This window comes from Streptomyces griseiscabiei (assembly GCF_020010925.1).
GTDB classification, from domain to species: Bacteria; Actinomycetota; Actinomycetes; order Streptomycetales; family Streptomycetaceae; genus Streptomyces; species Streptomyces griseiscabiei.
On record NZ_JAGJBZ010000002.1, the window covers coordinates 57,672 to 115,027 of the forward strand.

At 70.6% G+C, this 57,356-nt stretch carries 52 protein-coding genes (1 of these 52 only partly in view); 28 read left to right on the forward strand and 24 right to left on the reverse strand.

The genetic code is table 11. The features are described 5' to 3' along the window. On the reverse strand, positions 1–666 hold the 5' portion of the coding sequence (locus J8M51_RS17860) for an amino acid deaminase (protein WP_398856365.1). The gene continues 648 nt to the left of window position 1, outside the view; only the first 666 of its 1,314 coding nucleotides appear in the window; the start codon lies at positions 664–666; the stop codon falls past the left edge of the window. A 192-nt stretch (positions 667–858) separates the two neighbouring features. Here J8M51_RS17860 and J8M51_RS17865 point away from each other — a divergent pair, with 192 nt between their 5' ends. The 5 genes from J8M51_RS17865 (at position 859) to J8M51_RS17885 (ending at position 5,609) form a co-directional block, all read left to right on the forward strand. Beyond that, positions 859–2,028 (forward strand): sugar kinase, encoded by a 1,170-nt coding sequence (locus J8M51_RS17865; protein ID WP_398857371.1) that lies wholly within the window; start codon positions 859–861, stop codon positions 2,026–2,028. Beyond that, positions 2,025–2,786 (forward strand): IclR family transcriptional regulator, encoded by a 762-nt coding sequence (locus J8M51_RS17870; RefSeq protein ID WP_086764620.1) that lies wholly within the window; start codon positions 2,025–2,027, stop codon positions 2,784–2,786. Before J8M51_RS17865 ends, J8M51_RS17870 begins: the two co-directional genes overlap by 4 nt. A gap of 16 nt (positions 2,787–2,802) precedes the next feature. After that, positions 2,803–3,213: a RidA family protein gene (locus J8M51_RS17875; RefSeq protein WP_267299309.1), complete on the forward strand. Its 411-nt coding sequence runs from the start codon at positions 2,803–2,805 to the stop codon at positions 3,211–3,213. Positions 3,214–3,405: 192 nt separating this feature from the next. Next, positions 3,406–4,857, forward strand: a complete 1,452-nt coding sequence (locus J8M51_RS17880) for a GntP family permease (RefSeq protein WP_086758240.1) — start codon at positions 3,406–3,408, stop codon at positions 4,855–4,857. 77 nt (positions 4,858–4,934) lie between these two features. Next, on the forward strand, positions 4,935–5,609 hold the full coding sequence (locus J8M51_RS17885; protein ID WP_086758238.1) for a hypothetical protein: 675 nt from the start codon (positions 4,935–4,937) through the stop codon (positions 5,607–5,609). A 57-nt stretch (positions 5,610–5,666) separates the two neighbouring features. Here J8M51_RS17885 and J8M51_RS17890 read toward each other — a convergent pair whose 3' ends face one another. Then, on the reverse strand, positions 5,667–7,001 hold the full coding sequence (locus tag J8M51_RS17890; protein ID WP_086758236.1) for a M14 family metallopeptidase: 1,335 nt from the start codon (positions 6,999–7,001) through the stop codon (positions 5,667–5,669). Positions 7,002–7,435: 434 nt separating this feature from the next. Between J8M51_RS17890 and J8M51_RS17895 the strand changes: the two genes are divergently transcribed. Both J8M51_RS17895 and J8M51_RS17900 read left to right on the forward strand, forming a co-directional pair. Further along, entirely contained in the window at positions 7,436–7,822 is a 387-nt protein-coding gene (locus J8M51_RS17895; RefSeq protein WP_398856369.1) for an ATP-binding protein, read from the forward strand. A gap of 53 nt (positions 7,823–7,875) precedes the next feature. Further along, positions 7,876–9,198, forward strand: coding sequence for an Nramp family divalent metal transporter (locus J8M51_RS17900; protein ID WP_086758232.1), 1,323 nt, complete (start codon positions 7,876–7,878; stop codon positions 9,196–9,198). Between the two features lie 10 nt (positions 9,199–9,208). Here the strand turns inward: J8M51_RS17900 and J8M51_RS17905 are convergent, their stop codons facing one another. Then, positions 9,209–10,513, reverse strand: a complete 1,305-nt coding sequence (locus tag J8M51_RS17905) for a hypothetical protein (protein WP_267299310.1) — start codon at positions 10,511–10,513, stop codon at positions 9,209–9,211. Positions 10,514–10,568: 55 nt separating this feature from the next. Further along, positions 10,569–11,078, reverse strand: a complete 510-nt coding sequence (locus tag J8M51_RS17910; protein ID WP_216591374.1) for a SigE family RNA polymerase sigma factor — start codon at positions 11,076–11,078, stop codon at positions 10,569–10,571. Between the two features lie 151 nt (positions 11,079–11,229). On the opposite strand from J8M51_RS17910, the gene J8M51_RS17915 reads away from it, so the two are divergent. Continuing rightward, entirely contained in the window at positions 11,230–11,751 is a 522-nt protein-coding gene (locus tag J8M51_RS17915; protein ID WP_086761853.1) for a hypothetical protein, read from the forward strand. Positions 11,752–11,790: 39 nt separating this feature from the next. On the opposite strand, the gene J8M51_RS17920 is transcribed toward J8M51_RS17915, so the two are convergent. The 4 genes from J8M51_RS17920 to J8M51_RS17935 form a co-directional block, all read right to left on the reverse strand. Next, on the reverse strand, positions 11,791–12,921 hold the full coding sequence (locus J8M51_RS17920; protein WP_086761851.1) for an epoxide hydrolase family protein: 1,131 nt from the start codon (positions 12,919–12,921) through the stop codon (positions 11,791–11,793). 199 nt (positions 12,922–13,120) lie between these two features. Continuing rightward, entirely contained in the window at positions 13,121–14,152 is a 1,032-nt protein-coding gene (locus tag J8M51_RS17925) for a CU044_5270 family protein (protein ID WP_086761849.1), read from the reverse strand. Then, positions 14,149–14,820 (reverse strand): RNA polymerase sigma factor, encoded by a 672-nt coding sequence (locus J8M51_RS17930; RefSeq protein ID WP_086761847.1) that lies wholly within the window; start codon positions 14,818–14,820, stop codon positions 14,149–14,151. Before J8M51_RS17930 ends, J8M51_RS17925 begins: the two co-directional genes overlap by 4 nt. A 114-nt stretch (positions 14,821–14,934) precedes the next feature. Then, positions 14,935–16,614 carry a chitinase gene (locus tag J8M51_RS17935; protein ID WP_256966149.1) on the reverse strand — a complete coding sequence of 560 codons (1,680 nt, stop codon included), beginning with the start codon at positions 16,612–16,614 and terminating at the stop codon, positions 14,935–14,937. A 292-nt stretch (positions 16,615–16,906) separates the two neighbouring features. On the opposite strand from J8M51_RS17935, the gene J8M51_RS17940 reads away from it, so the two are divergent. The 13 genes from J8M51_RS17940 (at position 16,907) to J8M51_RS18000 (ending at position 28,997) form a co-directional block, all read left to right on the forward strand. Continuing rightward, positions 16,907–17,809, forward strand: a complete 903-nt coding sequence (locus J8M51_RS17940; RefSeq protein WP_086761843.1) for a hypothetical protein — start codon at positions 16,907–16,909, stop codon at positions 17,807–17,809. 131 nt (positions 17,810–17,940) lie between these two features. Further along, positions 17,941–18,657 carry a Flp pilus assembly protein CpaB gene (gene cpaB / locus J8M51_RS17945; RefSeq protein ID WP_086761841.1) on the forward strand — a complete coding sequence of 239 codons (717 nt, stop codon included), beginning with the start codon at positions 17,941–17,943 and terminating at the stop codon, positions 18,655–18,657. Positions 18,658–19,159: 502 nt separating this feature from the next. Beyond that, on the forward strand, positions 19,160–20,773 hold the full coding sequence (locus J8M51_RS17950; RefSeq protein ID WP_086761839.1) for an AAA family ATPase: 1,614 nt from the start codon (positions 19,160–19,162) through the stop codon (positions 20,771–20,773). Then, positions 20,770–21,360 carry a TadE family protein gene (locus J8M51_RS17955; protein WP_267299311.1) on the forward strand — a complete coding sequence of 197 codons (591 nt, stop codon included), beginning with the start codon at positions 20,770–20,772 and terminating at the stop codon, positions 21,358–21,360. Before J8M51_RS17950 ends, J8M51_RS17955 begins: the two co-directional genes overlap by 4 nt. 23 nt (positions 21,361–21,383) lie before the next feature. Continuing rightward, positions 21,384–22,724, forward strand: coding sequence for a CpaF family protein (locus J8M51_RS17960; protein WP_086763656.1), 1,341 nt, complete (start codon positions 21,384–21,386; stop codon positions 22,722–22,724). A 17-nt stretch (positions 22,725–22,741) separates the two neighbouring features. Beyond that, entirely contained in the window at positions 22,742–23,782 is a 1,041-nt protein-coding gene (locus tag J8M51_RS17965; RefSeq protein ID WP_398856375.1) for a type II secretion system F family protein, read from the forward strand. A gap of 51 nt (positions 23,783–23,833) precedes the next feature. Further along, positions 23,834–24,745 (forward strand): DUF5936 domain-containing protein, encoded by a 912-nt coding sequence (locus J8M51_RS17970; protein WP_086763658.1) that lies wholly within the window; start codon positions 23,834–23,836, stop codon positions 24,743–24,745. Further along, entirely contained in the window at positions 24,745–26,064 is a 1,320-nt protein-coding gene (locus J8M51_RS17975; protein ID WP_267299313.1) for a sensor histidine kinase, read from the forward strand. Before J8M51_RS17970 ends, J8M51_RS17975 begins: the two co-directional genes overlap by 1 nt. Next, positions 26,057–26,806, forward strand: coding sequence for a response regulator (locus J8M51_RS17980; RefSeq protein WP_267299315.1), 750 nt, complete (start codon positions 26,057–26,059; stop codon positions 26,804–26,806). Before J8M51_RS17975 ends, J8M51_RS17980 begins: the two co-directional genes overlap by 8 nt. 105 nt (positions 26,807–26,911) lie before the next feature. Beyond that, positions 26,912–27,121, forward strand: a complete 210-nt coding sequence (locus J8M51_RS17985) for a hypothetical protein (RefSeq protein ID WP_216589946.1) — start codon at positions 26,912–26,914, stop codon at positions 27,119–27,121. A gap of 29 nt (positions 27,122–27,150) precedes the next feature. Continuing rightward, positions 27,151–27,726, forward strand: a complete 576-nt coding sequence (locus J8M51_RS17990; RefSeq protein ID WP_216589949.1) for a pilus assembly protein TadG-related protein — start codon at positions 27,151–27,153, stop codon at positions 27,724–27,726. A 15-nt stretch (positions 27,727–27,741) separates the two neighbouring features. Then, positions 27,742–28,335: a hypothetical protein gene (locus J8M51_RS17995; RefSeq protein ID WP_086761328.1), complete on the forward strand. Its 594-nt coding sequence runs from the start codon at positions 27,742–27,744 to the stop codon at positions 28,333–28,335. Next, the gene (locus J8M51_RS18000; RefSeq protein ID WP_086761326.1) at positions 28,332–28,997 is read left to right on the forward strand and encodes an OmpA family protein; all 666 of its coding nucleotides are present in this window, start codon (positions 28,332–28,334) and stop codon (positions 28,995–28,997) included. Before J8M51_RS17995 ends, J8M51_RS18000 begins: the two co-directional genes overlap by 4 nt. 30 nt (positions 28,998–29,027) lie before the next feature. Here the strand turns inward: J8M51_RS18000 and J8M51_RS18005 are convergent, their stop codons facing one another. The 9 genes from J8M51_RS18005 to J8M51_RS18045 all read right to left on the reverse strand — a co-directional run bounded on the left by J8M51_RS18005 (position 29,028) and on the right by J8M51_RS18045 (position 40,038). Further along, positions 29,028–30,398 carry an AI-2E family transporter gene (locus J8M51_RS18005; protein WP_267299688.1) on the reverse strand — a complete coding sequence of 457 codons (1,371 nt, stop codon included), beginning with the start codon at positions 30,396–30,398 and terminating at the stop codon, positions 29,028–29,030. A gap of 208 nt (positions 30,399–30,606) precedes the next feature. Next, a complete protein-coding gene (locus J8M51_RS18010; protein WP_179203440.1) occupies positions 30,607–31,329 on the reverse strand; it encodes an aggregation-promoting factor C-terminal-like domain-containing protein in 723 nt (240 codons plus the stop codon). Between the two features lie 409 nt (positions 31,330–31,738). Continuing rightward, entirely contained in the window at positions 31,739–33,064 is a 1,326-nt protein-coding gene (locus J8M51_RS18015) for a PhoH family protein (RefSeq protein WP_086762527.1), read from the reverse strand. A 326-nt stretch (positions 33,065–33,390) separates the two neighbouring features. Then, entirely contained in the window at positions 33,391–34,164 is a 774-nt protein-coding gene (locus J8M51_RS18020; RefSeq protein ID WP_086762525.1) for an isoprenyl transferase, read from the reverse strand. A 709-nt stretch (positions 34,165–34,873) separates the two neighbouring features. Beyond that, complete coding sequence (locus J8M51_RS18025; protein WP_086758810.1) at positions 34,874–35,671, reverse strand: class I SAM-dependent methyltransferase; 798 nt, start codon at positions 35,669–35,671, stop codon at positions 34,874–34,876. Positions 35,672–35,822: 151 nt separating this feature from the next. Continuing rightward, the gene (locus J8M51_RS18030; RefSeq protein WP_086758808.1) at positions 35,823–36,356 is read right to left on the reverse strand and encodes a carboxymuconolactone decarboxylase family protein; all 534 of its coding nucleotides are present in this window, start codon (positions 36,354–36,356) and stop codon (positions 35,823–35,825) included. A 111-nt stretch (positions 36,357–36,467) separates the two neighbouring features. Beyond that, on the reverse strand, positions 36,468–38,825 hold the full coding sequence (locus J8M51_RS18035) for an ABC transporter permease (protein ID WP_086758806.1): 2,358 nt from the start codon (positions 38,823–38,825) through the stop codon (positions 36,468–36,470). Next, entirely contained in the window at positions 38,822–39,517 is a 696-nt protein-coding gene (locus J8M51_RS18040; RefSeq protein ID WP_086758804.1) for an ABC transporter ATP-binding protein, read from the reverse strand. The genes J8M51_RS18035 and J8M51_RS18040 overlap by 4 nt, the downstream gene beginning before the upstream one ends. Further along, complete coding sequence (locus J8M51_RS18045) at positions 39,514–40,038, reverse strand: PadR family transcriptional regulator (protein ID WP_033531809.1); 525 nt, start codon at positions 40,036–40,038, stop codon at positions 39,514–39,516. Before J8M51_RS18045 ends, J8M51_RS18040 begins: the two co-directional genes overlap by 4 nt. Positions 40,039–40,383: 345 nt before the next feature. Between J8M51_RS18045 and J8M51_RS18050 the strand changes: the two genes are divergently transcribed. Next, entirely contained in the window at positions 40,384–42,756 is a 2,373-nt protein-coding gene (locus J8M51_RS18050; protein WP_179203244.1) for a transglycosylase domain-containing protein, read from the forward strand. A 180-nt stretch (positions 42,757–42,936) separates the two neighbouring features. Here J8M51_RS18050 and J8M51_RS18055 read toward each other — a convergent pair whose 3' ends face one another. The 3 genes from J8M51_RS18055 to J8M51_RS18065 form a co-directional block, all read right to left on the reverse strand. Then, a complete protein-coding gene (locus J8M51_RS18055) occupies positions 42,937–45,060 on the reverse strand; it encodes a SpoIIE family protein phosphatase (protein ID WP_179203243.1) in 2,124 nt (707 codons plus the stop codon). Positions 45,061–45,403: 343 nt separating this feature from the next. After that, positions 45,404–46,096 carry a cytidylyl-2-hydroxypropylphosphonate hydrolase gene (gene fomD, locus J8M51_RS18060; protein WP_086758798.1) on the reverse strand — a complete coding sequence of 231 codons (693 nt, stop codon included), beginning with the start codon at positions 46,094–46,096 and terminating at the stop codon, positions 45,404–45,406. A gap of 126 nt (positions 46,097–46,222) precedes the next feature. Further along, positions 46,223–47,608, reverse strand: a complete 1,386-nt coding sequence (locus J8M51_RS18065) for a class II fumarate hydratase (protein ID WP_086758796.1) — start codon at positions 47,606–47,608, stop codon at positions 46,223–46,225. 153 nt (positions 47,609–47,761) lie between these two features. Between J8M51_RS18065 and J8M51_RS18070 the strand changes: the two genes are divergently transcribed. After that, positions 47,762–48,496 (forward strand): hypothetical protein, encoded by a 735-nt coding sequence (locus J8M51_RS18070; RefSeq protein ID WP_086758794.1) that lies wholly within the window; start codon positions 47,762–47,764, stop codon positions 48,494–48,496. Positions 48,497–48,521: 25 nt separating this feature from the next. On the opposite strand, the gene J8M51_RS18075 is transcribed toward J8M51_RS18070, so the two are convergent. Further along, on the reverse strand, positions 48,522–50,189 hold the full coding sequence (locus J8M51_RS18075; RefSeq protein WP_086758792.1) for a fumarate hydratase: 1,668 nt from the start codon (positions 50,187–50,189) through the stop codon (positions 48,522–48,524). A gap of 157 nt (positions 50,190–50,346) precedes the next feature. Here J8M51_RS18075 and J8M51_RS18080 point away from each other — a divergent pair, with 157 nt between their 5' ends. Together J8M51_RS18080 and J8M51_RS18085 are read left to right on the forward strand one after the other, a co-directional pair. Further along, complete coding sequence (locus tag J8M51_RS18080) at positions 50,347–51,069, forward strand: DUF1707 SHOCT-like domain-containing protein (protein ID WP_086758790.1); 723 nt, start codon at positions 50,347–50,349, stop codon at positions 51,067–51,069. Between the two features lie 174 nt (positions 51,070–51,243). Beyond that, positions 51,244–51,621 carry a WhiB family transcriptional regulator gene (locus J8M51_RS18085; RefSeq protein WP_086758788.1) on the forward strand — a complete coding sequence of 126 codons (378 nt, stop codon included), beginning with the start codon at positions 51,244–51,246 and terminating at the stop codon, positions 51,619–51,621. A gap of 76 nt (positions 51,622–51,697) precedes the next feature. Here the strand turns inward: J8M51_RS18085 and glpX are convergent, their stop codons facing one another. Next, a complete protein-coding gene (glpX, locus tag J8M51_RS18090; protein WP_086758787.1) occupies positions 51,698–52,732 on the reverse strand; it encodes a class II fructose-bisphosphatase in 1,035 nt (344 codons plus the stop codon). Positions 52,733–52,866: 134 nt separating this feature from the next. Between glpX and J8M51_RS18095 the strand changes: the two genes are divergently transcribed. After that, entirely contained in the window at positions 52,867–53,376 is a 510-nt protein-coding gene (locus J8M51_RS18095; protein ID WP_086758785.1) for a DUF4245 domain-containing protein, read from the forward strand. Positions 53,377–53,532: 156 nt separating this feature from the next. On the opposite strand, the gene J8M51_RS18100 is transcribed toward J8M51_RS18095, so the two are convergent. Further along, the gene (locus J8M51_RS18100; protein WP_086758784.1) at positions 53,533–53,817 is read right to left on the reverse strand and encodes an exodeoxyribonuclease VII small subunit; all 285 of its coding nucleotides are present in this window, start codon (positions 53,815–53,817) and stop codon (positions 53,533–53,535) included. A 10-nt stretch (positions 53,818–53,827) separates the two neighbouring features. Beyond that, on the reverse strand, positions 53,828–55,108 hold the full coding sequence (xseA, locus tag J8M51_RS18105; protein ID WP_086758782.1) for an exodeoxyribonuclease VII large subunit: 1,281 nt from the start codon (positions 55,106–55,108) through the stop codon (positions 53,828–53,830). Between the two features lie 304 nt (positions 55,109–55,412). On the opposite strand from xseA, the gene J8M51_RS18110 reads away from it, so the two are divergent. Continuing rightward, positions 55,413–56,423 carry a 4-hydroxy-3-methylbut-2-enyl diphosphate reductase gene (locus J8M51_RS18110; RefSeq protein WP_086764410.1) on the forward strand — a complete coding sequence of 337 codons (1,011 nt, stop codon included), beginning with the start codon at positions 55,413–55,415 and terminating at the stop codon, positions 56,421–56,423. Positions 56,424–56,601: 178 nt separating this feature from the next. After that, positions 56,602–57,348: a polyphosphate--glucose phosphotransferase gene (ppgK, locus tag J8M51_RS18115; protein ID WP_086764407.1), complete on the forward strand. Its 747-nt coding sequence runs from the start codon at positions 56,602–56,604 to the stop codon at positions 57,346–57,348. Positions 57,349–57,356: the final 8 nt, after the last annotated feature.

Below are 57,356 nucleotides of genomic sequence, written 5' to 3' on the forward strand. Positions count from 1 at the left end.
CCCCACCAGCCGCAGCGTGCCGGTCCCGGCCACCGCGTCGGCGACCGCCGCGCACTCCGCCTCCGTACGCACCCCGGTCCGCGCGCCCTCGCCCGCGCCCAGCTCCACCACGACGTCCACGGGCCGGACGGAGCCCCGCAGCGCCGCGTCCATCACCTCGACCCCGCGCACGGAGTCGACGTAACAGACGAACCGGAACGCGGGATCGGCGGCCAGCTCCTCGGCGACCCAGCGCAGAGCGGCAGCGTCCACGACCTCGTTGGCGAGGAAGATCCGCTCGATCCCGAACTCCCGCGCCACCCGCGCCTGATGGGGCACGGCAAGGGTGATGCCCCACGCCCCGCGCTCGATCTGCCGCCAGAACAGCTCCGGCGCCATGGACGTCTTGCCGTGCGGGGCGAAGGCCAGCCCATGACGCTCGGCGTACGTCTCCATCAGCGCGAGGTTGTGCTCCAGCCGCTCGGCGGACAGGGCGAGCACGGGGGTCGTGAAACCACCGGTGAACAGATTCCGCCGCTGCGCGGCCAACTCACCCACCGTCAGCCCGTCGGCGTCCGGCGGAAGCCCCTTGAACCGGTGATCGACGCGCTCCGCGCCCAGCCGGGCCAGCGCTCCGCCACTCTCGACACCCACAGAAGCCTCCCTGAAGCCCCCGACGACATCCATCCGACCCTCATCCAGCCATTGCAACATCTGCAACGTTCATTGCGTATGCCGCTTACAGCTGTCTAACATCCCAGCCAGCGCCGGGTCAACGGTGCCCACCCCGCACCAGCCGACGCGACGAGGAGCCCCACCATCGTGACCGCCGACGGACGCCGCATCCCCGACATCGACGTGGTCGCGCTCGGCGAGTCCATGGTCACCTTCCTCCCCACCCGCCCCGGCCGCCTCGCGGACGTCCCCTCCTTCGACCGGTCCATCGGCGGCGCGGAGTCCAACGTCGCCATCGCCCTCGCCGCGGCCGGCCACACGGTCCGCTGGGTGAGCCGCGTGGGAGCCGACGGCTTCGGCGACCACCTGGTCGAGACGATCTCCCAGCACCACGTCGACACGACCGCCGTGGAACGCGACCCGGAACGCCCCACCGGCGTCTACTTCCGCACGGCGGGCGACCGCGCCACGGACACCCACGAGGTCGCCTACTACCGCGCCGGTTCGGCCGCCTCGGCGATGTCACCCGACACCGTCGACCTCACCGCCGTACGAGCCACCCGCGTCCTGCACCTCTCCGGCATCACAGCGGCGCTCTCCCCCGACTGCCTGAGCCTCCTGCGCACCCTGACGGCCCCCCACCCCCACCGCCCCCTGATCTCCTTCGACGTCAACCACCGCCCGGCCCTGTGGAACGACACCGAGGCCCCGCACACCCTCCTCGAACTGGCCCGCGCCGCCGACCTCGTCCTCGTCGGCGAGGACGAGGCGACGGAAGCCTGGGGCGTGACCGGCGGCCCCACCGCCATCCGCGCCCTCCTCCCCGAGCCCGCCACCCTGATCGTCAAACAGGGCGCCCACGGAGCCACCCTGTTCGAGCGGACGGATCAGCCGCGTACGGCGGCAAGGGGGCGTGCCGGGGGGTGTCCGCCCGCAGCGGCCGGCGTCCACCACCGGCCGCCTCCCCACCCGACGGCGCCGGCCGGACCGAGGACGGAGACCCCCCGGCACACCCCCGACCCCACCCCCACCGCGGGCGACCCGACGGCGGCGCGCACCCACGCGCCCACGGACACCACGACGTTCGTCCCCGCCCCCACCGTCCAGGTCGTGGCAGCGGTCGGCGCGGGCGACGCCTTCGCCGCCGGCTTCCTCTCCGCCACCCTCCGCGCCCTCCCCGCCAAGACCCGCCTCCGCCACGGCCACCTGATGGCGGCGGCCACCCTCACCGTCCCCGGCGACCTCGGCACCCCACCCCGCCGCGACCACGCCGACCGCCTCGCGGCCCTGGACGACGACGCGTGGGGGAGACTTCGACTCGGCCCCGGCTGGACGCAAGCCGAGCAGGCCCCCGAGGAGGTACGCACCCCATGAGCCAGACCGTCGACCGCGCGCTCAGCATCCTGCCGCTGCTCGCCGAGGGCCCCGCCGACCTCGGCCGGGTCGCCGACCGCCTGGGCGTCCACAAGTCCACGGCCCTGCGCCTCCTGCGCACCCTCCACGAACACGGCCTGGTCTACCGCCAGTCCGACCAGCGCTACCGCCTCGGCGCCCGCCTCTTCGCCCTCGCCCAGGAGGCCGTGGAGAACCTCGACATCCGCGAGATCGCCCACTCCCACCTCGTCCGCCTCAACGAACACTGCGGCCACACCGTCCACCTCGCCGTCTACGAGGAGAACGAGGTCCTCTACATCGACAAGGTCGACAGCCGGTACCCGGTCCGCATGTACTCCCGGATCGGCAAGCCCGTCGCCATCACGGTCGCCGCCGTCGCCAAACTCCTGCTCGCCGACCTCCCGGAACCCGAGCGCCGCGCCCTCGCGGAGAAGCTCGACTACCCCCTGTACACGCCCCGTTCGACTCCCAACGCCCCCGCCTTCCTCAAGGAGCTGGCCCGGGTCCGCGAACAGGGCTGGGCCACCGACCTCGGTGGCCACGAGGAGTCCATCAACTGTGTCGCCGCCCCCATCCGGGGCGCCGACGGCCGGGTCGTCGCCGCGATGTCGGTCTCCGCGCCCAACGTGGTCGTCACCGCCGACGAACTCCTCACCCTGCTCCCGCTGGTCCGCCGCACCGCGGACGCGATCAGCGGCGAGTACTCCGGCAGAACCCCCACCTCGGACCCCGTATGACGGACAAGGACCCCGTATGACCGACAAGATCGCCCTCACCCCCGCGACCCACACCACCCCGCCCGCCAAGTTCTCCCACGGCGTCCGCAAGGGCAACATCCTCCAGGTCGCGGGCCAGGTCGGCTTCCTCCCGGCCGTCGAGGGTCAGCCCCCCACCCCCGCCGGCCCCACCCTGCGCGAGCAGACCCTCCAGACCCTCGCCAACGTCCGGGCGATCCTCGAAGAGGGCGGCGCCACCTGGGACGACGTGATGATGATCCGCGTCTACCTCACCGACGTGGACCACTTCGCCGAGATGAACGCGCTCTACAACGAGTACTTCGAGAAGCACCTCACCGCGGCCCCGGCCGCCCGCACCACGGTCTACGTGGGCCTCCCCGCGGGCCTCCTGATCGAGATCGACGCACTGGCAGTGCTGGACGCCTGACGAAGCGACCCGCGCCCCTGTTTTTCAGGGGCGCGGGGCTGTACTCGACGTGCGGCTCCGCCGCGTGGGCGCGAGCAACCACGAACCACCCGCACCCGGCCGCGCTCAGCACCCCCCACACCCCCCAAAACCCCGCACGGCGCTACCCCCTGCCCAAAAACCCCAGCCATGCCCCCACCCAGAGGACCCCCCATGCCCGAAGCACCCCCACACACCGGCGGCCTGCTCCTCCTCATAGACGGCACCGCCGGCCTCCTCACCGTCGCCGCCCTCGGCATAGCCCTCCTCCTCTTCCTGATCATCAAGACCAGACTCCAGCCCTTCGTCGCCCTCCTCGCCGTCTCCATAGCCGTCGGCCTCGCCGCCGGACTCTCGGTCACCGAACTCTTCGGCACCGTCCAGCGAAGCGACGCCGTCTCGACCATCGAGTCCGGCATGGGCGGCATCCTCGGCCACGTCGCGATCATCATCGGCCTGGGCACGATGCTCGGCGCGATCCTCGAAGTCAGCGGCGGCGCCGAGGTGTTGGCCTCCCGCCTCCTGAACCTCTTCGGCGAGAAGCGCGCCCCCCTCGCGATGGGCCTGACCGGCCTGATCTTCGGTATCCCGGTCTTCTTCGACGTCGGCATCTTCGTCCTCGCCCCGATCGTCTACGCCGCCGCCAAGCGCTCGGGCAAGTCGATCCTCCTCTACTGCCTCCCGCTCCTCGCGGGCCTGTCGATGACGCACGCCTTCCTGCCCCCGCACCCGGGCCCGGTGGCCGCGGCGGGCCTCCTCCACGTGGACCTCGGCTGGGTCATCCTGATGGGCGTCGTCTGCGGCATCCCGGCCGTCCTGGCCGCGTGGGCGTTCTCCGCCTGGATCGGCCGCCGTATCTTCGTCCCCGTACCGCAGGACATGGTGGAGGCGGCGGAGGAGTCCCGTCAGGCGGTGATCGACGAACAGCGCGCGGCCGGTGTGGTGCCCACGGAGAACCCCGTCCCCCTCACCACGGTCTTCCTGATCATCGGCACCCCGCTCCTGCTGATCCTGGCCGCGACGTTCTCCTCCATCGCGCTGGACCCCTCCACCCTCCGCTCGGTGATCGAGTTCTTCGGCAACCCCTTCGTCGCGCTGACGATCGCCCTGCTCCTCGCCTACTACCTGCTCGGCATCCGCCGGGGCTGGTCCCGCAGGTCGCTGGAGACGGTGTCGACGTCGTCCCTCAAACCGGTCGGCAACATCCTGCTGGTGGTCGGCGCGGGCGGGGTCTTCGGCGCCGTACTGAAGGCGAGCGGGGTGGCGCAGGCGCTCTCGGACACGTTCAACGACGTGGGTCTGCCGGTGCTGGTCCTCTCCTACCTGCTCTCGGTGGTGCTCCGGGTCGCCCAGGGCTCGGCGACGGTCGCGATCGTCACCACGGCCGGCATCGTCGCTCCGCTCCTCACCGGGGGCGACCACTCCCAGGCCTTCGTCGCCCTCGTCATCATGGCGATCTCGGCGGGCTCGATCTTCGCCTCGCACGTCAACGACGGCGGCTTCTGGATCGTCTCCAAGTACTTCGGCATCAGCGAACGCGACACCTTGAAGACCTGGACGGTCCTGGAGACGGTCCTGTCCCTCGCGGGCTTCGCGGTCGCGGCGGTATTGAGCCTGTTCGTCTGACCGCCGTGAAACCCAGATACGGACATATGCCCGGCCCGACTGTTCCCGGCACAGGATCGTCGACCATACTGCCCGCTGTGGAGCAGCGCATCGGTTCGAAAACCCAGCCCCTGGCCGCCGCGGCGGTCGACCCGTCGCACATCCCAGGACTCACGGCACCGGTGTCCGTGAAGAAGGAGGAGCCGGAGGACACGGAATCCACCGAACCGACAGCGGAAACCGACGCGGAAGCGGAAGCGGAAGCCGAAGCGACGGCCGACGCGAAGCCCGAAGCCGAATCGGACGCCGAAGCCAAGGCTGACGGCGAAGCCGAAGACAAGACCGACGCGGAAACCGACGGCGAAGCCGAAACTGACACGGAAACCGAAGCCGACGCGGAAGCCGACCCGGAATCGGACGCGGAGGCCAAGGACGGACCCGAGGCGGAACCCTCCACCGACGGCCCCGTCTTCGAGGCCTCCGACCGCCGAGCGAAGATCACCGCCGACGGCGACGGCGTACGGCTGCGCCTGGACGACCAGGAGTGCGAGTTCACCTGGGACGAGATCGGCGCGATCGAGACGGAGTCCCCCCGTTTCGGCAAGCGCTTCACGATCACGGTCCACACCCCCGACCGCCGCTGGTACTTCCTGGAGATCGAGGCCAAGGCCAAGTCGGACCACGCGGCCTGGGAGAAGCAGATCGACGAGGTCCTGGACGCGTACTTCGAGGACGGTTCCGACAAGGAAGAGCCTGAGGACACCACCCCCTGAGGGGCGCGGGGAACTGCGCGACCAGCCACGACGGTCCCGCAGTTCCCCCCTCACGACTCAGCCGCAGTACTGCGCTTCCTTGCCGATGGACCGGTACATGCAGTCCGAGTTCTCCAGCAACTGCAACACCGCGTCCCGGTTCCGCGCGGTCTCCCGCGCGATCACCTCGTCGGGCGGATAGAACCCGCCCCCCGACGCCGACCCCGGATACATCTCGAACGTGTACCCGAAGATCTTCTGGTTGCCCCACAGCCAGTCGTCGATCGACCCGTCCGTGATGTAGAGGTCGCTGGACTGTTCGGGCGTGTACCCGTTGCTCGCGGCCATCTTCCCGCCGACCGTGGCGAACGCGTTCCGGTCGTCGGCCGTCATCCCGGTCGCCGTGTCGGCGGTCGTGTACCCGAACGGCCACAGCACGAGTTCGCTGTAGGTGTGGAAGTCGATCCCGGTCTTGATCTGCTGGACCCCGCCGACGACCCGGCTGCGCACGAAGTTGGCGACGACCTTCACCTCGGGCGCCGACTCGGCGGACGGACCCCGGTAGGTCTCCGAGGACGTCGACCCGGAGGAGCCGCCGCAGCAGCCCCAGCGGTAGTTCCAGTTGCGGTTGAGGTCGGTGCCGACGGCCGACGAACCGCTGTTGGGCTGCCGGTTCTTGCGCCACGAGCGGTAGGACCCCGTCGCGACGTCGTACTCGCCGCCGTCCGGGTTGACGTCCGGGACGATCCAGATCTCGCGGTTGTTCACCATGTTGGTGACGCGGGAGTCGGTCCCGTAGTCGGAGGTCAGCTCGCCCAGCAGGTAGAGCGCCATCTCGACGGTGAGGTGCTCACGGGCGTGCTGGTGGTGGGTGAAGAGCACCTCGGGCTCGGCCTCGTCCGTGCCGACGTTGTCGCTGATCTTGATGGCGACGATGTTCCGGCCCTGGTACGTCGTGCCGATGACCCGCTGGCTGGCGATCGAACTGTTCGCCGCGACCACGGAGTTGATCTCGCTCGTCATCTCCGCGTAGTTGTGGTAGCGGGAGTCGGCGGACGGGAAGTCGAAGAGCCGTACGTCGTCCTCGCCGTTCGACCGGTCGGGGGCCGCGCCGAGCGGGCTGATCTCGTAGCCCTGCTGCTTCAGCTTCTTGATCTGGTCCGCGCGTCCGGAGACGAACACCGAGTGGTCGTCGGCGTCGTCGACGGTCACTCCGGCCTGCTGCAGCGCCGTACGGGACTTGCTGTCCGAGTGCATATGGACCTCGTACTGGCGGATGTCGTCCGCCGAGGCCCTGGGCCGCTCGCCGCTGGTGGCCGTGGCGTCCGTGGTGGTCGCGGTGACCGGGGCGGAGAGTGCCAGCGCCAGCAGGGTGGCGAGGGCGGCGGTGCGGCCGCGTATGCGGAGTCGCATGAAGTCTCCTTGTTTCTCCAGGGATTCCGGGGTCTCCGGAAACGGGGAGTGGAGCGGGGGGTGGATCCTTGCGACGTGCCTCGGGCCGGCCGGTGACCGTGGGGGTGCCCGGCAGACCCTGTGCGGGTGTGGCGCTCATGGTCCGGGTCTGGCATGACCAGGTCAAGAGTGACCGGGGGGTTCACGGTGTGTGCGAGCCGTCCGTAAAGGCGTACACAACCTCGTACACGCACATCGCTCGCGTACATGCCCAATTGCGGACGTACCCGGACCGGAAACAGGTATATGCACGGGCGGAAACGGGTATTCCTCCCCGTGTGCCGGGTACGCGCGGCGGCAACCCTGGAAGCATGCTGCAACTCTCCGGGGGTCTCCTTCCGGATTCCGGCCCCCATTTCGCCTCGTACCCCCAACCGCCCATGGGTGCGGGCCATTTGAGCGTCGAGTACGACCCCCGTCCCACCGCCGCCGCACAGGCGCGCGCGCAGGTGCGCAGGCAGTTGGAGGGATGGGGTCTGCTCGAACAGACCGACACGGCGGAGCTGCTGGTGAGCGAACTGGTCACCAACGCGCTGGTGCACGCGGAGAGCCGGCTGAAGCTGACGCTGTCGGCCTCGCACGGCGTGCTCCGCTGCGAGGTGTCGGACGCGGACGGCCGCCCGCCCCGGGTGCGCCGGGCGACGGAGATATCGGAGAGCGGCCGGGGGATGTTCCTGGTGGACGCGCTCGCCGGGCGCTGGGGCTGCCACGAGGACGGACCGGGCAAGACCGTCTGGTTCGAACTGGGCACCTGCGGCATCGACGGCTGCGGTGGGCCCTAGACACCTGGCACGCCCTCTTGTCCGCCGTGGTCCTTTGGGGTTTCTTGACCTCCATGGCGGACACCACGGGAAACCCCACAGACACACCCGCAACCTCCGGCACCAACCCCCCACCCCGTAAATCCAGTTGGAAGTACATCGGTCCCGGCATCGTCGTCGCCGCGACCGGTGTCGGCGCCGGCGACCTCGTCGCGACCCTGATCGCGGGCAGCAACTTCGGCTACACCCTGCTCTGGGCGGCCGTCCTCGGCTGTCTCGTCAAGATCTCCCTCGCCGAGGCCGCCGGCCGCTGGCATCTGTCCACCGGCCGCACCCTCTTCGACGGCTGGGCGAGCCTCGGCCGCTGGACGACATGGTTCTTCGTCGTCTACGTCGTGATCTGGGGCTTCGTCTACGGCGCCGCGGCGATGTCCTCCAGCGCCCTGCCCCTCCAGGCGCTCTTCCCGGACGTCATGGACCTCAAGTGGTGGGCCGTCCTGTGCGGCCTGAGCGGGCTGGTCTTCGTCTGGTTCAACAAGTACGAGGTCTTCGAGAAGGTCATGACGGTCCTCGTGGGCGTCATGTTCGTGGTGACCGTCTATCTGGCGATCAGGGTCACCCCGAACCTCGCGGACGCCTTCGCGGGCCTCCTGCCCGTCCTGCCCGACGAGAAGGACTCGATCCTCAACACCCTCGGCCTGATCGGCGGCGTAGGCGGCACGATCACACTGGCCGCGTACGGCTACTGGGTCAACGCCAAGGGCTGGACGAACTCCGGCTGGATGAAGGTCATGCGCCTGGACAACCGGGTCGCCTACCTCACCACCGGCATCTTCGTGATCGCGATGCTCTTCGTCGGCGCCGAACTGCTGCACTCCGCGAACGTGGCCATCGCCAGCGGCGACAAGGGCCTGATCCAGCTCGGCGACATCCTGGAGGACGAGTACGGCACGGCCACCGCCAAGTTCTTCCTGATCGGCTTCTTCGCCACCTCGTACACCTCCCTCATCGGCGTCTGGCACGGCGTCAGCCTGATGTTCGCGGACTTCGTGGCGCGCTACCGCAGCAAGGCGGCGGGCAAGGGCGCGGAGGTCGCCTCCGGCGAGCGGGAGCGGTCCTGGCCGTTCCGCGCCTATCTGCTCTGGCTGACCTTCCCGCCCATCGTCCTGCTCTTCCAGGGGCAGCCGTTCCGCCTGATCATCCTCTACGGCGTCCTCGGCGCCGCCTTCCTCCCCTTCCTCGCCGCCACCCTCCTGTGGCTCCTCAACTCCTCCCGCACCCCCCGCGAATGGCGCAACGGCATCCTCAGCAACGCCATGCTCGCCCTCGCGGGCCTGCTCTTCCTCGTCCTGGCCGTCAAACAGATCTGGGACCAGCCGTGGGCGGACTTCTTCTGACGCCGGGCCGTCAGCCGAGCGACTTCCACCGCTCGCTGGTGGCGATCTCCCGCAGCTGAGCCAGGGTGAGCGCGGGGGTCTCGCGGGTCGCGGCGGTGTGCTGGGCGCCGGAGTTGAAGGCGCTGATCACGACCCGCAGCCCGTCGGCGCGGAGTGTGTCCGCGGTCCACATGACGACCCCCTCGCCGCCCTTCTCCCCGGGGCCCTGCCGGATGGCGACCTTCGTACCGTCGGGCAGGGTCTCGGCGTCGGCGCCGAACAAGGTGCCCGCGTGGTCCGCCACGCCCGGCTGCACATTGATCTGCACCAGGCTCCGCCCCTCGCCGTCGTCGAGCACGACGTACGCGAAGTCCGACGCCTGGCTGTCCTCGGTGACGACGTCGACGCCGTCGGGCAGGAGACCGACGAGGGTCTTGCGCATGGCCTCGCCCTCGATGACCGGGGCGTCGGCCGACCCGCCCCCGGGGGGAACCGTCGACGACTCCTCCTTCTCGCCCTGGTCCTCCCGTGAGCCGCCGTTCTCCGGCTTCTCCGTGATGGCGTCGACGACCGCCCGCCAGCCCGGGTCCCCGGCGATCGCCTTCAGGGAGGCGAGCGGCAGCGGCGGTTCGGCACGGGTGACGGGCGCGTCCTTCTGCGCCTCGGCGTTCCACTCCATGACGCTGACCTCGTACCCCGCCGGGTCGACCAGCTGCGCGTACCAGTGCTTGGTGTCCACCCGGCGGTCCGGGTACTCGTAGCCCTGGAAGAGCATCAGCCGCGCACCGCCCGGCAGCGTGCTCTCCTCGCAGGAGTCGTAGCCGACGAACGTCTTGTCCGGGCAGTCGGTCAGCTGCCGGGCGTGCTCGCCGTCGGCGTCGATCCGCCCGAGCCCGAGCCGCACGGCCCCGCCGCCCTCGCCGTCGTCGTACACGACCTCGGCGTACGGCCCCCCGTCCGCGCCCGTGCCACGGGCGGACTCTCCGCTGATCTTCCCGTCCGGCAGCAACGCCCTGAACCTGCGCACGAGTTCCGCGCCGGACACCGCGCCGTCGTCGTCCCTGACGCCCGGCCCGGCGGCCCCCTTCGCCGCCACCGACTGCTTCCCGCCCCCGTCGCCGGACCCGGGCAGCAGGAGCGTCCCGCCCACCCCGACGAGTGCGATCCCCGCGACCCCGCCCAGCATCGCGGCCCGCCGACGGAACAGCAGCCGTCGGCCGCGTGCGGCTCCGCCGCCGGCCAGCGCGTGATGATCGGTCTCGAAGGTGCCGCCGGCCCGGCGCATGGCGTCGCCGAGCCTGCCCTCGAAGGGGTCTTCGTGCTGTTCCTGGAGCATGACGAACCGCCGTTTCTGCGAGGGAGTGTGCTGGTGTCGGTGGGTGCGGGGGCGCTCAGGGGGTGGCGTACTCGCCGATGGCGTCGCCGAGCAGGACGCGCAGCCGGGCGAGGGCGCGCACACATCGGGTGCGCACCGCCGCCGAACTGGCGTTCATCGCCGCGGCGGTCTCCTCGACGGACCGGTCCTCCCAGTAGCGCAGGACGATCACGGCCCGGTCCTTCGGCGGCAGTTGGCCGAGCGCCTCGACGAGGGTGAGCCGCAGGGAGGAGTCGGAGCCGGGCGCGGCGGGCACGTCCGGGATCACGTCGGTGGCCCGTTCCCGGCTGCTGAGCCGCCGCCGATGGGCGAGGAAGGTCCTGGTCAGCACGGTCTGCGCGTATCCGGCCGGGTTGTCCGCCCGCCGCACCCGCCCCCACTTCACATACAGCCGGCCGAGCGTCTCCTGCACGAGGTCCTCGGCGAGATGGGTGTCCCCGCCGGTGAGCAGACACGCCGACCGGTACAGATGCCCCGCGCGCGCCGCCGCGAACTCCTGGTATCCGTCCGCGCGGACTGATCTCATCTCCGGCTCCCCCTGAACGAGCTCATACGGGGCCGTGGCCGTCTCTTCGCCCCTCACTCCTTTGATGCGGTGGCACCCGGGGAATGTTTCACGAGCGGGGGAGGGATACGGTTCCTACGAGTCACACCGACGGGGCGAGGGACGAACAGCCATGGACCAGCAGCCTGAACAGGGCCGCCAGCAGCCACCGCCACCCTGGACGCCGCCGGGCGCCCCCCAGGGCTTCGGCCCGCCGCCTCCGCCGTACGCGCCGCCGGCCCCGCCTCCCGGACAGCCGCAACAGCCGTACACGCAACCGCCGCAGGGGCCGCCGCCGTACGGTCGGCCGGCACCGGCCGCTGCCCCCTACCCGTACCCCCAGGCCCAGCCGCAGGCGGGCGGCGCGCCCTCCCAGGGCCCGGAGTTCCTGGCCGTCGACCGCCGCAACTCGGTCGTCGTCGACGTCAACGGCGTGGCCTTCGAGGACCACGGTGTCTCCATCGACTTCTCCTGGCCGGAGATCCGCAGCGTGCACTACAAGGCGAGCGGCAACGGCAAGGCGCTCATGGTCGCCGTCATCCACGTGGACGGCACCTTCTTCGAGTGCACGGTCGAGGCGAAGCCCCGCGAGCGCCTCCACCAGTGGTTCGCGAACCTGGCCCAGGTGCTCGGCCACTACCGCCCGATGGGCTGAGGAGGCGCCCGTACGCGGGGACGTACCCGGCCCGCCGGGTCAGCCGAGGGTGCCGAAGAACTCCCGTACGTCCCCGGCCAGCAGGTCCGGGACCTCCAGGGCCGCGAAGTGGCCGCCGCGCTCGAACTCCGTCCAGCGGACGATGGTGTTGGCCTGCTCGGCCCAGCGGCGGATCGACACGTCCTCGCCGAAGTTGGCCACCGCGGTCGGCACCCCGGAGGTCGCCACCGGGAACCAGTCGACGACATGGCTGTTCTCGTAGTACATCCGGGCCGCGGAACCGGCCGTCCCCGTCAGCCAGTACAGCATCACGTTGGTGAGCAGCGTGTCCCGGTCGACGGCGTCCTCCGGCAGCGCGGCCGAGGAGTGCGTCCACGCCTGGAACTTCTCCATGATCCAGGCGAGCTGGCCGACGGGGGAGTCCGTGAGGCCGTAGGACAGGGTCTGCGGGCGGGTGGACTGCAGGGCGTTGTAGCCGAAGCCGTCCGTGGTGAACTCGGCGATGCTCGCGAGGCTCCGCAGCTCCCGCTCGTCGAGACCCTCCCGCTCCGCGTCGTCGACCGGGCCGAGCGGGATGAAGCCGACCGAGGCGGCGTTCACATGCACACCGACCACCGACTCCGGGGCGACCCGGGCCAGCGCGGGCGAGATCAGCGCGCCGAGGTCGCCGCCCTGGGCGCCGTAGCGCTCGTAGCCGAGCCGGCGCATCAGTTCCGCCCAGGCGCGGGCGACGCGGGAGACGTTCCAGCCCTGCTCACGGGTCGGCCCGGAGAAGCCGAAGCCGGGGATGGACGGGATCACCAGATGGAAGTCGCTCAGGCGCTCGATCACGCCGAGGAACTCCACGATCGAGCCCGGCCAGCCGTGCGTGAGGATCAGCGGCAGCGCGTGGGGGTCGGACGAGCGGATGTGCAGGAAGTGCACCCGCGCGCCGTCGATCTCCGTGACGTACTGCGGGAGTTCGTTGAGGGCGGCCTCGTGCTTCCGCCAGTCGTAGGCGCCCCGCCAGTAGGTGGCGAGGTCGCGGAGATACGGCAGGGAGGCGCCGTAGGCCCATCCCGCGTCCGGAAGCTCGTCCGGCCAGCGGGTGAGGTCCAGCCGGGTGTGCAGATCGTCCAGCTGGGCCTGAGGGATGTCGATCCGGTGGCTGCGCACGCTGTTGTCTGTCATGAGTCCAAGGTAGGAAGGCTTGCGGACAACCCGTGTCCGCAAGGACCGGCGTTTTGCACCGATCTTCACGTACCCCCCTCTTGCCGGACAAGCCTTTCGAACAGGATCGAAAGGCCTTGACCGACGGCCCGGACACCCGGCCGGCGCGCCCGCCCGGGAGCAGGCCCGCCCGGTTCCCCGGGCGGGCCGCACGCGCCGCCTACGCCTTCGGCCGCTCCCGGTACTCGTCCACGACCCCCCGCTTCAGCACGGCGGTCTCGCTCAGGATCATGCCCTTGGCGCCCATCTCCGTGTCCGCCGACAGATAGCCGCGCTCGCCCAGATAGGTGAGGCTGTCCCGGTCGAAGATCCACTCCGTGGCCCAGGCCGACCGGGCGTCGACACGGCGGATGCCGACGCCGTGCCGTCCGGCCGGGTCGACCGCGTCCTCGATCCGGGTCACCCCGGGGATCCTCGCGGCGGCCCCGTACAGCGCGGCGGCGGTCCGAGGCGGCATCACCGACGCGTTGAGCAGCTCACCGATCTTGTCGAAGACGGCCTGCGACCGCTCCTGCCCCTCGAACGGCCTGGTGAGCCGCCGGAGTTCGGCGAGCAGTTCGTCGGGGTCCGTGGGCAGCGCGGCCAGCCACTTGTACGTCGGCCGGTCGATACCGGCCGGGACACCCGGCGACCCCGGCGGCAGCAGCTCCCGCAGCGGGGAGTACCCGCCGCCCTCGTAGTGCAGGGCCAACTGCTTCACCGGCCCCGGCTCCTGCGACACCCACTCCTCCCGCTCGCGCAGCTTCCCCGGCACGTACGGGCCGTTCACGTCCTCGGCCTCCGCCCCGGCCGTCAGGATCTTCACGTACACCAACTGGTCGTCACGGACCGGCTCGACGTCCGTCCGCGCGGCGACGTCGGCGATCCGGTCGAGCAGCCCGACGGCACTCTCCCCGGCGGACGGCCGCACGCCGTAAGGGGAGCCGGAGCCGGAGGTCGTGACCAGGCCGACGGTCAGCGCCCCCGCCAGCGTCAGCGCGGCGGCGGGCAGCCACAGCGCCGGGCGCGGCAGCCGGAGGCGGCGCGGACGGGGAGCCTCCGGCGCGGGGGAGCGGAGCCCGGGAGCGGCGGTCGCCGTGCCGTGCTCGTCATCGATGAGTCGCATCAAACGGTCCTTGTGGTGGGCGAGGCGACCGGGCGGGACATCCCGTTCGGGCGGGGGCGGCAGCAGCCGGGCCAGCTCCTCGTTCATCGGGAACCCTCCTGGATCTCCTTGAGCGGAAAGGCCGCGAACACGGCCTCGCTCTCCACCTCTCCGCGACAACGCCCCGGTTCCCTGTCTTTTGTACGCGTATCCGCCCGCCCCTCGCGCAGCCGCTCCTCCGTCAGCCGCCCGAGCCGTGCCCTCGCCCGCGACAGCCGCGACCGCACGGTCCCCACCGGCACACCCAGCGCCTGCGCCGCCTGCCCGTAGTCGAGGCCGGCCCACACGCACAGCGCCAGCACCTCCCGCTCCCCGCGCCGCAGCCGCCCGTACACCTGGCGCACGGCGGCGAGCCGGCGCGCGTCGTCGAGGCGCCCGGCGGTCTCCTCGGCGAAGTCGGCCACCGCGTCCGGGGCGGGCCGGCGGGCCAGGAAGGCCAGGCGGCGCCCGCGCGCACGGCCCGCGTTGCGCGCCTTGTTGGTCGCCATGCCCAGCAGCCACGGCTTCAACGAGCCGCCGTCCGGCTCCAGCCGCTCCCGGGTGCGCCAGGCGTCCAGGAAGGTGTCGGCCATCACCTCCTCGGCCGTCGACCAGTCACCGGTCAGCCGGTAGGCGTGGTTGTAGACGGCCCGCGCGCAGGCGTCGTAGAGCTCGGCGAAGGCCTCCCGGTCCCCGGCGCGTATCCGCGCCCGCGCCACCCGCTCGGGGTCACTCATCTCTCATGCACCTCTCCCACCTCACACCCTGCTCTCTCCATGAGGTGGGAGAGGTTCCGGTGACCTGCGCCACAGCCCTACAGGAGCCGTGCGGCACAGCCCTTCGGAAGCCGCCTACGGCAGCCCGTGCACATGCGGCCCCACCGCGTTCGACCACGCGTTGCCCGCCGTGGCGTCCCAGTTGGTCGACCAGGTCATCGCGCCCCGGAGGCCGGGGTACGTCCGCGGCGGTTTGAAGGAACCGCAGTTGGTGCCCCGCGCCAGACAGTCGAGGGCGTTGGTCACCACGCTCGGCGCCACGTACCCGCTGCCCGCGCCCCGGGTCGAGGCCGGCAGCCCCAGGCCCACCTGGGACGGGTCGAGCCCGTTCTCCAGCTGGACGCAGGCGAGGGCGGTGAGGAAGTCCACCGACCCCTGGCTGTAGACCTTGCCGTCGCAGCCCAGCATGGAACCGCTGTTGTAGTACTGCATGTTGACGACGGTCAGGATGTCCTTGATGTTCAGCGCGGTCCGGAAGTACGCGTTGGACGGCGACTGCATGTCGATGGTCTGCGGCGCCATCGTGATGACCAGCGACGGGCCGGCCTTCGCCGACAGCGCCCGCAACGCCTGTGTCATGTAGGTGGCGTTCAGCCCGTTCTCCAGATCGATGTCGACGCCGTCGAAGCCGTACGTCCGCATCAGCGCGTACACCGAGTCGGCGAAGTTCGCCGCGGAGGCCGCGTCGTTGACCGCGACCGTGCCGCGCTCACCGCCGACCGACACGATGACCTTCTTGCCGGCCGCCTGCTTGGCCCGGACGTCCGCCTTGAACTGGTCGACCGTGTAGCCGCCGAGCCCCGCGGAGTCGAGGGTGAAGGCCACCGCGCCCGGTGTGGCGGTGGCGTCCGCGAAGGCGACGGCGATGATGTCGTACCGCGACGGGACATCGGCGAGCTTCTGCACCGCCGCCCCGTTGTCGAAGTTCTGCCAGTACCCGGTCACCGCGTGCCGGGGCACCCCGGTGCCGCCGCCCGGCGTCGCGGTCGTCGTCCCCGTCACGGTCGCCGAACGGCCCGACTCCCCGGCCGAGTTGGCCGCCGTGACCTGGAAGGCGTACGAGGTGGAGGCGGCGAGCCCGGTCACGGTCGCCGAGGTGCCGGTGACCGACTGGACCTTCGTACCGCCCCGGTAGACGTGGTACCCCGTGGCGCCCGGCACCGCGTTCCAGGCCAGCGACACCGACGAGGACGTGGAGCCCGCCACCGCCAGCCCGGCCGGCGCGGACGGGATCGTCGGCGGCTGGTCGCCGCCCCCGCCGCCGTCGGGACCGAACACGGACACGTCGTCGGCGACGTACGCGGCCTGCCCGTACCAGCCGTGCGTGTACACCGTCACCGAGGTCGTCGAGGCGCCCGTGCGGAAGGTGGTCGACAGCTGCTTCCAGTCCGCCGAGTCCGGCGTCCAGGTGGACACGTCCGCCGTCCCGGTGCCGGTCGCGCCCAGATAGGCGTACCCGCCCCGCACCCAGGCGCTGAGCGTGTACGTCGAGCCGGGCCTGACGGCCACGGTCTGGGTGCAGCGGGCGTTGTCCTGCCCGGCCGGGGTGGCCCGCAGCGCGGACGCGCCGCCGTGCACGGGGGAGGAGACGGTGCCGCCGCTGCCCGCCGAGCAGTTCCAGTCGCTGAGCCCCGACTCGAATCCGGCGTTCCTGGCGTTGTTGATGTCCGCGGCGGACGCCTGTCCGGCGCCGGCGAGGGTGAGACCGAGGGCGAGAGTGGCGGCGGCTACGGCCCTCGACCGGAACCGCCGCATTTGTATGCGTCTTCTCTGTCTGAACATGCCCGGTACGCTGGTCCAGACCAATAGAGTTGTCAATACTCCCGGACGAGGCCCGTTCACCCGTACGGGTAGGTCCAACACCCTTCCTGGCCTGCCGAGTTGAGGCATATGCGTCTCACTCTGTGTGGATACGGCCCGTACCTTCGGTGAGTTGATCAAGGAGATCCAGTGTTGATCGGGCCATGGCGTGGATATGGTGCTGATGCAAGACGATGCAGGAGGGGCGTCGAGGCAGACGTCTTCCTCACAGGGGCCATCTGAGGCGGTGGTCGACCACCCCGCCGAAGTGAACGGGGTGGTGTGCAGCGTGCCGACCGCGATAGCCGTCACCAGTTCCGATCTGGTGCTCCCACCGCACGACCGGCAGACCCCGCCCGCTGTCGTACAGCCGCAGGAGACCCTCGAAGCCTCCCTGTTCGGCATGCACGCGCTCATCGAGCAGCACGGCTATGTCATCGCCCTCCACTCGTCCTCGGACGGGGCGGCCGTCGCCCTGCGGCTGCACACCGTCCGCTCCGTGCTGGAGAGCGACCGCATCGCCCTGCTCGGCGTCGACCTGCCGCCGCTCGGCCTCGCCCTGCTCGCCCAGCAACTGCGCCAGCTGTCGGTGTGCGACTTCAGCCCGGGAGTGCTCGCCTCCTCCGTACGCCTCCTCGCGCACTACATCTACGCCGGCGCCCTCCTCGGCTCCGTCGCCAAGCTCGACCGGGTGCCGGTCACGCTCACCTCGCACGCCAAGTCCTGGATGCCGGGCGCCCAGTTCGCCGTCCTGGCCAACCCCCGGCCCCAGCTGGTCCGCCTGAACGTCGCGGGCCAGGAGCCGCTCGCCGGGCCCGAGTTCGGCACCCGGCTGCTCGTCGCACAGGGACCGCAGCCGCCGTCCGACTGGGTCACCGCGACCCTCGCGCCGGCCTGGCAGGTGCAGGGCTCACTGCCGGTGCCGCTGCCCGAGGGATCGACCCGCTGGTGGGGGACCGGCAAGATCGTCGAGTTCGCCGCCGGCCTCTCCGACGTCTCCGTGCTCTACCAGCTCGTGTCGTCCGTCCGCCGCGAGACCTGCCACTGGTGCGGCCTCGAACTCATCGGCGACCGCTGCGGGTTCTGCGCGGCCCCGTTACGGGAACCGGAACCCCCACCCGTGCGCGCGCTGCCACGGGGGGCCGCATGACAGCCGCGCCACAACCGAACAGGCGGTACCGGGCCGCACGACCGCAGGGCCCGCGAGACAGCCACCCCCGCATCTCCACGGAAGAACAAGACCGCTCGACCGCCCGGCACTTCCCCACGAGGTGAGACGTAGTGAACTCACGCCAGCGCCGTGGCGTCATCCTGCTGGTCCTCTCGGCCCTGTGCGCCCTGGCCGCCTTCGCCGGGGTGCTCTCGGTGATCCGCGATGTGAACGCGAAGGTCGGACCCGAGGTGACCGCGTACCGGCTGAAGGGTGACATCGCGCCCTACGAGGAGCTGACGGCAAGCGAGTTCGAGAGGATCTCGATGCCGGAGCGGTGGCTGTCCGCCACGGCGGTCACCGATCTCGCGGAGATCCGCGGCAAGATCGCCGTCACCCAGCTGCGCAAGGGCTCCCTGCTCCAGTCCGACATGATCGTCGACCGGCCCGAACTCGAAGCGGGACAGCAGGAGATTGCGATCCTGATCGACGCCTCCACCGGAGTGGCGGGCAAGATCAACCCGGGGTCGCTGGTCAACATCTACGCCACCTTCGAGGAGAAGGACAGCGACTCCGGCAAGGACACGTCCAAGCTGATGGTCGCCGACGCCCGTGTCATCGACGTCGGCAAGCTGACCCCCCTCGAATCCGGCCAGTCCAGCAGCGACCGCCGGCGCACGGCCACCGAGGCCGTCCCCATCACCTTCGCGCTCGACACCGCCGATGCCCAGCGCGTCGCGTTCGCCGAGTCGTTCGCCGAACACGTCCGCCTCGCCCTGGTCGGGGGCGGGGAGGCCACCGTCGTCGTACCGGACGACCGTTCGTACACCCTCGACGAGGACAAGTAGGAGGCCCCGCGATGAGGTCGATCCGGAACGTCCGAACGAGGGCGCCCCACATGCCGCGCACCCCCAAGACCGACGCGGCGCGCTCACCCGCACCCGGCGGAACGTGCGTCGCGGCACCCGGCGGATGGCCCGTGGCCGCATCCGGCGGAAGGCCCGTGGCCGCATCCGCCCGAAGGACCGTGGCCGTACCCGGCGGATGGCCCGTGGCTGTACCCGGCGGATGGACTGTCGCCGCATCCGGCGGATGGCCCGTGGCTGTACCCGGCGGATGGACTGTCACCGCACCCGCCCGAAGGACCGTGGCCGCACCCGCCCGAAGGCCCGTGGCCGCATCCGGCGGAAGGACAGTCGCCACACCCGCCCGAAAGCCCGTCACCGAACCCGCCCGAAGGCCCGTGGCCGCATCCGGCGGAAGGACAGTCGCCACACCCGCCCGAAAGCCCGTCACCGAACCCGCCCCAAGGCCCGTCACCGCACCCGGCGGAACGGGAAGGACCCACCGATGACCATCCGCGTCCTCCCCGCCGCCGGGGACGCCGACTCGGCCCGTGCCCTCACCACCCTCCTGGGCCAGCTGGCCGACGCGGAACCGGCACCCCCGGTCTCCGACTCCACCGCCCTCCTCGACACCCTGGCGCGCCTGGCCGCCGACTCCCTGGACGAACTGCCCGAGGTCGTCCTCGTACACGAACGCATCGGCCCGGTCCCGGCGCTGGACCTGGTCCGCGACCTCGTCCTGCGCTTCCCGGCGGTCGGCGTCGTCCTCATCACCTCCGACACCAGCACCGGCGTCCTCACCGCCGCCATGGACTCCGGCGCCCGAGGCATCGTCAACCTCCCCCTCGCCTACGAGGCCCTCGCCGAACGCGTGCAGGCCGCCGCTGCCTGGTCCGCCGGCATGCGCCGCCACCTCGGCAGCGGCACACCCGAGCTGTACACGGGCCCCGGCGGCACCGTCGTCTCGGTCAGCGGCGCCAAGGGCGGTGTCGGCTCCACGGTCACCGCCGTCCAACTCGCCCTCGCGGCCCGCGCGTCCGGCCGTACGGTCGCCCTCCTCGACCTCGACCTCCAGTGCGGGGACGTGGCCTCGTACCTGGACGTCCAGTTCCGTCGCTCGGTCGCCGACCTGGCCGCCATCACGGACATCAACCCCCGCGTCCTCCAGGAGGCGGTCTACACCCACGACACCGGCATCGCCCTCCTCCTGGCCCCCGCCGAGGGCGAACGCGGCGAGGAGGTGACCGACCGCGTGGCCCGCCAGGTCGTCGCCACCCTCCGCTCCCGCCACGACGTGGTGATCGTCGACTGCGGGTCCCAGATGACCGCGGCCACCGCCGCGGCCGTCGAAATGGCCGACCACGCCCTGCTCCTCGTCACCCCCGACGTGGTCGCCGTCCGCGCCGCCAAACGCATGGTCCGCCTCTGGGACCGCCTCCAGATCCGCAAGGCCGAGGAGACCCTGACGGTCGTCAACCGCCTCTCGCGCGGTACGGAGATCCAGCCCTCCCTGGTCGAGAAGATCACCGGCACGAAGGTGGCCCGCGCCGCCGTCCCCGCCGCCTTCAAGGAACTCCAGTCCGTCGTCGACGCGGGCCGGCTCCAGGATCTCGACAACCGCTCCGTCGTCAAACAGTCCCTGTGGGCCCTCGCCGCCGAACTGGAACTGGTGGCCGCACCCGACCACCACCACGGCGGCCGACGCCGCAGGTCGTCCCCCGACCGAGGCGCCCTCGTCCTGCGCCGCAAGGGCGGCGACCGGGGCTCGGCGACCCTCGAATTCGCCGGCATGTTCCCCCTGATCCTGATCACCATGGCGATCCTCTGGCAGGCCGCCCTCTACGGCTACACCTACTCCCTGGCCGGCAACGCCGCCGACGAGGCCGCCCGCGCCGCCACCGCCGCGTACGCCGTAGACGGCGACATAGCAGCCGCCTGCCAGACCGCAGGCACCGCCCACCTCCCCGGCGCCTGGAACGACACCTCCATCGACTGCACCCCCACCGGCCCCGTCATGCGAGCCGAGGTCCAGGCCAACGTCCCCCTCTTCTTCCCGGGCTTCGACGCGGGCTGGACCGTGAACGGCGAAGCAGGCGCGGCACTGGAGGGCACCCCATGACCCCCACACGCACCGAACCGGACCCCCACGGCGTACGGCGGGCCGACGGCGTACGACGAGAAGCGGACGTACGGCGGACCGGCGGCCGAGTACGGCGAGAAGGGGGCGTGTCGGGGGGTGTCCGCCCGCAGCGGTTGGCGCGTCAACCCGTTGAACTCTCCAGCCAACCGATTCCGCGCCGTTCCGAGGACGGACACCCCCCGGCGCGCCCCCGACCCACCCACCACCCGAAGCCGCCCCACCGCTGGAACGACCGAGGCTCCTCCATCCTGGAGTTCGCCGGCTTCCTCCCGATCCTCCTCCTCGTAGGCATGGCCGCGATCCAACTCGGCCTCATCGGCTACGGCATCAGCCAGGCAGGCTCGGCAGCCCGAGCCGCGGCCCGCGCCGAGTCCCTGGAGCCCGGCACCGGCACCACCGCAGGCGTGGCCTCGGCCAGCTCCTGGCTGAACCCCACCGTCGCCCCGGCCCCCGGCACCGACACCACCACCGCCACGGTCACCGTCACCATCCCCTCAGTGGTCCCCCTCCTCGACCCGGTCACCCTGGACCGCACCGCCACCATGCCCAACGACACGGACAACTGACCCCGAGAGGAGTTGACCAGAAGATGAGCCTGCGATCCCGTATCGCCGCCCCCGACGAGGGGGGCTCCGGACGCGAGGACGGACACCTCGTGGCCGTCTACCGAGCCAAGCTCCTCGAAGAGATCGACCTCGCCGAGATGTCGGCCCTCACCGCCGCCGACCGCCGCGCCCGCCTGGAACGCGTCCTCGGCCACATCATCAGCCGAGAGGGCCCGGTCCTCTCCTCCGCCGAACGCGGCCAACTGATCCGCAGGGTCGTCGACGAGGCCCTCGGCCTCGGCGTCCTGGAACCCCTCCTCGCCGACACCTCCGTCACCGAGATCATGGTCAACGGCCCGGACTCGATCTTCGTGGAACGAGGCGGCCGCGTGGAACAGCTCCCCCTGCGCTTCGCCTCCACCGACCAACTCATGCAGACCATCGAACGCATCGTCTCCACGGTCAACCGCCGCGTGGACGAGTCGAACCCCATGGTCGACGCCCGCCTCCCCACCGGCGAACGCGTCAACGTGATCATCCCCCCGCTGGCCCTCACCGGCCCCACCCTTACGATCCGCCGCTTCCCCCGCGCCTACACCCTCCCCGAACTCATCGACCTCGGCTCCCTCGACGAACAGATGCTGATGCTGCTCGCCGCCTTCGTCCGCGCCCGCTTCAACGTGATCGTCAGCGGCGGCACCGGCACCGGGAAGACGACGCTCCTCAACGCCCTCTCCGGCCTCATCCCGCCCCGCGAACGCATCATCACGATCGAGGACTCCGCGGAACTCCAGCTTCAGCAGGAACACGTCATCCGCCTGGAGTCGAGGCCCGCCAACATCGAGGGCAAGGGCCAGATCACCATCCGCGACCTGGTCCGCAACTCCCTGAGGATGCGCCCCGACCGCATCATCGTCGGCGAGGTGCGCGGCGGCGAGACCCTCGACATGCTCCAGGCGATGTCGACGGGCCACGACGGCTCCCTCGCCACGGTCCACGCCAACTCCGCCGAGGACGCCCTCATGAGGCTCCAGACCCTCGGCTCGATGTCCGAGGTCCTGATCCCCTTCGAGGCCCTCAAGGACCAGATCAACTCGGCGGTGGACGTGGTCGTCCAGCTCACCCGCTTCGCCGACGGCTCCCGCAAGGTCACCGAGATCGCCCTGCTCGTCTCGCACGGCCGCGAACAGTTCCGGATCGCCACGGTCTCCCGCTACGCCCCGGACCCCCTCGGCGCCGACCGCGTCGTCCACGGCCGCTTCGAGCATCTGCCGATACCCCGCCCCGTCGCGGAGAAGCTGTACGTGGCCAACGAGCCCCTGCCTCCCGCGTACGGCGTGGCCGAGGCCATCGACCCGCTCCACACCCGCCAGGCCATCGGATAGCCCCGAGGAGGTAGAACATGACGCCGACCGCGACAGCCCTGTCAGCTCTGTCATCCCTGTCGACCGCGTCGCCCCGGGCGGCCCGGACAGCCACGGACCCGGGCCTGACCCTGGACAACACCACCCTCCTCGCCCTCGGCGCCACGATCCTCTGCGGCACCCTCGCCGTCGCGGGCGCGCACGCGTACGTCTCCGGCCGCGCCCAGCGCCAGGCCCTGGTCGACCGTCTCGCGGGCCACCAGGGCGGCCCGCCCCGCACGGCGGCGGGCCGTGTACGCCGCTTCACGGCGGTCGACCGCCGCCTGCGCCGCACCCGCCTCGGCCGCACGATCCACCTCCGCCTGACGACGACGGGACTGGACCTGACGGCGGGCGAGTTCGCCACCTACGTCGCCCTGGTCGTCGCGGCCCTGTGGCTGATCGCCGCGACCACCCTGGCCCCGTTCTTCGGCCCGATCGCGGCGGCGGTGGGCGTCTGGGCGGCGGCCATCTTCCTCAACTGGCAGCGCCAGAAACGCATCGAGGCGTTCATCAACCAGCTCCCCGACGTGGCCCGCCTCCTCGCCAACGCCACCGCCGCAGGCCTCGCCCTCCGTACGGCGCTGGCGATGGCGGCGGAGGAACTGGAGGCCCCGGCCGGCGAGGAACTGGCCCGGGTCGCCGACCAGCTGGCGCTCGGCCGCTCGGTGGACGACGCCCTCGGCGAACTCGCCGAACGCCTCCCCTCCCGCGAACTGGTCGTCCTCGTCACCACGCTCGTCCTGTCCAACAAGGCGGGCGGCACGGTGGTCAGTTCGCTCCGCAACCTCACCCAGACCCTGGAGGACCGCAAAGAGACCCGCCGCGAGGTCCGCACGATGCTCTCCGAGGTCAACGCGACGGCCTTCACCGTCCCCCTCCTCGGCCTCGGCTCCCTCCTCCTCATCAACTCCTCGAACGACGGCGCCCTGGCCCGGGTGACCGGCTCCCCGCTCGGCCAGGCCCTGGTCCTGATCTCGATCGGCCTCTACACGGTCGGTTTCTTCGTCATCCGCCGCCTCGGCAAGATCGAAGTATGAGAAGGCCCCGGTGACCGACATGACGACGACGAGAGGGGCCCGGTGACCGGCATGACGACATCGACGCCCTCCTTCCTCCCCCTCCTCCTGGCCCTCCTGACGGCGATCTCCGTGGCGGGCGTCGTCCTCGGCATCCGCATGATCCGCGCCGACGCGAAACTCCCCAGCGATCTGGCGCTCGCCCTGGAGGTGGGGGCCACCCGGGTCTCCAAGACCGGCTCGGCCGTGGACCGCCTCGGCATGCGCTTCGCGCCGCTCGTCCTGCGCCTGATGGGCCCCCGCAGGGTCGAGGCCAAACGCCGCCGTATCGACATGGCGGGCAACCCCGGCGGTCTCACCCTCACCCGCTACGCCGCCCGCCGGGCGGTCTACGGCTTCTTCGGCGCCTTCATGGGCCTGGTCTTCCTCACCAGCGACCGCCCGCTCTTCGCCGCGTTCACCTTCGCCTTCGGACTCCTCGCCGCCGACGCGGCGATCTGGCAGGCCGTCCGCGACCGCAAGGACGTCATCGACCGCACCCTGCCGGACTTCCTGGACGTCCTCGCGGTCGTGGTCTCGGCGGGCCTGGGCTTCCGGCAGGCGCTGGACCGGGTCGCGGAGAAGTACGAGGGCCCCTGGGCGGACGAACTGCGCATCACCCTGCGCCAGATGGACATGGGCGTCAGCCGCCGCCAGGCCTTCGACGAACTCCGCAGACGCAACTCCTCCGAGCAGGTCGCCCAGTTCGTCTCGGCCCTCCAACAGGGCGAGGAACTCGGCTCACCGATCGCGGAGACCCTGATCCAGCTCGCCGCCGACATGCGCCGCACCGACGCCCAGAACGCCCGCCGCCGCGCCGCCCGCACCATCCCCAAGGCCACCCTGGTCACCCTGCTCTTCATGCTCCCGGCCACGATGATCCTGATCGCGACGGGCATGTTCCTGGGCTCGGGCACCAACTTCGGCGACATCCTGGGCCGCTGATGAGAACCCGGCGCACACCCCCCACCCCGGCCCCCACCACCGGTTACCTCGCCGACGACGCCCCGCCCCCCGCCACCCTCCGCCTCCAGCTCAACGCCCTCCAGTCCCTCGCCCGCCAGACCTTCGCCGTCCGTCTGATCACCCTCACCATCGGCACCCCCTTCGCGATGGCCAACACCACGGACGGCCCCCAGAGCCACGCCGTACTCACCGCGGCCGTCCTCGGCATCACCGTCTCGTACGCCATGCTCCGGGACTGGGACCGCTTCGCCCCCCGCCTCCTCGGCCACCCCACCCTGATGGCCCTGGACCTCCTCTTCGGCGCGGTCCTCCTGCTCACCGCCTCCCCGGCCTCCCCCCTCGCCTACGCCACGGTCTGCACCCCCCTCCTCTCCGGCCTCCTCTACGGCTGGCGCGGCGCCGGCGTCCTTACCGGCCTGCAACTCGCCGTCCTGCTCACCGTGCACCGCACCTGGGAACACCGTCCCGGCGCGGGCGCCAGCACCCTCCTCATCGCCGGTTTCTGTGTCGCCGCCGGCGTCATCGGCGTCACGCTGCGCAATCTGATGTTCCGCTTCGGCACGGCCACCCAGGCCCTCTCCGAAGCCACGTCCCGCCTCGCCGTCGCAGAGGCCGTGGAGTCCGAACGCGCCCGCCTCGCCCGCGAACTCCACGACTCGGTGGCCAAGACCCTCCACGGCCTGGCCCTCGCCGCCGACGCGCTCGCGACGACGTCGGACCGCCCCGACCCCGATCCGGCCCTGGTGAGGCGACAGGCCACCCTCGTCGCCTCCGCGGCCCGCCGGGCCGCCGCCGAGTCCCGGGACCTCCTCACGGACCTGCGCCGCCACACGGACCTGACGACACCGACGCCCGCCACGGACCTCGGGGCCGAACTGACCATCCGCACAACGGACTTCACCACCCGCACCGCCCTCCCCACCCGCTTCACCCACACCGGCGAGGACCCCCCGCCCCTCCCGCCCGAGACGATCCGTCACCTCCTGGCCATCACCTCGGAGGCCCTGGAGAACATCCACCGCCACGCCCACGCGACCCAGGCGGAGGTGTCCCTGCGCGTCACCCCGGACACCCTCCACCTCACGATCAAGGACGACGGCGTGGGCCTCCCGCCCGCCCTCACCCTCGACACCCTCGAAGCAGCGCAAGAATCCGGCCACTTCGGCCTGCTGGGCATGACGGAACGCGCGACCCGTACGGGCGGGGCCCTGCACCTGGGCACACCCCCCAAGGGCACGGAAGTGACGCTGACCATCCCCCTGCCCGTCTCCCTCCGACAGGAGGCCGCACATGTCTGACCGGCCCCTCCGTGTACTCGTCGCGGACGACAACCCGGTGGTCCGCGCCGGTCTCACGGCCCTTCTCGGCACCCACCCCGACATCACCGTGGTCGCCCAGGCCACGAACGGCGAGGAGGCGGTGGACGAGGCCCGCCGCCACCACCCGGACATCGCCCTCCTCGACGTCCGCATGCCCGGCACGGACGGCCTCACCGCCCTCCCCGAACTGGCCGCGATCTGCCCCGTGATGATGCTGACCTACAGCACGGAACCCGAGGTCGTGACGGAGGCGCTGCGCCGGGGCGCGACCGGCTATCTCGTCCACGGCGAGTTCACGGCCCCCGAACTGATCCAGGCGGTACGGGACTTGCGGGAGGGGCGTCGCCCCCTCTCCCCGGCTGTCTCGACTTCGCTCGGCGTTTCCTACAAACCTTCACACGAACGTCACGATCACTCTTCGCAGCTGCAATCATCTATGACACAGTCGTCGAGGGCCCGTCCCACCTTCGCGTCCCGCCTGCACCGCCGCATCCTCGACCGCGCCAACCGCCCGTCGTTCGGCCTGAGTTCAAGGGAGGTGGAGGTGATGGACCTCATCGCGTCCGGCATGAACAACCGCCAGATCGCCGCCACCTGCTTCATCAGCGAGAAGACCGTCAAGAACCACATCAACCACATCTTCGCGAAACTGCACACCTCCACCCGCAGCGAAGCCATCGCCCACTGGCTGGGCACGACCCCCGAGGGGTGGCCCCGATGACCCACCCCTCCACCGGAAGTTGGGCCCCCGGACCCACCCCCCGTACGTGCCGACTCACGTACGGTGATCCGGTTGGTGTCGGCATCGCGCGGGAAGGCAACCGCCATGAAGGTGAAACACCGTTTCGAGACCTGGAGGACCACGGTCGTCTCCCGCATGCGGGGAAAGGACCGGGACGCGGGTGCGGGGTTCGTGGAGTACGCGGGCATCATGATCATCGTCGCGGGCATCTTCGTGATGATCGACGGGTTGGGGCTGGACGGGCTGATCTCGGGCGCGATCCTGGCAGCCGTGACCAACGTCATCGGCGGCTGACAAGACCGCTCGACGACCGAGGGTCCACCCTGCCCATTTACGTCTGGCTGACGGCAATCCTGCTCTTCACGTCGTTGGCTTTCTTCGCGTTTGCCCAGGCGGCATCCGCCCGCAACGGTGCCCAGTCCGCAGCGGATGCCGCAGCGTTGGCGGCGACACAACAGGCCCGGGACGACCTGTTGTTGGACCTTGGGGACGCCATCGACGCAGGCGACGACTGGTTGGACTGGTTGGACCTCCCTGAGGGCGGGCTCCCCGGCGAAGGAGCCACGGCCGCAGCGCAGGCACTGGCTGCCGCGAACGAGTCGACCGTCCTCGGAGGTGCCGCGCCGACCGAGGTCAACGGTTTTCCAGGCTTCCATGTAGAAGTCGAGACGGGCTACACCGTCGGTGAATCGATCATCCCCGGTACGGAGAGTATGACTGCTACGGCCGAAGCCACCGCAGTCATCCAGCCGCGCTGCGATTTTGCCCTGGACGCGGACCCCACGAAGCCCGTCTCGTTGGACTGCGACGGCGAACTAGTGGACATCGACCCCGGAAACTTCGATCCGGACGACCTTCCCGACGCTTCTGTGATGTTCTCTGTGCGTCTGGCTGAGTGAGAGGAAGCAGTGTTCATGGAGTTCCGGTACACCATGAAGGGCCGCGCGGCTCTGTCCACGGTGACGATCGCCACCGGGCTGGTTCTCACGGTGGCCGGCTGTGGTGGCGGAGGGGACGATGACAAGTCGTCGAACACTCAGTCTTCGTCGACGCCGTCCAAGGACAACGGAGACGACGACAAGCAGGAGTCACAGGCCCCCACAACGAATTCAGTCCTGGCAGAGGTGAAAGCCGATGGCCTGACACTCAAAGTCACCTCAGCGGCCCGCGACGGAGGCGGCTTCGTTACGGTCGAAGGCACCGTGACCAACGGCACGGGCAAACCGTGGGTCGGAGCGGAATGGCGGGGCGACGAAAGCGAACTGGTCAAGAACGGCGGTTCGATCGCCGGTGCGAGTCTGGTCGACCAGACGGGTAGGAAGAAGTACCTCGTCCTCCGTGACACCGAAGGACGTTGTCTGTGCACGAGGTTCACCGGCGGTGTCAGGACCGGGGCGACCACGGACTGGTTCGCCCAATTCCCCGCTCCCCCCGAATCCACCACCTCCGTAGACTTCCAGGTCGGCTCCATGCCCCCCGCCACCATCGAACTCTCCGAGGACGAGTGACCATGGCTGCCCTGACCCCGCGAGCCGTCACGAAGGGCACGGCCACGCTCGGCGTGGCCATGGCCGTGCTGGCCACTCTGACGCTCACCACCCCGCCCGCCCTCGCCGCGGACGACCCGAGCGAACCCCCGGGCACGGTCACCACCTCCCCGCCCCCGGAGGTGGACGCGAACAGCCCGGGCCTGAAGCTCGCCCAGGGAGCCACGCTCGCCCCGGCCAAGGTGCTGGACATCAAGTCGGTCGTGGAGGACCTGGGCGGCGAGGAACGCCGGGAGGACACCAACGAGAACGTGACGTTCGCCCTCCAGGCGGAGGTCCTCTTCCCGAAGAACAGCTCGAAGCTCAACCCGCAGGCCCGCTCCCGCATCCGGACGATCGCGGAGGAGATCAAGAAGCAGAGCGCGGGCACGGTCCGCGTCTTCGGCTTCACGGACAACCTCGGCTCGTACGCCCACGGCCTGACCCTCTCCAAGAAGCGCGCGGAGGCCGTCCACGACCTCCTCGCCGGCGACCTGGGCGGCAACGTCACCTTCGAGGTGCGCGGCTACAGCGAGGACTACCCCATCGCCGACAACTCCTCCGAGGAGGGCCGCAAGAAGAACCGCCGCGTGGAGGTCTCCTTCCCCCGCACCACGACGGACACGAACAGCGAACAGAGCTGACCCGACCCGCCACTGGACCCGCCAAGCCCCCTAGGCCCCGCCGCCGTGCTGCCCCACCCGCTCCCGTTCCCGCTCGTCCGCGTACGCCCGCAGCGACCCCACCACCGTGTTCGTGACCGCGACCAACGGCACGGCCACCACCGCGCCCCCGATCCCCGCGACCATGCCACCGGCGGCGACCGACAGGACGACGGCCAGGGGATGCACCCGCACGGCCCGGCCGAGGATGAACGGCTGGAGGATGTGTCCCTCGATCTGCTGCACGGCGAGCACCACGACCAGCGTCATGACGGCCGTGAACACACCCTGCGTCACCAGCGCCACCACCACCGCCAGCGCGCCCGAGACGACCGCGCCCACCAGCGGGATGAAGGCGAAGAGGAAGATGAACACGGCCAGCGGGACGGCCATCGGCACATCGAGGAAGTAGATGCCGAGGCCGATGAAGATCGCGTCGATCAACGCCACTATCACCGTGCCGCGCACATACGCCGTCAACGTCTGCCAGGCACGTGGTCCGGCCGCCGAGACCCCGGGCCGTGCCGCCGCCGGCACCAGCTTCAGCGTCCACTGCCAGATCCGCTTGCCGTCGTACAGCAGGAACAGCGTGGAGAACATCGTCAGCAGGATGCCGGTGAGCGCCTCGACGAGGACGGTCACCCCCTCCAGCCCCGCCGAGGTGATGGTGTCCGTGTTGTCGCTGATCGCCTCGCGGAGGTTCTTCGCGATGTCGTTGATCTGGTTCTCGGTGACATGGAACGGGCTGTCGAGCAGCCAGCGCTGCAACTCGTCGATGCCGTCCTGGATCTGGTCGGAGAGGTCGTCGATGTTCTCCATGACCTGCCAGGTGACGAACCAGCCGATCAGCCCCATGACGACGAAGCCCAGGACGGCGGTCATCGCGGTGGCGAGGCCGCGCGGTACGCCGTACCGGGTCAGCCGCGCCACGGTCGGCTGGAGCAGCGCGGTGACGAGCAGCGCGGTGGTGAACGACAGGACCAGCAGCTGTATCGAGCTGATGACCCGCATCAACACCCAGACGGTGCCCGCGAGAACCAGCAGCCGCCACCCGGCCTCGGCCGCCACCCGCATCCCCCAGGGGACCACCGACGCGGGTTCGGGCCGGGCGGAGTGGACCGCGACGGTCGCCCGCCCCCGAACCTCACCACTCGCCTCGGAGCCGGAGCCGGAGCCGGAGCCGGAAGCGTCAGGGGCAGGGCCAGGATCAGGGACAGGAGTGGACCCGGACCCGGACCCGGACCCGCGGCCGGGTTCCGGCTCGGCCGCGGCACGCGGGCCCTCGGTCTCCGACTCGATCTCCGCCCGCCGCCGCTCCAACCGCTCGCCCCACCCGCTCAGTCCGGCGCCGAGCCGGCCGAGCCATCCGGGAACCCGCGACATCATCCGTCCTCTTCCCCCGTCGCCCCTGCTGGTCACCACTCCTCCCGGAGGCCGCGAATCCGCTGGTTCCTTTCGGTTCCTGCCTGATCCTGTCGTTTCCTCTGGGCGGCTCCGACCGTACATGCCCGAAGCCCCCCACCAAAGGACGGTGGAGGGCTTCGGAAGGTTGAGCGGCCGAGCGCGGCGGGGCACCCGGCGGGGAACCGGCCTAGTACCAGTTGTTGGCCTGCCAGAAGGTCCAGGCCTCGCACGGGCTGCCGTAGCGCGATTCCATGTAGTTGAGGCCCCACTTGATCTGCGTGGCCGGGTTGGTCTGCCAGTCGGAACCGGCGGACGACATCTTGGAGCCGGGCAGCGCCTGGAAGAGACCGTAGGCGCCCGAGGAGGGGTTCACGGCCTTGTAGTTCCAGGTGGACTCGTGGTTCACGATGTTGCTGAAGCACGTCCACTGGTCGCTGGCCACGACCGCCTTCGCCATCGCCTGGATCTCGGCGACGGTGTACGAACTCTGGGTGGGGATGTCACCGAGTGAGCCGGCGGCTTCGGACTTGGCCTCGGCTTCCGCCGCCGCCGCTTCCTTCGCCTTGCGCTCCTGCTCAGCCTTCTCCGCGGCCTTCTGCTTGTCGATCGCGTCCTGGGCCGCCTTCTTACGGGCGGTCTCCTCGGCGTCCTTGCGGGCGCTCGCGTCGGCGGCGATGGCCTGGGCGTCGGCCTGAGCAGTCAGGGACGCGGTCTGCACCTGGGCCTGCTGGCCCACGGGTATGTCGGCGAGCAACGTGGTGTCGTTCGCGACCGCCTCGGCGTCGTCAGTGGTCTGCGCGGTGCTGCCCGAGGCAACTCCGACGACACTGCCGACTGCGGTGACCGCAGTGGCCGAGGCCACTGCGAATCCCCGGACCGAAATCCGGCTCACACGGGTTCCTTCCAGCATCGCCCGCCTCGGTGACCCTGGCGGACGCAATCGTGCCCCTGACGCTGGCCTCCCAACTGCGGGGTCACGGAGGCGCGGGCCCGGTGGGCAACTCCCCTGCGGGGAGCGCCGCGTGGTGCTCGGGCGGCATACGACGACGCTATGGAGTTGACCTGGTGTCGCTGTGGTTCCGTACCGCTGGGGGTACAGGTGTGTCGTATGCGGGGCCTGACAGAAATGAGACTCTGCCGTAACCCGACACCGCGAGGCAATTCAGTGGTGAGTGTGAAAGCTCACACCTCGTTTGACGCGAGAGATTGAAGGAAAGCCGCACACGCCGAGGCGCCGCCCGGCTAGGCTGCTGAGCCTTTTGCCGGGCGACGCCCAGGGGTTGGGACCACTCAGTGGTCCCGGAGTGGTGTCAGGTGGGCTAAATCTGCCCGTCCTCCAGCATTTCGGTCACAAGGGCCGCGATCTGGGACCGTTCGGACCTCGTCAACGTGACGTGGGCGAAGAGCGGATGACCCTTCAGCTTCTCCACGACGGCGACGACACCGTCGTAGCGGCCGACGCGCAGGTTGTCGCGCTGGGCCACGTCATGGGTGAGGACCACCCGGGAGTTGGCGCCGATGCGGGAGAGCACGGTCAGCAGGACGTTCCGCTCCAGCGACTGCGCCTCGTCCACGATCACGAACGCGTCATGGAGCGAGCGTCCGCGGATGTGGGTGAGCGGCAGGACCTCAAGCATCCCGCGGGCGGTGACCTCCTCGATGACCTCACGGCTGGTGACCGCGGAGAGCGTGTCGAAGACGGCCTGCGCCCAGGGGCTCATCTTCTCGGACTCGGAGCCCGGCAGATAGCCCAGCTCCTGCCCGCCGACCGCGTACAGCGGACGGAAGACCATCACCTTCTGGTGCTGGCGCCGCTCCAGCACGGCCTCCAGACCCGCGCAGAGCGCGAGCGCCGACTTGCCGGTGCCGGCCCGGCCGCCCATCGACAGGATGCCGACGTCCGGGTCGAGCAGCAGATCCAGCGCGATGCGCTGCTCCGCGCTGCGGCCCTTGATGCCGAAGGCCTCCCGGTCGCCCCGCACGAGGCGGATGTTGCCGTCGGGCGTCACCCGGCCGAGGGCCTTGCCGCGCTCCGACTGGATCGTCAGACCGGTGTGCACGGGCAGGGTGCTCGCCTCGGGGACGTAGATCGACCCCTCCTCGAACAGAATGTCGACCTGCTCGCCGGGCAGGGTCAGCTCGGACATCCCGGTCCACCCGGAGGCGTCCGTGATGGCCAGCTCCGCGCGGTACTCCTCGGCGAGGAGGCCCACGGAGGACGCCTTGATCCTGAGCGGGAGATCCTTCGACACCACGGTGACGTCGAATCCCTCGGCCTGCAGATTGCGGGCGACCGCCAGGATGCGGGAGTCGTTGTCCCCCAGGCGGTAGCCGCTCGGCAGCACGCTGGGATCCGAGTGATTGAGCTCGACCCTCACTGTGCCGCCGAGTTCCCCGATCGGGATGGGGGCGTCGAGGCGGCCGTGCCGGACCCGGAACTCGTCGAGCAGACGCAGGGCCTGCCGGGCGAAGTAGCCGAGCTCGGGATGGTGCCTCTTCGCCTCCAGCTCCGTCACCACGACGATCGGCAGCACGACTTCGTGCTCGTCGAAGCGGTTCAGGGCGTTCGGGTCGGCCAGCAGGACGCTGGTGTCGAGGACGTAGGTGCGCCGGTCTGGCATACGGCGCTTTGTGCTGGTCACCACGGAAGGACGTACCCCCTCGGATGAGGTCGGGGAGCGACGGGATGGAACTGGGCCGGTCGACGGCGCCGTTGCACGGGCCGGTGACCGGCCCTCCGCTGCTTCGTCCGTGCTGTGACCGCACGATCGGGCTGGTGCAAAGGGCCTCCCGGGCGGACGGCCCCGAGCCGCCCGCTGAGATCCGACACCCGTGGTTCGGGTGTCGACCTGACTGGCTTATGCCCTCGAACATGCGCCGCCATGCCAAGCGGTACGACGGCGTCCCGGTGAACTCCTCGTTACTTCTGTCCCGATGGGGGTGGTGCACACCTCACCCGAAATACGGAGTTTCAGCCTCCGTAACGACGGTGTCGCACCGCGTAGTCACGCATCGCGCGCAGGAAGTCGACCTTCCGGAAGGCCGGCCAGAAGACGTCGCAGAAGTAGTACTCGGAGTGGGCGGTCTGCCAGAGCATGAATCCGGACAGCCGCTGCTCGCCACTCGTGCGGATCACCAGATCCGGGTCGGGCTGGTCGACGGTGTAGAGATGCCGGCCGATCATGTCGATGTCGACGGACTCGGCGAGCTCCTCCATCGCGGTGCCCTTCTCCTGCGCCTCCAGGAGCATGGAGCGGACCGCGTCGGCGATCTCCTGGCGTCCGCCGTACCCGATGGCGACGTTGACCAGTATCCCGTCGACGTCCGCGGTGGACTCCTCGGCCTCCTTGAGGGCGCTCTGCATCCCGGGGGACAGCAGGTCCATCGCCCCCACGTGGTGCACCCGCCAGCGGCCGTCGGCGGCCAGGGAGCGGACGGTGTCCTCGATGATGCCCAGCAGCGGGACGAGCTCTTCCTTGGGCCGGTTGAAGTTGTCCGTGGAGAGCAGCCAGAGCGTGACGACCTTCACGTCCGTCTCGGTGCACCAGCCGAGGAACTCCTCGATCTTCTGGGCGCCGGCCTGGTGACCCTCCATGGTGGTGGAGCCCGCCGCCTTCGCCCAGCGCCGACTGCCGTCCACGATGACGCCGATGTGCTTGGGCACCTGGGCGTGGTCGAGATGGCCCTCGACCCTGCGTGCGTAGACCCTGACCAGCAGGCCGCGCAGTGTGTCGCGCAGGTTCACGTGTTCCAGCCCCTCCGATGCGGTGGCAGTCCCCTTGGTTGGCAGAGCCTACCGGGGCTGGAGGCCAACTCCGCCAAGGGGTGTGCGGGGTTGGGGCGGCCCCGGGGCCGGGGGAGAGGCCCCCTGGAGGACCGGGCTTCCGGCGGGCGCGGGGCGGACTTCCGACGGACGGGGGGTGACCCCCGACGCACGGAGGGCCGACTTCCGGGCCGACTTCCGGGCAGAAAAAACGGGCCGGTCCGTGGGGGGAGACGGACCGGCCCGAGGGGGGGTTTCCACCATAACCCTTCGTGAGTGATGCTGCGTGCATCGGCGCCCTACAACTACTCTCCGGAGCCGGACGACAGCGTGGCGGTGAGTGCGGAACCGTTCATTCAGGGTGTGATCGAGGGGTGATCATGGCTGAATCCCGGCGAATTCCAAGGAGGAATGAAGGAATCCGGCGTGGAATGTGGGGTTTGCGCATTCTTGTGCGACTTCCGAGGAGATACGGCCCGACGCCCCCGTGTGGGTGATGCGCGGCCGGAACGCGTGCTTGACGCCCCCGAGGTGGCACGCGGCTTCGCGCAGCCCCCTCCACTGCGCGACGCCGCCCCGCGCAGCTTTGCTCACGCGAATTACCTTGGTCTGAACCTACGCGAGTAGACCCGGAGAAGCCAAGCCGGAGGCGATAACGATGTGGACACCGACAAAGACGCCCACCCCGGTCTCAGCGCCCGCCCGGCCTCCGGACCTCGAAGAGCTGCCGTGTGCTGTGCGCGACGAACGGGCCCTCGCTCTCGATCCGCTCGTGCAGCGACCGGAGCTGCGGCAGATACCCCTCGACGGCGAACCCGGGCACCATCCAGACGACCTTCCTGAGGAAGTGCACGACGGCGGCGATGTCGTAGAACTCCATGCGCAGGCGCTCGGCCCGCAGATCCACGACCTCCAGCCCGGCGGCCTCGGCGTCGGCACGCTCACGGTCCGGGTGGCGTGCGCTGCGGGACTCCTCCGGCAGCGGTCCGGTGAAGTGCTCGACCAGCTCGAAGACACTGTTCGGGCCCACATGCTGCGCGAAGTACGTGCCACCGGGCGTGAGCACCCGGGCGATCTCCGACCAGTGGGCCCGCACCGGATGCCTGCTGGTGACCAGGTCGAACACGGCGTCCCCGAACGGCAGCGGCGCGTCCTCGGGACTGGCCACCACCAGCGCGCCCCGCGGCCGCAGCAGCGCGGTGGCCCTGGCGATGTTCGGCGGCCAGCCCTCGGTGGCGACGGTCACCGCCGGGAGGCCGGGCGCGGAGGCGAGCACTTCCCCGCCCCCGGTCTGGATGTCCAGCGCCACCGAGGCCCGCCCCAGCCGCTCCGCCATGCCGCGCGCGTACCCCCACGAAGGGCGCGCCTCCGTGGCCCGTCCTTCGAACCACGAGAAGTCCCAGCCGTCGGTCGACACGGCATCCCCTTCGGCGACGAGCGCTTCGAAGGTGGGGGAGGGCAGAGGGGAACGCGAGGGACGGGAGGCCATGAGGGGATCCTCCCCGGGACGGGAGGAGACCGGCGACCGGTTTTCCGGCGCCCCTGGACGGCGGCGGGCGCGGCCCCCGCCGTCCAGGGGCGCCGGGAACTGCGCGAGAAGCCCCACCGGACCCGCACCCGAAAACGCGCCCCCACACGCCCTACTCGGAGAGAACCGCCTCCGCCTCCAACGTGACCCCCACCGCCCCCACCACCGAAGCGACCCGGAACACCTCCTGCACACTCTCCCGGCTCACCCCGGCCGCCCGCAGCGCCCGCTCGTGCGAATCCAGACACTCCCCGCACCCATTGATCGCGGACACGGCGAACGCCCACATCTCGTGGTCGACCCTGTCCACCCCGGGATCACCGATGACGTTCATCCGCAGTCCCGTCCGCAGCCCGCCGTACTCGTGGTCGGACAGCAGATGCCGTGTACGGAAGAAGACGTTGCTCAGCGCCATCGTCGCCGCCGCGGACTTCGCCGCCGTGTACGCCTCCGCCGACAGCCGCGCCCCGGCCTCCGGCCCCAGCGTCCGCAACACGATCGCCGAGCGGGAGGCGATCGCCGTCACCAGCACCGTCCCCCACAGCTGCTGTTCCGACAGCGAGGAGTCGCCGAGGACGGCGTCCAGGTTGCGGCGGAGGTCCTTCGCGTAGTCCGGAATCACGGACCTCAAGGCATCGAGCGACATGGCGTCCTCATATCCGGGGGCGGGCGGCTGACGGGGACCGACGGGCACCAGTGTGGCTGGTGCCGCGGGAACCCCGTGGCACCGGCCCACGCCCCGCGCCGCCGCACCGGCCTACTCCGTACGCAGCCCCTCCGGCCGCATCAACCGCATCAGGGGCGGCATGCTCAGCGCCGTCACCAGGAGGACGACGCCCGCGCCGATGCCGGTCATCGACAGCACGCTCGGCCAGTCCACGCCCACCGGCCTGTTCGTCATCTTCAGCAGGACCGCGCCGAGGGTCAGACCGACCGCCGACGCGAGGGCCAGGCCCAGCGTGATCGGGACGGCGGTCTGCCACAGCACGGACAGGCCGAGCGTGCGCCGCCGTGTGCCGAAGGCGACCAGAGCCGACAGCAGCTTCCGGCGTTCGCGCAACTGTTCGAGCTGGGAGACGAGGAGGCTCGCGCCGATGAGGACCAGCACGGCGGACGCGCCGACCAGCAGACCGGTGCGGATGTCCGCGAACTCGTCGGCCCGCGTGGTCGACTCCCACTCCCAGGTCCGGATGAGCGGATCGATCGCCACGGCCGCGTTGCGCACCTCGTCGAGGGCGTTCGGCACGGTGGGGTCGGTCCGTACGTAGACGGTGCTGTGGAGCAGCGGCTCCGTCTTCGCGGGCAGGGCACCCGGGGTGACCATCAGCCCGTCCGTCCCGGGCCGCAGCGAATCGGCGCGCCCGGACACCTTCTTCACCTCGGCCGGCAGCTTCCAGGCGATCTCCGGCCCCGACCCGTTCCCGTCGTAGGACGGGTCGAAGTACAACGTGTTCCCGGCGGTGCCGAGCCGCGCCAGGCCGGGGTCCGCCGCGGCGCCCACGACGAAGACGTCGCCGTCCTGGCAGGAGGGGATGTCGGCCAGTTCGCGCAGCGCCGCGCAGTCGCCGACGGTCAGCCCGTACAGCCCCTCGGGGTCCTTGGCACGGGCCGAGACGTCGACGGTGGACAGCGCGGCCGTGGCCGCGGCGCCCTCGGCCCGCCCCAGCTCCTTGCCCGCGACGCTCACCGGGAGATCGCGCGGCAGGACCAGCTCCATCTGGGCCCGGGCCGTGTCCTTCCCGGTCGAACTCGTGAACCTGCCCTCGACCCCGGCGAACAGCATCTGCAGGGCGATCGCGCCGGCCACCGCCACCGCGATGCCGTTGACCATGCGCGCCGCCGAGCCGCTGCTCAGCTGGAGTCTGCGGACGGCCAGTTGCCAGGACAGGGCGCCGGAGCCCAGCCGGGCGACGAACGCCTCGACCACCCAGGGCAGCAGCGCGGTGATGCCGAAGAGCAGCAGCACGACACCGCCGGTCACCATGTACTCGTTGAAGTTCCCGTTCTCCGACCCCTGGCCGACCATCGGGTAGAGCAGGGCGAGACCGCCGAGCGGCAGCAGCAGCCGCCACCAGAGCCTGCGGTGCGCGGGCTTGGCCGTACGGACCACACCGAGCGGTTCGATCACGACGCCGCGCAGCGCGAACAGGGTGACGAGGACGGCGGCGGCCGGCACCGCGAGCGCCACCAGCAGGGCGAGGCCGACGGAGGGGTTCAGGTAGCTGGGGAAGACACTGACATCGAGCACCTCGACCGAACCGGCGATCTCCCTGCCCAGCAGGAAGAACCCGGTGCCGAAGACCAGCCCCAGCACGGCGCCCGCGAGGGCCTCGCCCGCCGCGATCCGGCGCGTCATCCGCCCGTCGGAACCGACCAGCCGCAGCGCCGCCAGCCTGCGGTCCCGCCGCTCGCCGCCGAACCGTACGGCCGTCGCGATGAAGACGGCCACCGGCATCAGCAGCACCACGAACACGACCAGCGTGAGCAGTACCAGGACCGGGTCCATCTCCTCCTCGGGCTGGTCGGCGGTGGACCACCCGAACTGGTCGATCCGGTACACCACCGAGTCGTCGAGCCGTGCGGCCAGTCCCTCGGCGCCCGCGTAGTAGGTGAGTTCACCGGGGCCGATCAGTCCCTCCTCGCCGATGCTGCCCACCGTTTCGTACGGCAGCCGGTCGCGCAGCATCTTCCCGGCGTCCGACTTCAGCAGGTCGGCGAGGGCGGGGGAGACGACCATGTCGCCCGGCGCGGGGAACTTCCCGACGCCCGGCGGCAGCGGCGCGTCCGCGCCCTCGGGTTCGAGGAGCCGTCCCCGTATCTCCTGATACCGGTACTCGGTGTCGGTGTCGGCGACGATCAGGCTCTTGTCGGTCGGCTTGGACGTGGAGTTGTCCTGGAGATAGCCGATTCCCTGGTCCTCCCGGGCCTTCTCCCGGGCGTCGCGGGTCGTGAGCGCGCTCGGTACGGCCGCGGTGAGCAGCAGCAGCGCCACCCCGAGGCCGACCCCGACCGCGGTGAGCACGGCGCGCACCCAGCCCTCACGGCCCCCGGTGAAGGTGAACCGCACCCCCATCGCCAGGTCCCGGTACCACTGGCGGACCGTGGCCGAGCTCATACGATGCGCTCCATGTCCCGCGACTTCCCGTCCCGTACGACGATCTCGCGGTCCGAGTACGCGGCGACCCGCGCCTCGTGCGTGACGAGGACGACGGCGGCGTTGGTGGAGCGGGCGGCCTCGGTGAGCAGTTCCATCACGCGCTCGCCGTTGAGCGAGTCGAGCGCTCCGGTGGGCTCGTCCGCGAAGAGCACCCGGGGGCTGGTGACCAGGGCACGGGCCACGGCGACCCGCTGGCCCTGACCGCCGGAGACCTCACCGGGACGCTTGCGCGCGAGGTCGTCGACCTCCAGCCGCTGCATCCAGCCGAGCGCGGTCTTCTCGGCCTCCTTGCGGGAGCCGCCGTTCAGCCGCAGCGGCAGCGCCACGTTCTCCACACAGGTCAGCTCCGGCACCAGCTGGCCGAACTGGAAGACGAACCCGAACTCGCTGCGCCGCAGCGCGCTGCGCTGGGCGTCGTTCATGGTGGCCATCTCCCGGCCGTTGTACGTGATCGAGCCCGAGTCGGGCGGCACGATCCCGGCGAGGCAGTGCAGCAGTGTCGACTTGCCGGAGCCGGAGGGGCCCATCACCGCGACGACCTCGCCGGGGTGGATGGAGAACTCCGCGCCGTCCAGCGCGGTGGTCGGACCGTACGCCTTGCGCAGATCGGTCGCGACGAGCAGGGAACCGGCGGGGGGCGGCGTGGTCACCGGGTCACCGCCTCGGCCAGCTTGCCCAGTCGGGCGGCGGTCAGCTCCAGCCATCGCAGATCGGCCTCCAGATGGAACAGGGCGTGGTCGCAGATCAGCTGATCGGCCAGGTCGCCCTTGCGTTTGCGGTCGGTGAGGATGCGCATCATGCGCAGGTGTTCCGAGCGCTGGGTGTCGAGGATGTCGGCCGCGTTCCGGTCCGTGAGCAGGGCGAGGACGACCTTCGTGTAGAGGGTCGACTGCAGATACGGCTCGGGCTTCTCGGGCGTCGCGAGCCACCGCTGGACGTCCGTGATGCCCGCCTCGGTGATCGCGTACCGCTTGCGCTCGGGGCCGCCGCCGGGCTCGATGCCGTCGACCTCGACGAGGCCGTTCTTCAGCAGCCGCGACATCGTCGAGTAGACCTGGCCGTAGTGCAGCGGCCGGTCGTGACCGAACTTCTCGTCGAAGGCCCGCTTCAGGTCGTAACCGTGTCGGGGCCCGGACTCCAGGAGTCCCAGGAGGGTGTGACCGATGGACATGAGCACGACTGTACACACGAGGTATACACACCACGTATACCTGCCGTGTATAGGTCCCGGTCGGACGGTGAGGGGGCGCAGGTCAGAGCTGATTGTCACGGTTCTGTCACCGAAGCCGACGGTGACCGGGCCCCAACTCATGGGACGGGTGGGGCAACCATCCGCCCTGCTGGAACGTCCGTTCCGGTGGGATGAGGTCTATGGGCACGCGCCTCGCGTGCGCATTGTCACGCCATCACGGAGCGGACCGACTCCCTCTTGTCATAGTCCTCGGTGTTAGCTTGCTGAGCTGACAAGACCCGAGTGACGTATGAGACCGAGCAGAATGCGGAGCGGACCGGAGCCATGGGACGAGCGGAAGAAAGACGAGCGCGGCAGCGCGGCGGTCGCCGCGCGGCGCCCCAGCGCTCGTCCGGAGGCGATGCGGGGGCGACGGCGGTCATAGCCCCGCCCGAGGGCGGCGGCCGGGCCGCGGCCAGGGCCGCGGCCAAGGGCGGCGGCAAGAAGAAGCAGCAGCAGAGCTTCCTGCGCCGTCTCTTCACCTGGAAGAAGATCCTCGGCGCGTTCTTCGGCGCCTGCCTGCTCGGCATGGGTGCCTTCATCGTGCTCTATCTGATGATCGACATACCCAAGGGGAACCCCCAGGCGCTCCAGGAGAGCAACGTCTACCGGTACTCCAACGGCAAGATCTTCGCCCGCACCGGCGACACCAACCGGGAGATCGTCGACCTCGACAAGGTCCCCAAAGACGTCCAGATGACCTTCGTCGCCGCCGAGAACAAGACCTTCTTCAGCGACCCCGGCGTCGACTTCAAGGGCATGACGCGCGGCGTGATCAACACCCTCTCCGGCAAGGGCAAGCAGGGCGGCTCGACCATCACCCAGCAGTACGTCAAGAACTACTACCTGACGTCCGACCAGACGGTGACCCGCAAGCTCAACGAGCTGGTCATCTCCCTGAAGCTGGAGCGCGAGGAGTCCAAGGACTACATCCTCGCCGGCTACATCAACACCAGTTACTACGGCCGCGGCGCCTGGGGCATCCAGGCCGCCGCCCAGGCGTACTACGGCGTCGACGCCAAGGACCTCAAGGTCGAGCAGGGCGCCTATCTCGCCGCGCTGCTCCAGGCCCCCAGCCAGTACGACCTGTCGACCGCCACCGAGACCGGCAAGAAGCTGGTCACGAACCGCTGGAACTATGTGCTGGACAACATGGTCGAGATGGGCGAGCTGAAGGCCTCGGAGCGGGCCGGCATGAAGCTCCCCAAGCCGAAGGAGCCCCAGGCCGCCCCCGATCTGGAGGGCCAGAACGGCTATCTGGTCGTGGCCGCCAAGGATCAGCTGGCCAGGCAACTCGTGGCCAACGACGCGGTCGACGACATCGAGGACGCCAAGACGAAGATCGACGCGGGCGGCTGGAACATCACGCTCAACATCAACCCGAAGAAGCAGGCCGCACTGGAGAAGGCCGTCAAGGAACGCCTCACCAGCAAGCTGGAGCCGAAGAAGCGCAAGGTCGACAAGTACATCCAGGCCGGTGCCGTCTCCGTCGACCCGAAGACGGGCAAGGTCGTCGCCATGTACGGCGGCGTCGACTACGTGAAGCACTTCACGAACAACGCCACCCGCCGGGACTACCAACCCGCCTCGACCTTCAAGCCGGTCATCCTCGCCGCGGCCGTCGACGGGAACGCCGAGACCCAGGACGGCGACCCGATCACCGCCGACACCGTCTACGACGGTGACAGCCGGCACAAGGTCACGGACGACGGCACCGCGGTCGGCTTCGCCCCGCCCAACGAGGACAACGTCGACTACGGCGACGTCACCGTGCAGGGCGCCATGAACAAGTCCATCAACTCCGTCTTCGCGCAGATGGGCGTCGACGTGGGCATGGAGAAGGTCATGGAGGTCGCCGGGAAGCTCGGTATGGACACCGAGGGCATGGAGGCGGTGCCCGCCCAGACCCTGGGCTCCATGGGCGCCAGCCCGCTGGAGATGGCCGGCATCTACGCCACCCTCGACAACCACGGCAGGAAGGTCACCCCGACCATCGTCGCCTCGGCCTCACGCCGGGACGGCGCGGTCAAGTTCGCCGACCCGATCGGCGAGCAGGTCATCAGCAAGGAGGCCGCCGACACGGTCACCTCGGTCCTCACCGGCGTGGTCGACGACGGTACGGCGAAGACGTCGGTCCGCGACAACCCCTCCCGCGACGGGCAGCAGGTCGCCGGCAAGACGGGTACCTCCGACAAGAACCGCTCCGCCTGGTTCACCGGCTACACCCCGAACCTCGTGACCTCCGTCGGTCTCTTCGGCGAGGACATGAGCAAGAACGGCAAGCACGTCCCGATGTACGGAGCGGTCGGCGTCCCCCGGGTCAACGGCGGTGGCTTCCCCGCCCAGATCTGGGCCACCTACACCTTCGGTGTGATGGGCAAGGCCACCAAGTTCGAACTGGACACCAAGCAGGGCGCCGCCGTCGCGCCCACGAAGTCCCCGACGCCGACCCTGTCCCCGTCCGCGACCCCGTCGGAGACACCCACCTCGGAGGAACCGACCACCGAGGCCCCGACGACCCCGGAGACCACCCCGGAGACGACGCCGGAGACCACCCCGGAGACGACGCCGGAGACGACCCCCGAGGAAACCCCGTCGGGCGACGACGGCGGCATCGAGTTCCCGACGAACCCGAACGATCCCCAGGCGGACGATTAGCACAGGCGACAAGCCGAAGGGCGCCCGGTGGTAAATCCACCGGGCGCCCTTTCGCGCGCTTGAGGGCGGCCGCAGGCCCCCTCAAGGGGCGCGGGGAACTGCGCGACCAGCCACGACGAACCCGCAGCCCGCAGAGCACAGTTGCGCCCGAGCTGTCGGCGGCTCACCCCAGCGGAGCGCTCACGCCTGATTCAACTCGAACCAGACAACCTTCCCCGCACTCAACCGAGTGGCCCCCCACCGCTTCGCCAGCCGATTGACGAGATAGAGCCCACGGCCCCCCTCGTCCGTCGCACGGGCCTGCCGAAGCCGCGGCAGCTGCGGCACGTCGTCGGTGACCTCGCACCGCAGCACATCGGTCCGCAGCAGCCGCAGGGTCACCGGCCGGGTCGCGTACCGCACCGCGTTGGTGACGACCTCGCTGATGAGCAGCTCGACGGAGTCGGTCAGCTCCTCCAGGCCCCAGCGGGACAGGGCATGCCGGGCCAGTCGGCGCGCCCGCCCCGGAGCCATCTCCTCCGGTTCCAGGAACCAGTACGCGACGTCGCTGGGAGCGATCCCATCGAACCGCGCGGCAAGAAGCGCGATGTCGTCGTCACGGTCCCCCGGACCAAGCATGTCGAGCACCTCGTCGCACAGCGCCTCCAGCGGCGGCGGATGATCCGGCCCGGTCAGCTGGGCGGTCGCGGCCAGCTTCTCCCGCAACTGCTCTATCCCGGTCCACACGTCCCGCAGCCGGGACTCCACCAGCCCGTCCGTGTAGAGCAGCAGCGTGCCCCCGGCGGGCGCGTCCAGCTCGACCGCCTCGAAGTCCACCCCGCCCACACCGATCGGCGCGCCCGGCGGCACCCGCAGCACCTCGGCGCGACCGCCGAGATGCAGCAGCACCGGCGGCGGATGCCCGGCGTTGGCGATGGTGATCCGGTGCGAGACCGGGTCGTACACCGCGTACAGACAGGTCGCCATGCGATCCGTACCGAGCCGCTGCGCCTGCTCGTCGAGGTGGTGCAGCACCTCCTGCGGCGGCAGGTCCAGCCCCGCGAGGGTCTGCGCGGTGGTCCGCAGCTGCCCCATGATCGCGGCCGAGGTCATCGAATGACCCATCACATCGCCCACGACCAGGGCGACCCGGCTCCCCGGCAGGGGAATCGCGTCGTACCAGTCACCGCCGACCCGCGCGGTCTCGGCGGCCGGCAGATACCGGTGCGCGAGCCGTACGCCGGTGCACTTCGGGAGCGCCTCCGGCAGCATCGTGCGCTGCAGTTCGTCGGCGATGTACGCCTCACGGCCGTACAGCACCGCCTTGTCGATGCCGAGCGCGCTGTGCGTGGCGAGCTGGGCGGCGACCAGCAGGTCGTCCTGCTCGAACGCCATCCGCTCCGGGCGGCGCAGGAAGACCGCCGCGCCGATCACCCGGCGCCGGCCGCGCAGCGGGGCGAGGATCGCCCGCTGGCCGGTCGGCACGGTCAATTCGGCGTCCGGTCCGAGCAGTTCCGGCAGCGCGTCGTGCGCGGCGGGCGCGTCGGCGAAGACCGGCCGGACGCCCCGCAGCACCTCGGCGAGCGCGCCGCCGGGCCGGACCTCGCACTGCTCGGCCGTGACGACCGCCAGATCGACGGGCTGCTCGGGCTGGAGCGAGGAGGGCATGAAGCCGCCCTCGGTGTCCCGCTCCTCGGGGATCCGGTCGGTGCGGCGCAGCCGCAGCACCATGGGCCCGGTGGGCCGCTCGTCGCCGACCGGCAGCGGCTCGCGCAGATACACGAGGATCGCGTCCGAGAACGTCGGCACGGTGGCCCGGCACAGACCCATGACGATCTCGTCCAGGTCGATGCCGCGGGCGATCCGCCGGGTCGCGGCGCCCACGAAGCGCAGCCGGTCGCCGTCCCGCCGCATGGGCATGGGGGCGCCCGGCGCCACACCCTGCCCGCCGCGCCGCTCCAGACCGCTCCCGGTGCCGCCGGAGCGGTCCGGGTCACCGCCGGGCTGTGCCGGGATGGTCTCCGGCGCGGGCCGCGGGCGGTGCGGGTCGGGCTCGGTGGCCGCGGGCTGGGAGTGCTCGGAGACCGCCGGCTGGGCGTGCTCCGAGGGTGCCTGTCCGGTCTGTCCGCTCTTCGCGCACGAGGCCGCGGTGCCCGGCTCGGCCGGGGCGTCACCCATGCGCGCCTGAGCCGGTAAGGCCGCGGCGGGCGCGGCTCGCATCGGCTCCTGGGTACGCAGGAGCGCCCCACGGGGGTCCGTGGGGCCGGCGCCGCTCTGAGGGCGCTCGTGGGAGGTGGGGTGCTCCGTCACGCGTGTCGAATCCATCCGTCCGGGACTGCGCGTCGTGTGCGCAGTGCGTCCCGCAAACCCGATACTTCGTCCCGCAGAAAGGCCGATACCCGGATTACGTGTCCTGGGAACGGAATTCCCGCGTGGTCAGAGGCAGTTCCTGTGCCACACACGGTACCGGCGGGCTCGCCGAACGACAGTACTGCCCGTCCGTCGGGCCGTCTCCGGTCCGTCCCGGTGTAACCCTCGTACCCCTTGATCACGTCTTGCCGCCCCTCGGTGACGTACGGTCAAGCCCTGCCCGAACTGCGGGAGTTGCCCCTGTGAACTATTGCGGAGGACGATCCTACGGTTGCGGACCGGGGGCGTATCAAGGGTCTCATGAGGACAAGTGCGCGGGCGTACGGTCCCAGTCGTCCGGGAGAGACGGTACTCCCCATGCGGGATTCGGGCGCCAGTGCTGCCAGCCGTCCGAGAACGGCGGGCCCCACGCGCGGATCACCTCCACCGCGGACCGGCCCGCCTCGCGCACCCGCTCGGCCGCCGGCGCGTCCATCAGACCGTCCTGCTGGGCCTGCGCGAACTCGTCCTCGTCGAGCCAGTTCCACGACCGGTCCGGGTACACGCAGATGTCCAGGAAGTGGTCCTCGGAGTCCACTCCGCCGTCCCAACGGGCCAGCGGAGTCTCCAGGTTGACGTACCAGTTCTTGAAACGCCAACCCTGCTCCCAGAACAGCCACACCGACCACGGCTCGCCCGGCCGCGCCAGTTTCAGCACCCCGGTGCCGGACCACCGGCCGAGCCGCATCCCGCGCGGCTTCTTGTACCGGGAGTCCAGCGGCTCGGAGTTGAGCGAGCTGCCGTCCGCCAGCACGGGCCGTACGCACTCGGTGCCGGGCGCCAGCCAGACGGCCAGCAGGTCCTGGTCGTCGCGTACGACCGTGACGGGGCGCGCGATATGGAAGCGTTCGCCGCCGTTCTCCCGGTAGCGCCACAGGATCTGACTCCCCGGCTCCCAGAACGCCGCCGACCCGCCCGCTTCCGCTCGTCTCACCACTCCGTCGTCTCCCATGCGCAGATATTAGGTGTCATGCGCATATGACGCTGCGGTACCGGTCACGGTTCACGCCTTGGCGGGAAATCGGTTACCCGGGTGACACCGGGGACGGCCGGAACTCGCCGCCCGCTCACGGGCGCGTCACGGCCGTGTCATCCGCAGGACATCGAGCGCCTCGTCCAGTTGCTCCAGGGTGAGATCGCCGCGCTCCACGTACCCGCCCGCGAGGACGACCTCCCGGATGGTGCTCCGCTCGGCCAGCGCCTTCTTGGCGACCTTCGCGGCCTCCTCGTAGCCGATGTACTTGTTGAGCGGGGTGACCACGGACGGGGACGACTCGGCGTACTCACGGGCCCGCTCGCGGTTCGCGACGATGCCGTCCACGGTCCGGTCGGCGAGCAGCCTGGAGACGTTGGCGAGCAGCCGGACGGACTCCAGGACGTTCTTGGCGATGACGGGCAGCATCACGTTCAGTTCGAAGTTGCCGGCGGCGCCCGCCGTGGTGACCGTGACGTCGTTGCCCGTGACCTGCGCGGCGACCATCAGCACGGCCTCCGGGATCACCGGGTTGACCTTGCCGGGCATGATCGAGGAACCGGGCTGGAGGTCGGGAAGCGAGATCTCGGCCAGCCCCGTCCGCGGCCCGGACGCCATCCACCGCAGATCGTTGGCGATCTTGGTGAGGGACACGGCGACCGTCCGCAGCTGCCCGGACGTCTCCACGATCCCGTCCCGCGCGCCCTGCGCCTCGAAGTGGTCCCGCGCCTCGGTCAGCGGCAGCCCGGTGGTCCGCGCGACCTCCGCGATGACGGCGGCGGAGAACCCGGGCGGTGTGTTGATGCCGGTGCCCACGGCCGTGCCGCCCAGGGGGAGTTCGGCGAGCCGGGGCAGCGAGGCCTGAAGCCGCTCGACGCCGTACCGCACCTGGGCCGCGTACCCGCCGAACTCCTGGCCGAGAGTGACCGGTGTGGCGTCCATGAGATGCGTACGGCCGGACTTCACGACGTCCGCGAACTCGTCGGACTTGCGGGAGAGCGCGTCGGCCAGGTGTCGCAGGGCCGGGATCAGGTCACGGGTGACGGCGGCGGTGGCCGCGATGTGGATCGAGGACGGGAAGACGTCGTTGGACGACTGGGACGCGTTCACATGGTCGTTCGGATGCACCTCGCGTCCGAGGCGCTCGCTCGCGAGGGTGGCGAGCACCTCGTTGGTGTTCATGTTCGACGAGGTCCCGGAACCGGTCTGGAACACGTCCACCGGGAAGTGCGCGTCCCAGCGCCCCGCCGCGACCTCCTCGGCCGCCTCCTGGATCGCCTCGGCGATGTCCTTGTCGAGCACGCCCAGTTCGGCGTTGACCTTCGCGGCGGCGCCCTTGATCCGGGCCAGGGCCTCGATGTGGGCCCGCTCGATGTGCTGCCCGGACACCGGGAAGTTCTCGACGGCCCGCTGGGTCTGGGCCCGCCACTTGGCGTCCGCCGGTACGCGGACCTCGCCCATGGAGTCGTGTTCGACGCGGTAGTCACTCATGACCGGTACAGCGCCCCGGCCGGCCGCGATGTTCCCGGCCGACCGTCCCCGTGCAGTAGCGTCACCCCGACGAGTCGCTCATCGAACGCAGTGTCGAATGAAGCGGCCGGTGAGCCGTCCGTGTCCCGCGAAGTGCCGAAGAGAGAACCTGACTTGACCAGAGCAGTCGTACGCCGGTCCTGCGCGGCCGGTGCCGCCGTCCTGTCCCTCACCCTGCTGGCCGCGTGCTCGGACTCGGGCGAGGGCGGGGAAGAGGGCGCCTCGGGCGGAAAGGCGTCCGCCCTCACCGCGGCGGAACTGGAGAAGGCCGTCCTGAAGGACGGGGACGTCGAGGGCCACAAGGTCACCGAGCCCACCGGCACCGTGGACCAGAAGGACGTGAAGGCCGGCAGCGACGCGTGCGCGCCCGTCGCGTACGCCATGGTCGGCTCGGTGGTGGACGAGCCGGCCGCGATGGTCCAGCGCGAGACGGCCGCCGAGATCGACCCCGCCCGGGCGGCGAAGAAGGGCGGCACCGAGGCCCTCGACAACACCCGGACCCTGCTCCGCCTGACCTCCTACGACGGCGACGCGGCCCAGTCCGTGATGAAGTCCCTCGCCACCTCGGCCGAGGACTGCGCTGACGGCTTCGAGGTCACCGTCGACGGCACCGCCCAGGAGGTCACCAAGGTCGCCACGGCCACCGCGCCCGAGGGCGCCGACGAGGCGATCGCCCTCGACTTCCTGAGCGAGGGCGGCGGCACGAAGATCCCCATGAAGGTCGTCGTCTTCCGCCAGGGCACCACCCTCGGCTACTTCACCGCCCTCAACATCGCCTCGGCCGCCACGGGCAAGGACTTCGACTTCCCGACGGAGGTCGTGACCGCCCAGGTCAAGAAGCTGGCGTAGCCGAATCCCCACCGGCCGGCCGCTCCTACGCCAGTCCAGGCCCCCGCACCGGAATCGACGTGAACGTCGGCGCCGGTGCCGGGTCCTTGAAGAAGTCGTTGCCCTTGTCGTCGACGACGACGAACGCCGGGAAGTCCTCCACCTCGATCTTCCAGACCGCCTCCATGCCGAGCTCCTCGTACTCGACGACCTCGACCTTCTTGATGCAGTCCTGGGCGAGGCGGGCCGCGGGACCGCCGATCGAGCCGAGGTAGAAGCCGCCGTGCGCGCCGCACGCGTCCGTGACCTGCTGCGAGCGGTTGCCCTTGGCCAGCATCACCTTGGACCCGCCCGCCGCCTGGAACTGCTCGACATAGGAGTCCATCCGGCCCGCCGTGGTCGGGCCGAAGGAACCGGACGCGTAGCCCTCGGGGGTCTTGGCCGGGCCCGCGTAGTACACCGGGTGGTCCTTCAGGTACTGCGGCATCTCCTCGCCCGCGTCCAGCCGCTCCTTGATCTTGGCGTGCGCGATGTCACGGGCCACGACCAGCGGCCCGGAGAGCGAGAGCCGCGTCTTCACGGGGTACTTGGTCAGCTCGGCGAGGATGTCGTCCATCGGCTGGTTGAGATCGATCCGGACCACGTCGGAGGACTCGTCGAGGTGCTCGTCGGTCGTCTCCGGCAGGAACCGCGCCGGGTCGGTCTCCAGCTGCTCCAGGAAGACGCCCTCCGCCGTGATCTTCGCGACGGCCTGCCGGTCGGCCGAGCAGGACACGGCGATCGCGACGGGGCAGGAGGCGCCGTGCCGCGGCAGCCGGATCACACGCACGTCGTGGCAGAAGTACTTGCCGCCGAACTGCGCCCCGATCCCGATCTTCTGCGTCAGCTCGAAGACCTTCTCCTCCAGGTCCTTGTCCCGGAAGCCGTGCCCGAGCGGCGACCCCTCGGCCGGGACCTCGTCCAGGTAGTGCGCGGAGGCGTACTTCGCGGTCTTCAGCGCGTACTCGGCACTCGTACCGCCGACCACGATCGCCAGGTGGTACGGGGGACAGGCGGCCGTCCCCAGCGAACGGATCTTGGCCTCCAGGAACTTCATCATGGAGGCCTCGTTCAGCACGGCCTTCGTCTCCTGGTACAGGAACGACTTGTTGGCGGACCCGCCGCCCTTGGCCATGAACAGGAACTTGTAGGCGCCGCCGTCGGTCGCGTACAGCTCGATCTGGGCCGGCAGGTTCGACCCGGTGTTCTTCTCCTCCCACATGGTGAGCGGAGCCATCTGCGAGTAGCGCAGGTTCAGCTTGGTGTACGCGTCGTAGATGCCCTTCGACAGGGCCTTCTCGTCGCCGCCCTCGGTGAGGACGTTCTGCCCGCGCTTGCCCATGACGATCGCCGTGCCGGTGTCCTGGCACATGGGCAGCACGCCGGCGGCCGCGATGTTCGCGTTCTTCAGCAGGTCGAGCGCGACGAACTTGTCGTTGGACGACGCCTCGGGGTCGTCGATGATCCGGCGGAGCTGCGCGAGGTGCGCGGGGCGCAGATAGTGCTGGATGTCGTGGATCGCCTCGGCGGCCAGCTTGCGCAGCGCCTCCGGCTCCACCTTGAGGAACGTCCGCCCGTCGGCCTCGAAGGTGGAGACACCCTCGGAGGTCACCAGCCGGTACGGGGTGGTGTCCTCTCCCATGGGGAGCAGATCGGTGTACTCGAACTCAGGCATCGGTGCCCATTCCTCACTAGACAGACCGCACAGCTGGCCTCCATCGGCAGCGTCCACCAGCGTAGAACCTGCTCCGGGCGGCGGGCTTGTGAGGTAAGGCTCAGTTCGAACCCGGAGAGGGCTATCGCGATCTATCGTGTTTCGGTACGCTGCTGCCGTGGACCTTCAGAAGCAGCCCGAACCGCGTGCCTCCGTCGCCGAGCTGCGCGCCTCGGACGCCGACCGTGACCGCATCGCCGACATCCTGCGCGACGCCCTCGCCGAGGGACGCCTCACCGCCGACGAGCACGCCGAGCGGGTCGAGGGCGTGCTGGCCGCGAGGACGGTCGGCGAGCTGGACGTGTTCATCCAGGACCTGCCCGCCGCCCACGCCCCCGCGGCGCCGTACGCGTCGGCGGCGTACCCGCCCGTCTCCTCCGCGCCCAGCCGCCCCACCCCGGGCGCCATCCCCGTCGACCCCGACGACCGGCTGATGGCCGTCTTCAGCGCCGCGGCGCGCAAGGGCCGCTGGCGGCCCGGCCGCCGTATCCACGCGTACGCGATATTCGGCAGCGTCGAGATAGACCTCAGCGAGGCCCTCTTCGAGCACCGCCAGGTGATGATCAAGGCGATCTCCGTCTTCGGCAGCGTCGAGATCCGCGTCCCGGAGAACGTCTCGCTGCGCGGCAGCGGCGCCGGTGTCCTCGGCAACTTCGAGGTGCACGCGCTGGACTCGGGCGAGGCCGACGCCCCCGTGGTCTTCGTGGACGGATTCGCCGTCCTCGGGAGCATCGAGGCGAGGCCCAGGCGGGGCAAGGCGATCGCCGACCTCCTCGGCCGGGTCGCCGACCACATGTCCCACGGGGCGTACGGCTATTTGCGCAAACGCCAGGACCGTTGACGCCTGTGAATTCGACCATGCCCGGACCCCACCCGAAAGGATCTGATCCGCTTGTGACCAGGCGGTGTTGACGGCGAAATCCAGCGGATCGGGACTCAGTGCATAGGCCCGCGCACAGCGGGTAGGCCTTGCTGCATCGTCTCTCGCTCGCGAAGCCGTCGTCAGGAGTAGACCGTGCTGCATCCGCCGCATTCGTCCCTGCAGGTCGCTGCCGTTCCGCCGCAGCGGGTGCCAGTGCGAGACAGGGACCAGGACGCCCCGTGGCACACGGAGGCCGTGTGCCGGCGTGACGAGGCCGGGCTGTTCTTCGCCCCCTCCAAGGAACCCACCGCGTCCAGGCTCTCCCGCGAGGAAGCCGCCAAGCGCGTCTGCGCCCGTTGTCCCGTCATGGTCGAGTGCCGGGAACACGCACTCCTGCAACCCGAGCCCTACGGAGTCTGGGGCGGTCTGACGGCGGCGGAGCGCCGGGTCGTCCTGGCCCGCAGGCGCCGCCGGGACCTGGAGCTGAAGAAGGCGGCCAGGGCGAACGGGACGATAGCGGCGGCGGGTTGACGCCGACCCACAGCAGCGACAGGGCACCCTCTCCGCACAAGAGGGCGCCCTGTCGGCAGTGTCGGGGGCCGGTCGCCTACTTGGGCTTCTCGAAGTCGATGGAGCTGTAGGCCCGCAGCTTGCTCAGCCGGTGCGTGGAATCGATCCGCCGCACCGTCCCCGACTTCGACCGCATCACGATCGAGTCGGTGCTCGCGGTCTCCGACCGGTACCGCACCCCGCGGAGCAGTTCGCCGTCCGTGATCCCGGTCGCCACGAAGAACACGTTCTCCCCGGAGACCAGGTCGTCCGTCGTCAGCACCCGGTCGAGGTCGTGCCCCGCGTCGATCGCCCGCTGCCGCTCCGCGTCGTCCTTCGGCCACAACTTGCCCTGGATCGTGCCGCCGAGGCACTTCACCGCACAGGCCGAGATGATGCCCTCGGGCGTCCCGCCCACGCCGAGCAGCAGATCGACACCCGTGCCCTCGCGCAGCGCCAGGATCGAGCCCGCGACGTCGCCGTCGGAGATCAGCTTGATCCGCGCGCCGGCCTCCCGGATCTCCTGGATGATCCCCTGGTGGCGCGGCCGGTCCAGGATGACCACGGTCACATCCTCCGTCGCGGACCGCTTCGCCTTGGCGACCCGGCGGATGTTCACCGACACCGGCGCGTCGATGTCGACGAAGTCGGCCGCCTCCGGCCCGGTGACCAGCTTGTCCATGTAGAAGACGGCCGACGGGTCGAACATCGTGCCCCGGTCGGCCGCCGCCAGCACGGCGATCGCGTTGGTCATGCCCTTGGCCGTGAGCGTCGTCCCGTCGATCGGGTCCACGGCGATGTCGCACTCCGGGCCGGTGCCGTCACCGACGCGCTCCCCGTTGAACAGCATCGGGGCCTCGTCCTTCTCGCCCTCCCCGATCACGACGACGCCGTTCATCGACACGGTGGAGACGAGGGTCCGCATGGCGCGCACGGCGGCCCCGTCCGCCCCGTTCTTGTCCCCGCGGCCGACCCAGCGGCCCGCGGCCATCGCGGCCGCCTCGGTCACCCGGACGAGCTCCAGGGCGAGGTTGCGGTCGGGGGCCTCGGAGGGCACTTCGAGCTCGGACGGCAGCTGATGATTCTCGGTCATCGGAGCGCACCTTTCTGATACGACGACGGCCGGATGAGGGTTCGGCCCGACTCTATCGTCAGTCCGACAAAATGAGCAGGGGACCCCACGGATGAGCGGACCGGTGCACCTGCGACGATGAGGGCGTGGCAGGTATGAAAGGCAAGCAGACCGTTCGGGACATGGTCCTCTCCCTGGGACTCATCGTGCTGGCGGCATGGGTCATCTATCTCTTCATCCCGCATGACGAGACCGAGCAGGAGCTCAAGCGCGTCGACTACCGCGTCGAACTGCTGACGGCACGCCGCGCCGCCTCCTACGCGGTGGCCGCGCCCGAGGGCCTGCCCAGCGCCTGGAAGGCGACCTCCGTCCGCTTCCAGGGCGACGAGTCCGACCACTGGCACCTCGGGTTCCACGACCCCGAGGGTCAGTACGTGGGCGTCGAGCAGTCCGCCGAGAAGCCGTCCCGGTTCATCGCGGACGCCACCCAGGACGCGAAGAAGACCGGGACCACGCAGGAGATCGGCGACGAGACCTGGGACCGGTACGAGGGCGAGCGCTACGACGCCCTCGTCCTGGAGAAGGAGGGCTCCACGACCGTCGTCGCCGGTTCCGCGTCCTTCGCCCAGCTGACGAAGATGGCCGAGGCGCTCAGAACGGAGTGACGGTGCGGGCGGGACACCGTCCCCGTACCGCCCCGATACACACGAAGGGCCCCGGCGATCGCGCCGGGGCCTTCTTGTCCGCCTGTCCGCCCCGTCCGCCTGTCCGCCCCGTCCGTCCTTGGCCCGCCCTTGTCCGGCGGGCCGTCGCGCTGCCGATCAGCCGGCTCCGCCGTCCGCGTCCCCGTCCGCGTCCCCGTCCTCGGCCAGCGCCGCGTCCAGGCGGGCCCGTGCCCCGTCCAGCCAGCGGCGGCAGACCTTGGCCAGCTCCTCGCCGCGCTCCCAGAGGGCGAGGGACTCCTCCAGCGTCGTACCGCCCGCCTCCAGCCGCCGGACGACCTCGATCAGCTCGTCCCGCGCCTGCTCGTACCCGAGGGCGCGGTCGGCCTCGGAGGCCCCGGCCGCCCCGGTCGTCCCGTCGGCCTCGCTCACGTTGCTGGTCATGCGGCCCACCTTATGCGTCCCCTCCGACAGCCCCGGTCCCACCGGCTGCCGCTGTCCCGTCCACCGTGTCCGCCCCCGGTGCCGTCCCGTCGACCCGGACGGCGAACTCGCCCTCGGCCACCCGCGCCCGCAGCGGCTCCTCCGGCCCGACCTCGCCGGGCGCGCGCACCACATGCCCGTCGGCCTTCTGCAGCACCGCGTACCCCCGCCGGAGCGTCGCCGCCGGGGAGAGGGCCACCACGCGCGCGTGCGTGTGCGTCAACTCCGAGACGGCACGGTCCAGATGGTGCCCGAGACAGCGGCGGCCCCGGTCCAGCAGCGAGGCCACATGGTCGGCCCGCTCGTCGATCATGCGATGCGGATCCTCCATCGAGGGCCGCGCCAGCGCATGGGCCAGCCCCCGTTCCTCCCGCTCCACGAACCCCTCCACACACCGCCGGGCCCGGTCCCGCAGCCACCGCACCCGCTCGTACTCCTCGCCCACGTCCGGTACGACCTTCTTGGCCGCGTCGGTCGGCGTGGAGGCGCGCAGGTCCGCCACATAGTCCAGCAGCGGGGTGTCCGGCTCGTGCCCGATCGCCGACACGACCGGTGTACGACAGGACGCGACCGCCCGTACGAGCTGCTCGTCGGAGAAGGGCAGCAGATCCTCCACGCTGCCGCCGCCGCGCGCCACGACGATGACGTCCACGCCCGCCAGGGCGTCCAGCTCCTTCACCGCCTGGACGACCTGCGGCACCGCGTGCACCCCCTGCACGGCGACGTTGCGTACCTCGAAGCGGACGGCCGGCCAGCGGCGCCGGGCGTTCTCCAGCACATCCCGCTCGGCCGCCGAGGCCCGGCCGCAGACGAGCCCGATCAGCTGTGGCAGAAAGGGCAGCGGTTTCTTCCGCTCGGGCGCGAACAGCCCCTCGCTCGCCAGGGACTTCTTCAACTGCTCCAGCCGGGCCAGCAGTTCACCGACCCCGACCGGCTTTATCTCGGTGGCCCGCAGCGACAGCTGTCCACGCGGCGCGTACCACTCGGGCTTCGCCAGGACGACGACGCGGGCACCCTCGCTCACCACGTCGGCCACCGAGTCGAACACCTGGCGGTAGCAGGTCACGCCGACCGAGATGTCGTGCGACGGGTCCCGCAGCGTGAGGAACACGACGCCCGCGCCCGGACGCCGCGACAGCTGGGTGATCTGCCCCTCGACCCACACCGCGCCGAGCCGGTCGATCCAGCCACCGATGAGCCGCGAGACCTCGCCGACGGGGAGGGGGGACTCGGCGGACGTGTTGAGTGCCATGCGGCCGAGGGTAGCGGGGGGTACGGACAAGGTGGCCAAGGCCGCGTCATGGCTCGGGGGTTCGGGTGCGTCGGCGTCCGCGGCTCCGGTGGGGCTTCTCGCGCAGTTCCCCGCGCCCCTGAAAAAGCAGGGGCTGCGCCCCGTGCTTTTTCGGCCCGGAAGGGCCGCAGGCCCTTGAGGGGCGCGGGGAACTGCGCGAGCAACCACGAATCACCCGTACTCGCCGACGCACAGGTACCCCCGAGCCACTGGGCGCCCCTCCCGCGCCCCCGTCGGCCAAGCCCCCGCCGGGGAACCCCCTACGATGGAAGACATGACCGCTTCGCCTGGCCGCCGCCGTGTCCTCCTCGCCGCCCCGCGCGGCTACTGCGCGGGTGTCGACCGCGCGGTGATCGCCGTCGAGAAGGCCCTGGAGCAGTACGGGGCCCCGATCTACGTCCGTCACGAGATCGTCCACAACAAGTACGTCGTGCAGACGCTGGAGAAGAAGGGCGCCATCTTCGTCGAACAGACGGAGGAGGTCCCCGAGGGCAACATCGTCATGTTCTCGGCCCACGGCGTCGCCCCGACCGTCCACGACGAGGCCGCCCGCGGCAGGCTCGCCACCATCGACGCCACCTGCCCGCTGGTCACCAAGGTCCACAAGGAAGCCATCCGGTACGCCAAGGAGGACTTCGACATCCTCCTGATCGGTCACGAGGGCCACGAAGAGGTCATCGGCACCTCGGGCGAGGCACCGGACCACATCCAGCTGGTCGACGGCCCCGGGGACGTCGCCAAGGTCGAGGTCCGCGACCCGTCCAAGATCGTCTGGCTCTCGCAGACCACCCTCTCCGTCGACGAGACCATGGAGACGGTCGGCGCCCTCAAGGAGAAGTTCCCGCTGCTCGTCTCGCCGCCCAGCGACGACATCTGCTACGCCACGCAGAACCGCCAGCTCGCCGTGAAGCAGATGGGCGCCGAGGCGGAGCTGGTCATCGTGGTCGGCTCCCGCAACTCCTCCAACTCGGTCCGCCTCGTCGAGGTCGCCAAGCTCGCCGGCTCCCGCGAGGCGTACCTCGTGGACTTCGCCGACGAGATCGACGAGGCCTGGCTGGAGGGCGTGGAGACCGTCGGTGTCACCTCGGGCGCCTCCGTCCCGGAGGTCCTCGTCGAAGAGGTCCTGGAGTGGCTCTCCCGGCGCGGCTTCGAGGACGTCGAGCTGGTCAAGGCCGCCGAGGAGTCGATCACCTTCTCCCTGCCCAAGGAGCTCCGCCGCGACCTGCGCGAGGAGGCCGCCTCCCTCGTCGCCGAGCGCACCGACCGCAGCGCCTGACCCGTCCGGGAGGCCTCGGACACGTCCGGACGCCTCGGACACCCCGCACACCCCGTACGGCCCCGGAACGTGAAGGTTCCGGGGCCGTCCGCGTGGCGGCACGTGAGGATCGCGGCACCCGGCGGCGGCCGGGCACCTCGGCAACGTGACTGTCAGTCGTACGACGTAACGTAGGGCCATGCACATCTTCGGCGTGGACATCGGTGGTTCCGGGATCAAGGGCGCTCCCGTGGACCTGGACCTGGGCGACCTGGCGGACGAGCGGTACAAGGTGCTGACCCCGCACCCGGCGACGCCGGACTCGGTCGCCGACGGGGTAAAGGAGGTCGTCGACCACTTCGGCTGGACCGGCCCGGTCGGCATCACCTTCCCCGGCGTGGTCACCGGCGGTGCCACGATCCGTACGGCGGCCAACGTCGACAAGTCCTGGATCGACACCGACGCGCGCGCCCTCCTGAGCGACCGGCTCGGCGGCATGCCGGTGACCGTGGTGAACGACGCGGACGCGGCGGGCGTCGCCGAGGTCCAGTTCGGCGCCGGACGCGACCGCCAGGGCACGGTCATCCTGCTCACCTTCGGCACGGGCATCGGCAGCGCCGTCTTCTCCGACGGCGTCCTCGTCCCGAACACGGAGCTGGGCCACCTGGAGCTGCACGGCCACGACGCCGAGACCCGCGCCTCCACCAAGGCCAAGGAGGACCACGAGCTGACCTGGGAGCACTGGGCCAAGCGCGTCACCAAGTACCTGGCCCACGTCGAGATGCTCTTCTCACCCGAGTTGTTCATCATCGGCGGCGGCGTCAGCCGCAAGTCCGCCAAGTTCCTGCACCTCATCGAGGGCATCCGAGCGGACATCGTCCCCGCCCAGCTGCAGAACAACGCGGGCATCGTGGGCGCGGCGATGAGGGCGGCGAAGGCCGGCTAGTCAGTCCG

Excerpts from the sequence above, each read along its gene's own strand:
- J8M51_RS17980 (WP_267299315.1), top strand. The coding sequence starts at position 26,057 with ATGTCTGACCGGCCCCTCCGTGTACTCGTCGCGGACGACAACCCGGTG.
- J8M51_RS17965 (WP_398856375.1), top strand. The coding sequence starts at position 22,742 with ATGACGCCGACCGCGACAGCCCTGTCAGCTCTGTCATCCCTGTCGACC.
- fomD (WP_086758798.1), bottom strand. The coding sequence starts at position 46,096 with ATGGGAGACGACGGAGTGGTGAGACGAGCGGAAGCGGGCGGGTCGGCG.
- J8M51_RS17920 (WP_086761851.1), bottom strand. The coding sequence starts at position 12,921 with ATGACAGACAACAGCGTGCGCAGCCACCGGATCGACATCCCTCAGGCC.
- J8M51_RS18005 (WP_267299688.1), bottom strand. The coding sequence starts at position 30,398 with ATGTCGCGGGTTCCCGGATGGCTCGGCCGGCTCGGCGCCGGACTGAGC.
- J8M51_RS17955 (WP_267299311.1), top strand. The coding sequence starts at position 20,770 with ATGACCCCCACACGCACCGAACCGGACCCCCACGGCGTACGGCGGGCC.
- J8M51_RS17935 (WP_256966149.1), bottom strand. The coding sequence starts at position 16,614 with ATGCGGCGGTTCCGGTCGAGGGCCGTAGCCGCCGCCACTCTCGCCCTC.
- J8M51_RS18055 (WP_179203243.1), bottom strand. The coding sequence starts at position 45,060 with ATGGATTCGACACGCGTGACGGAGCACCCCACCTCCCACGAGCGCCCT.
- J8M51_RS17975 (WP_267299313.1), top strand. The coding sequence starts at position 24,745 with ATGAGAACCCGGCGCACACCCCCCACCCCGGCCCCCACCACCGGTTAC.
- J8M51_RS17970 (WP_086763658.1), top strand. The coding sequence starts at position 23,834 with ATGACGACATCGACGCCCTCCTTCCTCCCCCTCCTCCTGGCCCTCCTG.
- J8M51_RS18095 (WP_086758785.1), top strand. The coding sequence starts at position 52,867 with ATGAAAGGCAAGCAGACCGTTCGGGACATGGTCCTCTCCCTGGGACTC.
- J8M51_RS18010 (WP_179203440.1), bottom strand. The coding sequence starts at position 31,329 with ATGCTGGAAGGAACCCGTGTGAGCCGGATTTCGGTCCGGGGATTCGCA.
- J8M51_RS17905 (WP_267299310.1), bottom strand. The coding sequence starts at position 10,513 with ATGCTCCAGGAACAGCACGAAGACCCCTTCGAGGGCAGGCTCGGCGAC.
- ppgK (WP_086764407.1), top strand. The coding sequence starts at position 56,602 with ATGCACATCTTCGGCGTGGACATCGGTGGTTCCGGGATCAAGGGCGCT.
- J8M51_RS17915 (WP_086761853.1), top strand. The coding sequence starts at position 11,230 with ATGGACCAGCAGCCTGAACAGGGCCGCCAGCAGCCACCGCCACCCTGG.
- J8M51_RS18025 (WP_086758810.1), bottom strand. The coding sequence starts at position 35,671 with ATGGCCTCCCGTCCCTCGCGTTCCCCTCTGCCCTCCCCCACCTTCGAA.
- J8M51_RS17925 (WP_086761849.1), bottom strand. The coding sequence starts at position 14,152 with ATGAACGAGGAGCTGGCCCGGCTGCTGCCGCCCCCGCCCGAACGGGAT.
- J8M51_RS18035 (WP_086758806.1), bottom strand. The coding sequence starts at position 38,825 with ATGAGCTCGGCCACGGTCCGCCAGTGGTACCGGGACCTGGCGATGGGG.
- J8M51_RS17995 (WP_086761328.1), top strand. The coding sequence starts at position 27,742 with ATGGAGTTCCGGTACACCATGAAGGGCCGCGCGGCTCTGTCCACGGTG.
- J8M51_RS17890 (WP_086758236.1), bottom strand. The coding sequence starts at position 7,001 with ATGCGACTCCGCATACGCGGCCGCACCGCCGCCCTCGCCACCCTGCTG.
- J8M51_RS18100 (WP_086758784.1), bottom strand. The coding sequence starts at position 53,817 with ATGACCAGCAACGTGAGCGAGGCCGACGGGACGACCGGGGCGGCCGGG.
- J8M51_RS17875 (WP_267299309.1), top strand. The coding sequence starts at position 2,803 with ATGACCGACAAGATCGCCCTCACCCCCGCGACCCACACCACCCCGCCC.
- J8M51_RS18045 (WP_033531809.1), bottom strand. The coding sequence starts at position 40,038 with ATGTCCATCGGTCACACCCTCCTGGGACTCCTGGAGTCCGGGCCCCGA.
- J8M51_RS17870 (WP_086764620.1), top strand. The coding sequence starts at position 2,025 with ATGAGCCAGACCGTCGACCGCGCGCTCAGCATCCTGCCGCTGCTCGCC.
- J8M51_RS18050 (WP_179203244.1), top strand. The coding sequence starts at position 40,384 with ATGGGACGAGCGGAAGAAAGACGAGCGCGGCAGCGCGGCGGTCGCCGC.
- J8M51_RS17910 (WP_216591374.1), bottom strand. The coding sequence starts at position 11,078 with ATGAGATCAGTCCGCGCGGACGGATACCAGGAGTTCGCGGCGGCGCGC.
- J8M51_RS18110 (WP_086764410.1), top strand. The coding sequence starts at position 55,413 with ATGGAAGACATGACCGCTTCGCCTGGCCGCCGCCGTGTCCTCCTCGCC.
- J8M51_RS18075 (WP_086758792.1), bottom strand. The coding sequence starts at position 50,189 with ATGCCTGAGTTCGAGTACACCGATCTGCTCCCCATGGGAGAGGACACC.
- J8M51_RS17985 (WP_216589946.1), top strand. The coding sequence starts at position 26,912 with ATGAAGGTGAAACACCGTTTCGAGACCTGGAGGACCACGGTCGTCTCC.
- J8M51_RS17930 (WP_086761847.1), bottom strand. The coding sequence starts at position 14,820 with ATGAGTGACCCCGAGCGGGTGGCGCGGGCGCGGATACGCGCCGGGGAC.
- J8M51_RS17880 (WP_086758240.1), top strand. The coding sequence starts at position 3,406 with ATGCCCGAAGCACCCCCACACACCGGCGGCCTGCTCCTCCTCATAGAC.
- J8M51_RS17865 (WP_398857371.1), top strand. The coding sequence starts at position 859 with ATGGTCACCTTCCTCCCCACCCGCCCCGGCCGCCTCGCGGACGTCCCC.
- J8M51_RS17950 (WP_086761839.1), top strand. The coding sequence starts at position 19,160 with ATGACCATCCGCGTCCTCCCCGCCGCCGGGGACGCCGACTCGGCCCGT.
- J8M51_RS18065 (WP_086758796.1), bottom strand. The coding sequence starts at position 47,608 with ATGAGTGACTACCGCGTCGAACACGACTCCATGGGCGAGGTCCGCGTA.
- J8M51_RS18030 (WP_086758808.1), bottom strand. The coding sequence starts at position 36,356 with ATGTCGCTCGATGCCTTGAGGTCCGTGATTCCGGACTACGCGAAGGAC.
- glpX (WP_086758787.1), bottom strand. The coding sequence starts at position 52,732 with ATGACCGAGAATCATCAGCTGCCGTCCGAGCTCGAAGTGCCCTCCGAG.
- J8M51_RS17900 (WP_086758232.1), top strand. The coding sequence starts at position 7,876 with ATGGCGGACACCACGGGAAACCCCACAGACACACCCGCAACCTCCGGC.
- xseA (WP_086758782.1), bottom strand. The coding sequence starts at position 55,108 with ATGGCACTCAACACGTCCGCCGAGTCCCCCCTCCCCGTCGGCGAGGTC.
- J8M51_RS17960 (WP_086763656.1), top strand. The coding sequence starts at position 21,384 with ATGAGCCTGCGATCCCGTATCGCCGCCCCCGACGAGGGGGGCTCCGGA.